The 55,010-nt window shown below is 72.3% G+C and carries 56 protein-coding genes and 1 pseudogene (2 of these 57 running past the window's edge); 34 read left to right on the forward strand and 23 right to left on the reverse strand.

Annotation, left to right across the window (positions count from 1 at the left end):
* Positions 1-963 carry the 3' portion of a TerC family protein gene (locus tag KWI83_RS02350; RefSeq protein ID WP_218512512.1) on the forward strand. 6 nt of this gene lie to the left of the window's left edge, so the window shows 963 of its 969 coding nt (coding positions 7-969); its start codon lies off the left edge, out of view; the stop codon is at positions 961-963.
* Between the two features lie 94 nt (positions 964-1,057).
* Here the strand turns inward: KWI83_RS02350 and KWI83_RS02355 are convergent, their stop codons facing one another.
* On the reverse strand, positions 1,058-1,618 hold the full coding sequence (locus tag KWI83_RS02355; RefSeq protein WP_218512513.1) for an NAD(P)H-dependent oxidoreductase: 561 nt from the start codon (positions 1,616-1,618) through the stop codon (positions 1,058-1,060).
* 115 nt (positions 1,619-1,733) lie between these two features.
* Between KWI83_RS02355 and KWI83_RS02360 the strand changes: the two genes are divergently transcribed.
* The 3 genes from KWI83_RS02360 (at position 1,734) to KWI83_RS02370 (ending at position 5,302) form a co-directional block, all read left to right on the forward strand.
* The gene (locus KWI83_RS02360) at positions 1,734-2,453 is read left to right on the forward strand and encodes a TetR/AcrR family transcriptional regulator (RefSeq protein WP_218512514.1); all 720 of its coding nucleotides are present in this window, start codon (positions 1,734-1,736) and stop codon (positions 2,451-2,453) included.
* A 261-nt stretch (positions 2,454-2,714) separates the two neighbouring features.
* Positions 2,715-3,749, forward strand: coding sequence for a LacI family DNA-binding transcriptional regulator (locus KWI83_RS02365; protein WP_374106265.1), 1,035 nt, complete (start codon positions 2,715-2,717; stop codon positions 3,747-3,749).
* Between the two features lie 116 nt (positions 3,750-3,865).
* Positions 3,866-5,302, forward strand: a complete 1,437-nt coding sequence (locus KWI83_RS02370) for a benzaldehyde dehydrogenase (RefSeq protein WP_218512516.1) — start codon at positions 3,866-3,868, stop codon at positions 5,300-5,302.
* A gap of 3 nt (positions 5,303-5,305) precedes the next feature.
* Here the strand turns inward: KWI83_RS02370 and trxA are convergent, their stop codons facing one another.
* Positions 5,306-5,686, reverse strand: a complete 381-nt coding sequence (trxA, locus tag KWI83_RS02375; protein WP_218512517.1) for a thioredoxin — start codon at positions 5,684-5,686, stop codon at positions 5,306-5,308.
* 160 nt (positions 5,687-5,846) lie between these two features.
* Between trxA and KWI83_RS02380 the strand changes: the two genes are divergently transcribed.
* The gene (locus KWI83_RS02380; RefSeq protein WP_218512518.1) at positions 5,847-7,280 is read left to right on the forward strand and encodes an NAD(P)/FAD-dependent oxidoreductase; all 1,434 of its coding nucleotides are present in this window, start codon (positions 5,847-5,849) and stop codon (positions 7,278-7,280) included.
* Between the two features lie 9 nt (positions 7,281-7,289).
* Here the strand turns inward: KWI83_RS02380 and KWI83_RS02385 are convergent, their stop codons facing one another.
* On the reverse strand, positions 7,290-7,937 hold the full coding sequence (locus KWI83_RS02385) for a peptide deformylase (protein ID WP_218512519.1): 648 nt from the start codon (positions 7,935-7,937) through the stop codon (positions 7,290-7,292).
* Positions 7,938-8,066: 129 nt separating this feature from the next.
* On the opposite strand from KWI83_RS02385, the gene KWI83_RS02390 reads away from it, so the two are divergent.
* Positions 8,067-9,497, forward strand: coding sequence for a PepSY domain-containing protein (locus tag KWI83_RS02390; protein ID WP_218512520.1), 1,431 nt, complete (start codon positions 8,067-8,069; stop codon positions 9,495-9,497).
* A 127-nt stretch (positions 9,498-9,624) separates the two neighbouring features.
* Here KWI83_RS02390 and KWI83_RS02395 read toward each other — a convergent pair whose 3' ends face one another.
* Entirely contained in the window at positions 9,625-10,590 is a 966-nt protein-coding gene (locus KWI83_RS02395; RefSeq protein WP_218512521.1) for a pirin family protein, read from the reverse strand.
* 211 nt (positions 10,591-10,801) lie between these two features.
* Here KWI83_RS02395 and KWI83_RS02400 point away from each other — a divergent pair, with 211 nt between their 5' ends.
* The 5 genes from KWI83_RS02400 to KWI83_RS02420 are packed head-to-tail and all read left to right on the forward strand — an operon-like array spanning position 10,802 to position 14,681.
* Entirely contained in the window at positions 10,802-11,179 is a 378-nt protein-coding gene (locus KWI83_RS02400; RefSeq protein WP_218512522.1) for a hypothetical protein, read from the forward strand.
* Positions 11,180-11,204: 25 nt separating this feature from the next.
* Positions 11,205-12,416 carry an ABC transporter substrate-binding protein gene (locus KWI83_RS02405; protein WP_308121968.1) on the forward strand — a complete coding sequence of 404 codons (1,212 nt, stop codon included), beginning with the start codon at positions 11,205-11,207 and terminating at the stop codon, positions 12,414-12,416.
* A gap of 33 nt (positions 12,417-12,449) precedes the next feature.
* Positions 12,450-13,589 (forward strand): CapA family protein, encoded by a 1,140-nt coding sequence (locus KWI83_RS02410; protein WP_218512523.1) that lies wholly within the window; start codon positions 12,450-12,452, stop codon positions 13,587-13,589.
* A complete protein-coding gene (locus KWI83_RS02415) occupies positions 13,568-14,197 on the forward strand; it encodes an MBL fold metallo-hydrolase (RefSeq protein WP_218512524.1) in 630 nt (209 codons plus the stop codon). Before KWI83_RS02410 ends, KWI83_RS02415 begins: the two co-directional genes overlap by 22 nt.
* A 31-nt stretch (positions 14,198-14,228) precedes the next feature.
* The gene (locus tag KWI83_RS02420; RefSeq protein ID WP_218512525.1) at positions 14,229-14,681 is read left to right on the forward strand and encodes a YbhB/YbcL family Raf kinase inhibitor-like protein; all 453 of its coding nucleotides are present in this window, start codon (positions 14,229-14,231) and stop codon (positions 14,679-14,681) included.
* A gap of 168 nt (positions 14,682-14,849) precedes the next feature.
* Here the strand turns inward: KWI83_RS02420 and KWI83_RS38075 are convergent, their stop codons facing one another.
* Positions 14,850-14,978 (reverse strand): hypothetical protein, encoded by a 129-nt coding sequence (locus KWI83_RS38075; protein ID WP_256361617.1) that lies wholly within the window; start codon positions 14,976-14,978, stop codon positions 14,850-14,852.
* 218 nt (positions 14,979-15,196) lie between these two features.
* Here KWI83_RS38075 and KWI83_RS02430 point away from each other — a divergent pair, with 218 nt between their 5' ends.
* The 4 genes from KWI83_RS02430 (at position 15,197) to KWI83_RS02445 (ending at position 18,193) form a co-directional block, all read left to right on the forward strand.
* Positions 15,197-15,880 carry a transcriptional regulator gene (locus tag KWI83_RS02430; protein ID WP_218512526.1) on the forward strand — a complete coding sequence of 228 codons (684 nt, stop codon included), beginning with the start codon at positions 15,197-15,199 and terminating at the stop codon, positions 15,878-15,880.
* On the forward strand, positions 15,877-16,860 hold the full coding sequence (locus KWI83_RS02435; RefSeq protein WP_218512527.1) for a pyridoxal-phosphate dependent enzyme: 984 nt from the start codon (positions 15,877-15,879) through the stop codon (positions 16,858-16,860). The genes KWI83_RS02430 and KWI83_RS02435 overlap by 4 nt, the downstream gene beginning before the upstream one ends.
* 125 nt (positions 16,861-16,985) lie before the next feature.
* Positions 16,986-17,345, forward strand: coding sequence for a cupin domain-containing protein (locus tag KWI83_RS02440; protein WP_218512528.1), 360 nt, complete (start codon positions 16,986-16,988; stop codon positions 17,343-17,345).
* Positions 17,346-17,491: 146 nt separating this feature from the next.
* Positions 17,492-18,193, forward strand: a complete 702-nt coding sequence (locus KWI83_RS02445) for an SDR family oxidoreductase (RefSeq protein WP_218512529.1) — start codon at positions 17,492-17,494, stop codon at positions 18,191-18,193.
* Positions 18,194-18,242: 49 nt separating this feature from the next.
* On the opposite strand, the gene KWI83_RS02450 is transcribed toward KWI83_RS02445, so the two are convergent.
* A complete protein-coding gene (locus tag KWI83_RS02450; protein ID WP_218512530.1) occupies positions 18,243-19,643 on the reverse strand; it encodes a VWA domain-containing protein in 1,401 nt (466 codons plus the stop codon).
* Positions 19,640-20,497, reverse strand: a complete 858-nt coding sequence (locus KWI83_RS02455) for a MoxR family ATPase (RefSeq protein WP_218512531.1) — start codon at positions 20,495-20,497, stop codon at positions 19,640-19,642. Before KWI83_RS02455 ends, KWI83_RS02450 begins: the two co-directional genes overlap by 4 nt.
* A 144-nt stretch (positions 20,498-20,641) precedes the next feature.
* Here KWI83_RS02455 and KWI83_RS02460 point away from each other — a divergent pair, with 144 nt between their 5' ends.
* The 4 genes from KWI83_RS02460 to KWI83_RS02475 all read left to right on the forward strand — a co-directional run bounded on the left by KWI83_RS02460 (position 20,642) and on the right by KWI83_RS02475 (position 23,583).
* Entirely contained in the window at positions 20,642-21,214 is a 573-nt protein-coding gene (locus tag KWI83_RS02460) for a TetR/AcrR family transcriptional regulator (protein WP_218512532.1), read from the forward strand.
* A gap of 85 nt (positions 21,215-21,299) precedes the next feature.
* Positions 21,300-21,977 carry an ABC transporter permease gene (locus tag KWI83_RS02465; protein WP_218512533.1) on the forward strand — a complete coding sequence of 226 codons (678 nt, stop codon included), beginning with the start codon at positions 21,300-21,302 and terminating at the stop codon, positions 21,975-21,977.
* Entirely contained in the window at positions 21,974-22,645 is a 672-nt protein-coding gene (locus tag KWI83_RS02470) for an ABC transporter permease (RefSeq protein WP_218512534.1), read from the forward strand. Before KWI83_RS02465 ends, KWI83_RS02470 begins: the two co-directional genes overlap by 4 nt.
* Positions 22,642-23,583, forward strand: coding sequence for an ABC transporter substrate-binding protein (locus KWI83_RS02475; RefSeq protein ID WP_218512535.1), 942 nt, complete (start codon positions 22,642-22,644; stop codon positions 23,581-23,583). Before KWI83_RS02470 ends, KWI83_RS02475 begins: the two co-directional genes overlap by 4 nt.
* 3 nt (positions 23,584-23,586) lie before the next feature.
* Here the strand turns inward: KWI83_RS02475 and KWI83_RS02480 are convergent.
* The 7 genes and pseudogenes from KWI83_RS02480 to rhaI all read right to left on the reverse strand — a co-directional run.
* Positions 23,587-23,709, reverse strand: a pseudogene (locus KWI83_RS02480) (ABC transporter ATP-binding protein); the annotation flags it as partial.
* A gap of 74 nt (positions 23,710-23,783) precedes the next feature.
* Positions 23,784-24,449, reverse strand: coding sequence for a lactate utilization protein C (locus KWI83_RS02485; protein ID WP_218512536.1), 666 nt, complete (start codon positions 24,447-24,449; stop codon positions 23,784-23,786).
* Positions 24,446-25,924, reverse strand: a complete 1,479-nt coding sequence (locus KWI83_RS02490) for a LutB/LldF family L-lactate oxidation iron-sulfur protein (protein ID WP_218512537.1) — start codon at positions 25,922-25,924, stop codon at positions 24,446-24,448. The genes KWI83_RS02485 and KWI83_RS02490 overlap by 4 nt, the downstream gene beginning before the upstream one ends.
* Complete coding sequence (locus tag KWI83_RS02495; protein WP_218512538.1) at positions 25,921-26,676, reverse strand: (Fe-S)-binding protein; 756 nt, start codon at positions 26,674-26,676, stop codon at positions 25,921-25,923. Before KWI83_RS02495 ends, KWI83_RS02490 begins: the two co-directional genes overlap by 4 nt.
* A gap of 71 nt (positions 26,677-26,747) precedes the next feature.
* Positions 26,748-28,184 (reverse strand): rhamnulokinase family protein, encoded by a 1,437-nt coding sequence (locus KWI83_RS02500; protein WP_218512729.1) that lies wholly within the window; start codon positions 28,182-28,184, stop codon positions 26,748-26,750.
* Between the two features lie 8 nt (positions 28,185-28,192).
* Entirely contained in the window at positions 28,193-30,232 is a 2,040-nt protein-coding gene (locus KWI83_RS02505) for a bifunctional aldolase/short-chain dehydrogenase (protein ID WP_218512539.1), read from the reverse strand.
* Positions 30,233-30,346: 114 nt separating this feature from the next.
* On the reverse strand, positions 30,347-31,513 hold the full coding sequence (rhaI, locus tag KWI83_RS02510; protein ID WP_218512540.1) for an L-rhamnose isomerase: 1,167 nt from the start codon (positions 31,511-31,513) through the stop codon (positions 30,347-30,349).
* A gap of 263 nt (positions 31,514-31,776) precedes the next feature.
* Here rhaI and KWI83_RS02515 point away from each other — a divergent pair, with 263 nt between their 5' ends.
* The 11 genes from KWI83_RS02515 to KWI83_RS02565 all read left to right on the forward strand — a co-directional run bounded on the left by KWI83_RS02515 (position 31,777) and on the right by KWI83_RS02565 (position 43,421).
* Positions 31,777-33,294: a sugar ABC transporter ATP-binding protein gene (locus tag KWI83_RS02515; RefSeq protein WP_218512541.1), complete on the forward strand. Its 1,518-nt coding sequence runs from the start codon at positions 31,777-31,779 to the stop codon at positions 33,292-33,294.
* Entirely contained in the window at positions 33,291-34,346 is a 1,056-nt protein-coding gene (locus tag KWI83_RS02520) for an ABC transporter permease (RefSeq protein WP_218512542.1), read from the forward strand. The genes KWI83_RS02515 and KWI83_RS02520 overlap by 4 nt, the downstream gene beginning before the upstream one ends.
* Positions 34,339-35,310 (forward strand): ABC transporter permease, encoded by a 972-nt coding sequence (locus KWI83_RS02525; RefSeq protein WP_218512543.1) that lies wholly within the window; start codon positions 34,339-34,341, stop codon positions 35,308-35,310. Before KWI83_RS02520 ends, KWI83_RS02525 begins: the two co-directional genes overlap by 8 nt.
* An 82-nt stretch (positions 35,311-35,392) precedes the next feature.
* Complete coding sequence (gene rhaS, locus KWI83_RS02530; RefSeq protein WP_218512544.1) at positions 35,393-36,475, forward strand: rhamnose ABC transporter substrate-binding protein; 1,083 nt, start codon at positions 35,393-35,395, stop codon at positions 36,473-36,475.
* A 17-nt stretch (positions 36,476-36,492) separates the two neighbouring features.
* Entirely contained in the window at positions 36,493-36,813 is a 321-nt protein-coding gene (locus tag KWI83_RS02535; RefSeq protein ID WP_218512545.1) for an L-rhamnose mutarotase, read from the forward strand.
* Positions 36,814-36,830: 17 nt separating this feature from the next.
* Positions 36,831-38,255 carry a BNR repeat-containing protein gene (locus tag KWI83_RS02540; RefSeq protein ID WP_218512546.1) on the forward strand — a complete coding sequence of 475 codons (1,425 nt, stop codon included), beginning with the start codon at positions 36,831-36,833 and terminating at the stop codon, positions 38,253-38,255.
* Positions 38,256-38,334: 79 nt separating this feature from the next.
* The gene (locus KWI83_RS02545; RefSeq protein ID WP_218512547.1) at positions 38,335-39,360 is read left to right on the forward strand and encodes a LacI family DNA-binding transcriptional regulator; all 1,026 of its coding nucleotides are present in this window, start codon (positions 38,335-38,337) and stop codon (positions 39,358-39,360) included.
* Between the two features lie 159 nt (positions 39,361-39,519).
* Positions 39,520-40,827, forward strand: coding sequence for an alpha/beta fold hydrolase (locus tag KWI83_RS02550; RefSeq protein ID WP_218512548.1), 1,308 nt, complete (start codon positions 39,520-39,522; stop codon positions 40,825-40,827).
* 178 nt (positions 40,828-41,005) lie between these two features.
* Entirely contained in the window at positions 41,006-41,749 is a 744-nt protein-coding gene (locus tag KWI83_RS02555; RefSeq protein WP_218512549.1) for a PIG-L deacetylase family protein, read from the forward strand.
* 26 nt (positions 41,750-41,775) lie between these two features.
* Complete coding sequence (locus tag KWI83_RS02560; protein WP_218512550.1) at positions 41,776-42,606, forward strand: pentapeptide repeat-containing protein; 831 nt, start codon at positions 41,776-41,778, stop codon at positions 42,604-42,606.
* An 89-nt stretch (positions 42,607-42,695) separates the two neighbouring features.
* Positions 42,696-43,421, forward strand: a complete 726-nt coding sequence (locus KWI83_RS02565; RefSeq protein WP_218512551.1) for a DUF2470 domain-containing protein — start codon at positions 42,696-42,698, stop codon at positions 43,419-43,421.
* Here KWI83_RS02565 and KWI83_RS02570 read toward each other — a convergent pair.
* From KWI83_RS02570 to KWI83_RS02585, 4 genes are all read right to left on the reverse strand, one after another.
* Positions 43,389-44,627 carry a lactonase family protein gene (locus KWI83_RS02570; RefSeq protein WP_218512552.1) on the reverse strand — a complete coding sequence of 413 codons (1,239 nt, stop codon included), beginning with the start codon at positions 44,625-44,627 and terminating at the stop codon, positions 43,389-43,391. The genes KWI83_RS02565 and KWI83_RS02570 overlap by 33 nt on opposite strands.
* A gap of 134 nt (positions 44,628-44,761) precedes the next feature.
* Positions 44,762-45,790 carry a hypothetical protein gene (locus tag KWI83_RS02575; RefSeq protein WP_218512553.1) on the reverse strand — a complete coding sequence of 343 codons (1,029 nt, stop codon included), beginning with the start codon at positions 45,788-45,790 and terminating at the stop codon, positions 44,762-44,764.
* 46 nt (positions 45,791-45,836) lie between these two features.
* Positions 45,837-47,090, reverse strand: coding sequence for an aromatic acid exporter family protein (locus KWI83_RS02580; RefSeq protein WP_218512554.1), 1,254 nt, complete (start codon positions 47,088-47,090; stop codon positions 45,837-45,839).
* On the reverse strand, positions 47,048-47,254 hold the full coding sequence (locus tag KWI83_RS02585; RefSeq protein ID WP_218512555.1) for a hypothetical protein: 207 nt from the start codon (positions 47,252-47,254) through the stop codon (positions 47,048-47,050). Before KWI83_RS02585 ends, KWI83_RS02580 begins: the two co-directional genes overlap by 43 nt.
* 177 nt (positions 47,255-47,431) lie before the next feature.
* On the opposite strand from KWI83_RS02585, the gene KWI83_RS02590 reads away from it, so the two are divergent.
* A complete protein-coding gene (locus KWI83_RS02590) occupies positions 47,432-48,721 on the forward strand; it encodes an ROK family transcriptional regulator (RefSeq protein ID WP_218512556.1) in 1,290 nt (429 codons plus the stop codon).
* Between the two features lie 85 nt (positions 48,722-48,806).
* Positions 48,807-49,097 carry a hypothetical protein gene (locus KWI83_RS02595; RefSeq protein ID WP_218512557.1) on the forward strand — a complete coding sequence of 97 codons (291 nt, stop codon included), beginning with the start codon at positions 48,807-48,809 and terminating at the stop codon, positions 49,095-49,097.
* Positions 49,098-49,163: 66 nt separating this feature from the next.
* On the opposite strand, the gene KWI83_RS02600 is transcribed toward KWI83_RS02595, so the two are convergent.
* The 3 genes from KWI83_RS02600 to KWI83_RS02610 all read right to left on the reverse strand — a co-directional run bounded on the left by KWI83_RS02600 (position 49,164) and on the right by KWI83_RS02610 (position 52,215).
* Positions 49,164-50,192: an SDR family oxidoreductase gene (locus KWI83_RS02600; protein ID WP_218512558.1), complete on the reverse strand. Its 1,029-nt coding sequence runs from the start codon at positions 50,190-50,192 to the stop codon at positions 49,164-49,166.
* A gap of 232 nt (positions 50,193-50,424) precedes the next feature.
* A complete protein-coding gene (locus tag KWI83_RS02605; RefSeq protein ID WP_218512559.1) occupies positions 50,425-51,087 on the reverse strand; it encodes an HAD family hydrolase in 663 nt (220 codons plus the stop codon).
* 93 nt (positions 51,088-51,180) lie between these two features.
* Positions 51,181-52,215 carry a PHP domain-containing protein gene (locus tag KWI83_RS02610; RefSeq protein ID WP_218512560.1) on the reverse strand — a complete coding sequence of 345 codons (1,035 nt, stop codon included), beginning with the start codon at positions 52,213-52,215 and terminating at the stop codon, positions 51,181-51,183.
* A 143-nt stretch (positions 52,216-52,358) separates the two neighbouring features.
* Here KWI83_RS02610 and KWI83_RS02615 point away from each other — a divergent pair, with 143 nt between their 5' ends.
* Both KWI83_RS02615 and KWI83_RS02620 read left to right on the forward strand, forming a co-directional pair.
* Positions 52,359-53,168 carry an SDR family oxidoreductase gene (locus KWI83_RS02615; RefSeq protein ID WP_218512561.1) on the forward strand — a complete coding sequence of 270 codons (810 nt, stop codon included), beginning with the start codon at positions 52,359-52,361 and terminating at the stop codon, positions 53,166-53,168.
* A 79-nt stretch (positions 53,169-53,247) separates the two neighbouring features.
* Positions 53,248-53,484 carry a hypothetical protein gene (locus tag KWI83_RS02620; protein WP_218512562.1) on the forward strand — a complete coding sequence of 79 codons (237 nt, stop codon included), beginning with the start codon at positions 53,248-53,250 and terminating at the stop codon, positions 53,482-53,484.
* A gap of 9 nt (positions 53,485-53,493) precedes the next feature.
* Here the strand turns inward: KWI83_RS02620 and KWI83_RS02625 are convergent, their stop codons facing one another.
* Both KWI83_RS02625 and KWI83_RS02630 read right to left on the reverse strand, forming a co-directional pair.
* The gene (locus KWI83_RS02625) at positions 53,494-54,729 is read right to left on the reverse strand and encodes a glycoside hydrolase family 16 protein (RefSeq protein ID WP_218512563.1); all 1,236 of its coding nucleotides are present in this window, start codon (positions 54,727-54,729) and stop codon (positions 53,494-53,496) included.
* 154 nt (positions 54,730-54,883) lie between these two features.
* Positions 54,884-55,010, reverse strand: partial view of a VanZ family protein gene (locus KWI83_RS02630; protein ID WP_374106266.1) — the final stretch only. Its footprint extends 446 nt past the window's final position; 127 of the gene's 573 nt are visible here — the last part of the coding sequence; its start codon lies off the right edge, out of view — the gene reads right to left on this strand; its stop codon occupies positions 54,884-54,886.

Consider the following 55,010-nt stretch of genomic DNA (forward strand, 5'->3'; position numbering starts at 1 on the left):
GTCTCGCCGACCGTCTGGCTGCTGACCGTTGCGGTCCTCTGTGTCCTCGTCGCCGTCGACTTCTTCATCGGCCGCAAACCCCATGAGGTGTCGATCAGGGAAGCCGGCACCTGGACGATCGTATGGATCGTGCTGGCCTGCGTGTTCGGGGTCGGGCTCGTCTTCTACGGCGGTGGCGGGCCGGCCGGGGAGTTCTTCGCCGGTTACATCACCGAGAAGTCACTGAGTGTCGACAACCTCTTCGTCTTCGTCCTGATCATGGCGAAGTTCTCGGTACCGGCGCAGTACCAGCAGCGGGTGCTGATGATCGGTGTGCTGATGGCGCTGGTGCTGCGCGCGGTGTTCATCGCGGCCGGTGCGGCGATCATCTCGGCGTTCTCGTGGGTGTTCTACCTCTTCGGCGCCTTCCTGATCTGGACCGCCTGGAAGCTGATCCAGGACGCGCGCAAGGAGCAGCACGAGGAGGAGTACCAGGAGAACAAGCTGCTCAAGGCCGTCGAGCGGCGCTTCGGTGTGGCCGACCGGTATCACGGCACCAAGCTGTGGATCGAGCAGAACGGCAAGCGGGTCATGACCCCGATGCTGGTCGTGATGCTGGCCATCGGTTCCACCGACGTGCTGTTCGCGCTGGACTCCATCCCCGCCATCTACGGGCTGACCCAGGACCCGTACATCGTCTTCACCGCCAACGCCTTCGCGCTGATGGGCCTCAGGCAGCTGTACTTCCTCATCGGCGGCCTGCTGAAGAAGCTGGTCCACCTGTCGTACGGCCTGTCGCTCATCCTCGGCTTCATCGGCGTCAAGCTGGTGCTGCACGCGCTGCACGAGTCCGGGGTCCACGTCCCGGAGATCAGCATCCCGTTCTCGCTGGGCTTCATCGTGCTGGTGCTCGCGGTCACGACGTTCACGAGCCTCAGGGCCACGCGCAAGCAGCAGCCCCGCGACGAGATCGGCGTCTCCTGACTCTCGCCCACGGCGGTCCCCGCTCCGGACGCAGTCGGCCGGCCCCGACCCCCGCTCAGTCGGGTCGGAGCCGGCCGGGTTTCAGGGCCCGCGATCAGGCGGCCTGCTCGGTCGCCCGCCCGTGCACGCGCGCCACGACCTCCGTGAGCTGCGCGGCGACCTCGGCGTCGTCGGCCGGGTGGGTCTCGGCGAAGCGGGTCACGGAGCCCGGGATGGAGAGCTTGACGTCCTCCAGCACCTTGGCGCCGGCGATGCCCAGCGACTTGCGGGTCTCGTCCTGCGCCCAGACGCCGCCGTACTGGCCGAAGGCGGTACCGACCACGGCGACCGGCTTGCCGGTGAGCGCGCCGGCGCCGTACGGGCGGGACAGCCAGTCGATGGCGTTCTTCAGTACGGCCGGGATGGTGCCGTTGTACTCCGGCGTGAACAGCAGCAGGGCGTCGGCGGAGGCCGCGGCCTCGCGCAGGCGGGTGGCGGGCGCCGGGACGGTGCCCTCGACGTCGATGTCCTCGTTGTAGAAGGGGACCTCGGCCAGGCCCTCGAACAGCTGGACGTCGACGCCCTCGGGCGCGAGCTTGACGGCGGCCTCGGCCAGCTGGCGGTTGTGCGAACCGGCGCGGAGGCTGCCGACGAGCGCGAGGATGCGTACAGACATGGGAACTCCTGGGGGATGCAACACGAGCGAGGTATCCGGACCGAGGTCCGTTTAATGTTGTAGCACCCTAACCGGACCGCGGTCCAGTTTCTTCCCGGTGCTTTACGCTGTCTTCATGTCCGCCTCCCTGCCACCCCTCCCGGAACCCCACGAGTCCCTGGGCACACCCGCGTTGCTCCAACTCGGCCCGTCGGTCGAGGAGCAGTGCCTGCGCGCGGACGCCGCGCGCAACCGCGCCCGGCTGCTGGAGGCCGCCGGGCGGCTGGTCGCGGAGCAGGGCGCGGCGGCGCTCACCATGGAGGCGGTGGCCGCGGCCGCGTCGGTGGGCAAGGGCACGGTCTTCCGCCGTTTCGGGGACCGGGTCGGGCTGCTGACGGCACTGCTCGACCACTCCGAGAAGAAGTTCCAGGCCGCGTTCCTCGGCGGGCCGCCGCCGCTCGGGCCCGGCGCGCCACCGGTGGAGCGGCTGCGCGCGTTCGGCTGTGCGTCGCTGCGGCGGTCGGTGGAGCAACTGGACCTCCAGCTCGCCGCCGAGCGCGGCCCCGACCGCCGTTACACCGCGCCGCCCCGGCTGCTGCTGAACGGGCACCTGCTCATGCTGCTGCGGCAGGTGGTCCCCGACGCGGACTGCGAAGTGCTCGCCCAGACGCTGATGGGGTACCTCGACCCCGCCGTGGTCCATCACCTGATCAAGCACTGCGGTATGCCGCTGGAGCGGCTGGAGACCGGGTGGATCGACCTGGTGGCGCGGGTGACGCGGACCGAGTGCCCGCCCGCCGGGGTCCGCGTCGAGTTGCCTTCCGCGGAGCCGCCCTGCGTCGAGCCGCCCTGCTGAGAGGCGCGGCGGGCCGATGGTCGGCCGTGGGCGCGAGGGCGGCCTCCCGGTCCGAGGGTGCCGCTCCAGCACGTGCGCCAGTGTGCGAGAAAGCCCCGGCCCGCACCGAGCGCGAAGAGGGAGCCGCCGCCGACCACCTCGTCGGCGACCGGCTGCCGCGTTGCACAAACGCTCGTCGCGAACGCGTACGTTCGTTGAAGGGAAGAGCACCTTCCCCCGCCCGAGCCACGCCCCACCGCCTCTGCCAAGATGCGGTACGTCATGGTGCAGATACCGAACACGCCCGCGTCCGCGCCGCCCGCCCAGCGCTCCGTGCCGACGAGCGCCGATGTGGCCCGGCTGGCCGGCGTCTCGCGCGCGACCGTCTCGTACGTCCTGAACAACACCAGCGCCGTCCGGATCAGCGAGCCCACGCGGCGCAGGGTCCACGAGGCCGCGAAGGAACTCGGGTACGTCCCGCACGCGGCCGCCCGCAGCCTGCGCGCCGGGCACAGCCGGATGGTCCTCATGCCCGCCCCGGCCATCCCGGCCGGTCCGCTCTACAGCCGGTTCATCAACGAACTCCAGTGGGCCCTCAGCCGCCTCGACTACACGGTCGTCCAGTACGGCACCCTCGGCCTGCACGGCGACGAGGCCGCCCGGGCCTGGGCCGAACTGCGGCCGGTGGCCGTGCTGGTGCCCGGCCAGGGCCTCGGCCCGCAGGGCGTGGCGGTCCTCAAGCGCTCCGGCGCCCGGGCCGTGGTCACCCTCGGCCCGGCGAGCGTCGAGGGCGCGCACGCCCTGCTCATGGACCACGCGGCCGTCGGCCAGGTGGCAGGCGGCCACCTGTACGAACGCGGCCGCCGCCGGATCGGCGTCGTCGTCCCCGAGGAGCCCGGCCTGGAGGTCTACTCCAAGCCCCGCCTGGACGGCGTACGACAGGCCCTGCACGGCACGGACGCGGTCGTCACCGAACTGCCCCTCGCCCACGAGGAGGCGGCCGCCGCCCGCCTCGCCGCGCGCTGGCGGTCGCTCGGCCTCGACGCGGTCTTCGCGTACAACGACGAGTACGCGATGCTGCTGATGCGCGCGCTGCAGGACAAGGGCGTGCGGATCCCCGAGGACACGGCGGTGATCGGCGCCGACGACCTGATGCTGGGCCGGCTGCTGCGGCCCCGGCTCAGCACCGTCCACATCGAGCTGCCGTCCGGCCGGGAACTCGCGGAACTGGTCGACCGCGCGGTGCGCGACCCGGGCGCCGCGCCCGAGCGGCACGAGGTACTGGGCGCCGAGGTGGTGCACCGCGACTCCAGCTGACGTCCTGCTCCGCCCGGACCGCCGACGCATACTCGAAGGTGTGCTGGAACGTCGTGCGGCCGGGGGTGCGTTTGCCGTACCCACATGACCGCCGGTGACCCGAACGGAGCGCCGCCATGCCGTTGCTCGATCCCAGGACCTGGCAGCCCCGCCCTCCGGCGGGGGACGAGTACGCCGTCATCGAGCCCGCCACGGGGGACACGCTCGGCCACGCCCGCCTCGCGACCGCCGACGACATCGCCTCCGCCGCCGAGGCCGCCCTCGCCGCCCAGCGCGAGTGGGCCCGCGTTCCGCACTTCGTGCGGGCCGGGGTGCTGCGGCGAGCCGGGGACCTGTTCACCGCGCACGCCGACGAACTGCGCGCATGGCTCGTCCGCGAGTCCGGCTCCATCCCGGGCAAGGCGGACTTCGAGCTGCATGTCGCCGCCCAGGAGTGCTACGAGGCCGCCGGGCTGGCCTCCCGCCCGACCGGGCACGTCCTGCCCAGCGAGATGCCCCGGCTGTCGTACACCCGGCGGGCCCCGGTCGGCGTCGTGGGCGTGATCGCCCCGTTCAACGCGCCGCTGATCCTGGCCATCCGGTCGGTCGCCCCGGCCCTGGCGCTCGGCAACGCCGTCGTGCTCAAACCGGACCCGCGCACCGCCGTCTGCGGCGGGTTCTCCCTCGCCGCCGTCCTCGCGGAGGCGGGCCTGCCCGAGGACCTGCTGCACGTGCTGCCGGGCGGCCCTGAAGCGGGCCAGGCGCTGGTCGCCGACCCGCGGGTGCCGGTCATCTCCTTCACCGGCTCCACCGCGGCCGGGCGCGCGGTCGGCGAGACCGCCGGACGCCACCTCAAACGCGCCCACCTGGAACTCGGCGGCAACTCCGCCCTGATCGTGCTCGACGACGCCGACCTCGACGCGGTGATCTCCACGGCGGCCTGGGGCTCGTTCTTCCACCAGGGCCAGATCTGCATGACGACCGGCCGCCATCTGGTGCACGCGTCGGTGTACGAGGAGTACGTCGAGCGCCTCGCCGCCCGGGCCGACTCGCTGGCCGTCGGCGACCCGTACCGCGACCGGGTCCACCTCGGCCCGGTCATCGACCGCGAGCAGCTGGCCAAGGTGCACGGGCTGGTGGAGTCGAGCAGGGCCGAGGGCGCCCGGCTGGCCGCGGGCGGCAGCTACGAGCACCTCTTCTACCGGCCGACCGTCCTCGCCGGTGTCGACGACGACACCCCGGCCTATGCGGAGGAGGTGTTCGGCCCGGTCGCGCCGGTACGGTCCTTCAAGAGCGTCGAGGAGGCGGCCGACCTCGCCGCGCACACCCCGTACGGCCTCGCCCTCGGCATCGTCACCCGCGACGCGGCCCGCGGGCTCGAAATGGCCGAGCGGATCCCGACCGGCATCGTCCACATCAACGACCAGACCGTGAACGACGAGGCCGTGGCACCCTTCGGCGGGGTCGCCGCGTCCGGCACCGGCGCCCGCTTCGGCGGCGAGGCCAACCTGGAGGCGTTCACCGACCTGCGCTGGACGACGGTACGCGCGGACGTGGCGACGTACCCGTTCTAGGGGTTACTCGCCCCCCTGCTGCCCCTGCTGCTCGGCGACCGCCTTGCGGACCTCGTCCATGTCCAGCTTGCGGGCCTGGCCGATGACGTCGGCCAGCGCGGCCTCGGGCAGGGCACCCGGCTGCGCGAACACGGCGACCCGGTCACGCACGATCATCAGCGTGGGGATCGACTGGATGCCGAAGGCCTGGGCCAGCTCCGGCTGCGCCTCGGTGTCCACCTTGCCGAACACCAGGTCCGGGTTCTCCTCCGCCGCCTTCTCGTAGACCGGCGCGAACTGACGGCACGGCCCGCACCAGGACGCCCAGAAATCGATCAGGACGAAGTCGTTGTCCGTGACCGTCTGGTCGAAGTTCTCCTTGGTGAGTTCCACGGTGTGGCTCATGGCGTGATCCCTACTTCCTGGTGTGGGGGCGAAGCCGTCGGCAAAAACACGGCCGGGACGTCGAGTATTCCGTCGGGTGTTCCGCACCCGCCCGGCCGATCATGCAACGGCGCGCTTACCCCTGTGGCCACGCGCCACACCACCCACCAGACTGAGCCCCATGACGGAAAAGGAATCCATCGCCTACGACGTCGTGGTGCTGGGCGCCGGGCCCGTGGGGGAGAACGTCGCCGACCGCACCCGCGCGGCCGGCCTGTCCACCGCGGTCGTGGAGAGCGAACTGGTCGGCGGCGAGTGCTCGTACTGGGCCTGTGTGCCCAGCAAGGCCCTGCTGCGCCCGGTCATCGCCCGCGCGGACGCCCGCCGGGTGCCGGGCCTGCGCCAGTCGGTGCAGGGCGACCTCGACGCGCCCGCCGTCCTCGCCCACCGGGACTACTACACCTCCCACTGGAAGGACGACGGCCAGGTCCAGTGGCTCGACGGCATCGGCGCCGACCTGCACCGCGGCCACGGCCGCCTCGCCGGACCGCGCACGGTCGTCGTGACCGGCCCCGACGGCGGGCAGCGCACCCTCACCGCCCGGCACGCCGTCGCCGTGTGCACCGGCAGCCGCGCACAGCTGCCCGACCTGCCCGGACTCGCCGACGTGCGGCCCTGGACAAGCCGGGAGGCCACCAGCGCCAAGGAGGTGCCCGGCCGGCTGATCGTGGTGGGCGGTGGTGTGGTCGCCACCGAGATGGCCACCGTCTGGCAGGCCCTCGGCTCCCAGGTCACCGTCCTGGTCCGCGGCAAGGGTCTGCTGAACCGCATGGAGCCGTTCGCCGGCGAACTGGTCGCCGAGGCGCTCACCGAGGCCGGCGCGGACGTCCGCACGGGCACCTCGGTCGAGTCGGTGACCCGCCACAACGGCACCGTCGTCGCCGTGACCGACCACGGCGACCGCATCGAGGCCGACGAGATCCTCTTCGCCACCGGCCGCGCCCCGCGCACCGACGACATCGGCCTCGACACCGTCGGCCTGGAACCGGGCTCCTGGATGTCCGTCGACGACAGCCTGCGCGTCACCGGCACCGACTGGCTGTACGCGGTCGGTGACGTCAACCACCGCGCCCTGCTCACCCACCAGGGCAAGTACCAGGCCCGCATCGCGGGCGCCGCCATCGCCGCCCGCGCATCCGGCGAACCCGCCCTGGAGTCCGACGCCTGGGGCGCCCACGCCGCCACCGCCGACCACGCGGCCGTCCCGCAGGTCGTCTTCACCGACCCGGAGGCGGCCGCCGTCGGGCTCTCGCTGGCGGAGGCCGAGCAGGCCGGACACCGCGTCCGCGCGATCGACGTCGACCTCTCCTCGGTCGCCGGAGCGGGCCTGTACGCCGACGGCTACCGGGGGCGCGCCCGCATGGTCGTCGACGTGGAGCGCGAGATCCTGCGCGGGGTGACCTTCGTCGGCCCGGGCGTCGGGGAGCTGATCCACTCGGCGAGCATCGCCGTCGCCGGAGAGGTGCCGGTCAGCCGGCTGTGGCATGCGGTGCCGTCGTACCCCACGATCAGCGAGGTGTGGCTGCGGCTGCTGGAGAGCTACCGGGACAACTGAACCCGAGGCTCATTCCGGCAGGTCGAAGCCCAGCTCCCGCGCGGCCGCCACCGGCGTCGGCTGCGCCCAGCGTTCCGCCACGGTGTGGTTCGCGGACAGGGAGCGCAACTCGGCTCGGTCGACGTAGAGCACGCCGTCCAGGTGGTCCGTCTCGTGCTGCACGATCCGGGCGGGCCACCCGGCGAGCACCTCGTCCACGCAACGGCCGTCCGCATCCGAGCCGGTCAGCCGCACCCGCGTGGGCCGGGCCACCACCGCCTGCCAGCCCGGCACGCTCAGACAGCCCTCGAAGAACCCGGCACGCGCCGCGCCGACCGGCTCGTACGCCGGATTCACCAGCACCCGGAACGCCAGCGGCACCCGCCCACGCGCCAGCCGCACTTCCTCCGGCACCGGCGCCGGATCCTCGATCACCGCGATCCGCAGCGGCACGCCGACCTGTGGCGCCGCCAGGCCGACCCCCGGGGCCGCGTGCATGGTGACGCGCAGCGCCCTGACGAACCGGGCCAGCAGCGCGGGCTCCAGCTGGCCGTCGTACGGCTCGGCCGGTTGCCGCAGCACCGGATCGCCGGCCGCGACGATGGGCAAGGGGCCGTCCGTGGCGAGGAGTTGCTCGACGCGCTCGGCGAGCGGCATACGGTCACGGGGAGTTGCCATGGCGCCAGCATGCCATGACCCACCATCACGTGACGCAGGTCACTCAACTCTCCGGGAACTCCCCGCTCTCCCACCCCGACTACTGCACCACTACGGCCGAAAACCGTCCCCCTCCCCGGAGAACCACCGATGACCACCGCTCCCTCGACCAGCACGGACGAGGCCCCGCAGCAGACCGCCGCACAACCGAAACCCAGCCCCTGGGCGCCCCTGCGCCCGCTCGTCCTGCGTCTGCACTTCTACGCCGGACTGCTCGTCGCCCCCTTCCTGCTCGTCGCGGCCACCACCGGCTTCCTGTACGCCGGGTCGTTCCAGGCCGAGAAGATCGTGTACGCCGACGAGATGACCGTCCCCGCGGTCGGCGACACCAAGCTGCCCATGTCCCAGCAGGTGGCCGCCGCCCGCGAGGCCCACCCGCAGGGCACGGTGTCGGCCGTCCGGCCCTCCCCGGCGGACGACGCCACCACGCGCGTCCTGCTGTCCGGCGTGCCGGGCGTCGACGAGGACCACAAACTCGCCGTGTTCGTCGACCCGTACACCGGCAAGGTGCGCGGCGCCCTGGAGCAGTACGGCTCCACGGGGGCGCTGCCGCTGCGCACCTGGATCGACGAGTTCCACCGGGACCTGCATCTCGGCGACACCGGCCGCCTCTACAGCGAACTCGCCGCCAGCTGGCTGTGGGTGATCGCGGCCGGCGGCCTGGTGCTGTGGTTCTCCCGCCGCCGCGCCCTGCGCAAGGTGCGCGGCACCAGCGGGCTGCGCCGCGCCCTCGGCCTGCACGGCACGATCGGCGTCTGGGCCGCGATCGGGTTCTTCTTCCTGTCGGCGACCGGCCTGACCTGGTCGACGTACGCCGGCGCGAACATCGACGAACTGCGCACCTCGCTCGGCCAGTCCACGCCGTCGGTCTCGGCGTCGGTGGGCGGCGACCACGGGGACCACGGCGCCGCCGCGGGTTCCGGCGGGAGCGGCGAGCACGGCGTCGGCCTCGACAAGGTGCTGGCCGCCGCAAGGGCCGAGGGGCTGAGCGACCCCGTGGAGATCGTTCCGCCCGCCGACGCCGAGTCCGCGTACGTGGTGAAGCAGGTGCAGCGCAGCTGGCCGACGAAGCAGGACTCGGTCGCGATCGACCCGGCCACCGGCGAGGTCACCGACGTGCTGCGGTTCGCCGACTATCCGCTGCTCGCGAAGCTGACCCGCTGGGGCATCGACCTGCACACCGGCATCCTGTTCGGGCTGGTCAGCCAGATCGCCCTGATGCTGCTCGCGCTGTCCCTGATCGTGCTGACCGTGCTCGGCTACCGCATGTGGTGGCAGCGCGGCCGGGGCTCCGCCTTCGGCCGGCCGATCCCGCGCGGCGGCTGGGCGCAGGTGCCGCCGCAGGTCCTGGTCCCGCTGATGGCCGTGGTCGCCGTCGTCGGCTACTTCGTGCCGCTGCTCGGCATACCGCTGGCCGCTTTCATCGCGGTGGACGTGATCCTGGGGGAGATCGCGCACCGGCGGGGGCGGCGGACGGACCGCGACGGGAGAGCGGCTGCCGACGGGGCGGCAGCCCAGTGAAGACCGGCCCGGCCTTCTCGGGGGGAGGCCGGGCCACCACCATCGTGACCTCCTTCGACGCACTGCAGCCACGGTGAGTGGTTGAGCATTCCACTCTTGTGAAGTGGTCATGCGGGTGGTCAGGGGGCTACCGGACGCGCCCGCGCGGCTTGAGGGGCGTCGCAGGCAGCTCGGGGGCGGCGAGCGGGGCACCGTCGTACCCCTTGACCTCGCCGAACCGGCTGCCCGTCATCCAGTCGGCGCGGGCCTGCTCGATCTCCGCCTGCGTGCGGCCGACGAAGTTCCACCACATGATCAGCTCCTCTGCGAACGGCTCGCCGCCGAGCAGCATCACACCGGCGTCCGACTCGGCGCGCAGCGGCAGTTCACCGCGGCCGCAGCCGAGATAGAGCATCGAACCCGGCAGCACGGGCACGCCGTCGACGTGCACCTCGCCGGACATCGACAACACCCCGTACTCGAAGTCGGGTACGAGCGGCAGCCGGACGTCGGCGCCACGGGCGAGCGCGAGATCGGCGCCCACGATCGGGGTGTACGTCGTCCCGGGCGACCGCGCGCCGTCGAGGTCACCGAGGATCACGGTCGCGGTGAGACCGGGCGCCGTGACCGTGGGCAGCTCGGCGTGGTGCTCGAACCGCGGGTCGGTGTGGCGGTGGGCGTCCGGCAGCGCGACCCACAGCTGCGCACCGTGCAGGAACCGGGCGTGCGACTTCGGGCTCTCCTCCGAGTGGCTGATCGCCCGGCCGGACGTCATCAGCCCCAGCTCCTTCGGGCTGATGGTCTGCAGGCTGCCGGTCGAGTCGCGGTGCAGCACCTCGCCCTCGTGCAGCCAGCTGACCGTCTGCAGCCCCATGTGCGGATGCGGCGGCACCTGCATGCCGGGCTCGTCGGCGATGTCGTCGGGACCGTAGTGATCGACGAAGGCCCAGGCGCCGATCATGCGCCGGCCGAGGTTCGGCAGCAGCCTGCGCACCTCGGTCGACTCGCCGAGCTGTACGTGTCGAGGACTCAGCAGCTCGCGGACGGGTTCGGCGACGACGAATCCGCGGCCGCCGCACACGCTCGGTACGGGCGCGCGGTCAAGGTTGCTCATGCGGCACAACCTAGCCGGGCGCGGACGGCTGCGCAGCCGTCTCCTGAGTCGTCAACGCCACCGGCTCGGGCATCCCATCGGAGTACCCGATCAACCATTTTCCCGATCAATCACCGTGACGCTGCCCATGCCGATCATCCGCGCCGTCGTTGGGCTTGGTGATCCCGGCCGAGAGGGCCGGGACCGATTCGGCGGAAGGAAACCGACAGACATGTACGGCGCGCGGCGTATCGCGGTGGTGGCCTCGATGGTGGGAATGCTGATGGCGGTTCCGGTCGGCATGGCCACGGCTCATGGTGGTGACAGCGACGCAGGTGCGGGCGGTGTGCTCTCCAACCTCTCCGGGCGGAACTCCACCGGTCACGCCAACCTCTGCGGCACCGGCAAACTGGCGCTCTTCAAGGACCGCACCTGTGTGACCGAGGACAACGGCACGGGCGGCGGAGACCAGGCGGGTCCCAGCGGTGGCGTCCTGTCCAACCTCCTGTTCGCCCGTAACGCCTCCGGCCACAGCAACAACTGCGGCAACGAGACGGTGTCGGTGCTGAGCCGGACCACCTGCGTCACCGTGGACCGGTCCGGCCACTGACGGCACGAGTCCAAGGAGAGGGCCGGTGCGAACCGAGATGACGTCAACTTCCTTGTGCATCGGGGTCGTAGCGCCGCTGACGGGGCGACTGGCCCCCCTCGGGGCACCGTTGTCGTACGTCCTGCGCGCACTGGCCCCCCGGCTCGCGCACGTCCGCAACGGCGGCCGCCGCTACGACGTGACGATCGCCGTGCGCGACAGCCGCTCCGACCCGGAGGCGGCCCGGCAGGCCGTGCGTGATCTGGTCGGCCTCGACGGGGCGCACGTCGTGCTGACCATGGCCGGGACCCGGGTGCTGCCCGCGGTGACCGACACCTGCGAGGAGGCGGAGGTCCCCTGCGTGTCGACCACCTTCCCCTGGCAGGCGTATGTGCACGCGCGGGGCGCCGTCCCCGGGCATCGCTTCCGGTGGACGTACCACTTCGCCTGGGGACTGGACGACATCGCGTCCGTCTTCGCCGACCTGTGGGAGGGGATCGACGGCCGGTCTCCCGTGGGGTGCCTCTGGAACGACGACCTGCAGGGCGGGCTGCTGCGCCACGACCGGTACGGCTTCGCTCCGGTGGCGTCCGCGCGGGGGCGCACCCTGGTCGACCTCGGCGCCTACGGGGAACCCGCCGGTGACTTCCACCCGCAGGTCGGCCGGATGCGCGAGCACGGCGCCGCCGACCTCGTCACCAGCGCGGCCACCGCATCCGACCTGGCCCTCTTCCACCGCCAGGCCCGTGACGCGGGGCTGCGCCCCCGGCTGATCACCTGCTCGCGCTGGCTGACGTACCCCCACACCCACACCACCCCGGCCCCCGACGTCCACGGCGAACTCGCCGACGCGCGCGTGGCCACGCTGGTCTACTGGAGCCCCGACCACCCCTACCGCTCCGGCCTGGACGGCACGACCTGCGCGGAACTCGCCCGTGCCTACCAGCAGGACACCGGCGCGCCCTGGCTCCAGCCCCTGGGCCTGGCCCACGCCCTCCTGGAGACCGCCCACCACGCCCTCACCGTCGCGGCCGACCCCACGGACCGCGCGTCCGTCGCCAAGGCCCTCGCCGGAACCGCCCTCGACACCATCGCCGGAACCCTCGACTGGACGCGGGGGCCGACCCCGAACATCGCGCTGCTGCCGCTGGTCGGCGGCCAGTGGCAGCCCGGCCCGCGCGGGCCCCGGCTCGCCGTCGTCAGCAACGCGGGGCATCCGGACGTACCCCTCACCGGGGACCTCGTGCCCGCACGATGACGCCCAGGGCGAAACACGCCCTAGGGTGGAGGCATGGGCGGCGGTGTCGTGACGCTGTTCCTGTGCGGGGACGTGATGCTCGGGCGCGGCGTCGACCAGATCCTCGCGCACCCCGGCGATCCGGAGCTGCGTGAGGGGTACGTCGCGGACGCACGCGACTATGTGGCGCTGGCCGAAGGCGTCAGCGGTCCGATCCCCGCTCTGGTCGAACCGGCGTGGCCGTGGGGCGAGGCGCTGCGGGTGCTCGACGAGGCCGCGCCGGACGTCCGGATCGTGAACCTGGAGACGGCGGTCACGAGCTGCGGCGCCTTCACGCCCGGCAAGGAAGTGCACTACCGCATGCACCCGGCCAACCTGCCCGCCCTGACCGTCGCCCGCCCCGACGTCTGCGTCCTGGCCAACAACCACGTCCTGGACTTCGGCCGCCCCGGCCTGACCGAGACCCTGGACGCGCTCGGCGGCGCGGGCCTGCGGACGGCGGGCGCCGGACTCGACGCCGCCGCGGCGTACGCGCCCGCCGTGGTCCCGCTCCGCGCAGGCGGCCGCGTCCTGGTGTTCGCCCTCGGCACCCGGTCCAGCGGCATCCCGTCCGACTGGGCGGCGACCGAGGAGCAGGCCGGTGTCGCGTACGCCCCCGGACTCTCGCCCGGCACGGCCGAAGCCGTCATCCAGCGCGTACGACGGGTCAAGCGGGCCGGGGACCTCGCGGTCCTCTCCGTGCACTGGGGCTCGAACTGGGGCTATCTCGTCCCCCGCGACCAGGTCCGCTTCGCCCACGCCCTGGTGGACGGCGGCGTCGACCTCGTCCACGGCCACTCCTCGCACCACCCCCGCCCGCTGGAGGTCTACCGGGACCGGCTGATCCTCTACGGCTGCGGCGACTTCGTCGACGACTACGAGGGCATCCCCGGCTACGAGGAGTACCGCGACGACCTCCGTCTCGCCTACCTCGCGACGCTGGAGGCGGACACCGGGCGACTCACCGGCCTGCGCATGGTGCCGCTGCAGGCCCGAAGGATGCGGCTGGAGCCCGCGCCCGCGCGGGACTGCGCGTGGCTGTGCACCACCCTCGACCGGATCAGCGCGGGCGTACACGTGGACCTGGAGCCCGACGGGACGCTCGCGCTGCGCCACGCCGCGGAGACCGGCCGATGCACCGCCGACTGCGGCTGACCCTGCTCGGCGTCGGCGCCATGAACTCGCCCCGGTTCGCCCCCGCGGGCCTGCTGCTGAGCTGCGCCGGGCACCGCGTCGCCTTCGACGGCGGCCCCGGCGCCGAACCGCCGCCCGGGCGCCTCGACGGCTGGCTGGTCACCGACGAGCGCGCGGAACTGCGATCCGCGCTGCGCCGCAGCGCGGCGGCGCGGGACGTGCGGCCGCGCGCCGGTGACCTGGAGCTGGACGTCGCGGGGGCGGCCGTACGCGTGCGGTGCCGCCCCGTGGCACACACCTCGCATCCCGCGTACGGCTACCGCATCGAGGCGGGGGGTGTGGTGGCGGTGTGGGCGCCGGAGTTCTGGGAGTTCCCGGGCTGGGCGGCGGGGGCGGACCTGATGTTCGCCGAGGCCGCCGCCTGGGACCGGCCGATCCGGTTCCGCGGGGGCGTCGGCGGCCACCTGCCGGTGCTCGCCGTCGCCGAGCAGGCCGAGCGGCAGGGAGTACGGCGGCTGGTGTACGCCCATGTCGGCCGGCCGACCCTGCGGGCGATCGACGCCGGGGCGCGGCCGCCGGCCGGTGAGTGGGGCGTGGAGGGCCGCACGTACGCGCTCCCGTTCACGTGAGTTCCGGCCCCACTGCGGTTACTCGGGGAACATGGCTGGCATCGACATCAGAAGTAGCGCATTCAACGACCACTCCTTCATCGCGCGCCACTACGCGTACGAGGGGGAGAACGTGTCGCCTCCGCTGGCATGGAGCGGCGTACCGGACGACGCGACCGAGCTGGTGCTGCTGTGCGAGGACCCCGACGCCCCGTCGGGCACGTTCGCGCACTGGATCGTCGTCGGCATCGATCCACACAGCGAGGGCGTCGACGCGGGGCAGGTCCCGCCCGGCGGCACCGAACTCGTCAACGGCTACGGCGAGCGGGGCTGGGGCGGGCCGCATCCCCCGCCGGGGGACGAGGCCCACCGCTATTTCTTCCGGCTCTACGCCCTGTCGGAACCGTGCGTGCTCCCCGACGCGCCGAACGCCGCGCAGGTGCACGAGGCGGTCGAGAAGCGGGAAGTCGCCGACGGAACGCTGGTGGGCCTGTACCAGCGCTGAGACCGGGCCCGCCCGGGCTGCCGTTCGGCGTTCGGGCGGGCTCTCCTGCGCTCGTTCGCCGCCCAGCAGGCGCTCGGGAGCGGCCGGTTCGGGCAGGCGGCGAAACAGCAGCGGCTCACGGCGGGCACCAGATCAGCAGCGTGAGCGCGTACGAGCCGCTGCTGCCGCTCAGGGCCACGCCGAGCCTGCCAGCCCCAGCACGCCCTCCTGCTGCGCGCTGAGCGCCTCACCGCGCGGTGCGGTGACGGCGGCGGCCGCCTCACGCAGGATGGTGGCGGCGAGCGCGACATCGAACAACGCCCACGGGCGGGAGCCGGCCTCCCGCCCGTGGGCCGCGCGACCTGCTCACCGCGTGCGTCGAGCAGATCGGCGGCCGCCACCGCACGGCCGACGTCCTCGGTACCGGCGGTGCGTCCGGACGCGGCGGGCGTGTCCTTGCCGCCGATGAGCAGGTTGCGCCGATGCCTTAGACTCCCAGTCCAGTGCTTGGATTCTCAGTCCAGGAGGGGAGGCCGATGGGCGGGCAGGACCTGGAGGCGCAGCGGGACGCGATCATCGCGGCGCTCACGCCGGTCGTCGACGGCATCGCCGCGACCTTCGGGCCGGTGTGCGAGGTGGTGCTGCACGACTACCGGCGGCCGGAGAGGTCGGTGGTCGCCGTCGCCGGTTCGGTGACCGGGCGGGCGGTGGGCGGCGCGATGAGCGAGATCGGCATGCGGATGCTGGCCCGCGGTGACGAGGCCGGTGACGAGCTGAACTACCTCACCCGGACCCGGAACGGGCAGCTGGTCAAGTCGTCCACGATGGTGCTGCGCGACTCCACGGGCGCGGTGTTCGGCGCCCTGTGCGTCAACGTGGACGCCGGTGCCGCCCAGCAGGCCCACGCCCTGCTCGGAGCGCTCGCCGGGGTCGGCGACGCGGGCCAGGTGCCCGTCACCACGTTCGGCAACGACATCGACTCGGTCGTCGACGCCATCCTCGACGCCCACCAGCTGCTGCAGCGCCAGAGCTGGGCCGGTCTCGACCGCGCCGAGCGCCTCCGACTCTTCCGCAGCCTCGACGAGCACGGCGTGTTCGCGGTGCGCCGCGCCGTCGAGCAGGTCGCCGCCCGCCTCGGCATCTCCCGCGCGTCGGCCTACAGCTACCTCTCCCAGGCCCGCGCCACGACCGACCCCGCCTCCGAAGGAGCCCGCCCGTGACGACCACCACCCCGCCCGTCACCCTCGACGACGTCCGGGACGCCGCCGCGCGACTGAAGGGCGTCGCCCACCGCACCCCCGTCCTGCGCTCACGCACCCTCGACGCCCTGGTCGGCGCCGAGGTCCACCTCAAGTGTGAGAACTTCCAGCGTGCCGGCGCCTTCAAGTTCCGCGGCGCCTACAACACCGCCTCCCGGCTCACGCCCGAGCAGCTGGCCCGGGGTGTCGCGGCCTACTCCTCCGGCAACCACGCCCAGGCCGTCGCCCTCGCCGCCCGTGAACTGGGCACCACCGCGGTGATCGTCATGCCCGAGGACACCCCGGCCTCCAAGCGGGACGCCACCGCGGGATACGGCGCCGAGATCGTCACGTACGACCGCTACACCGGCGACCGCGCCGCCATCGCCGAGGCCCTGGCCGCGGAGCGCGGCCTCGCCCTCATCCCGCCGTACGAGCACCCGCACGTACTCGCCGGGCAGGGCACCGCGGCACTCGAACTCCTCGAAGAAGCGGGGGAGTTGGATGCCCTGATCACGCCGGTCGGCGGCGGCGGACTGATGGCCGGAAGCGCGACGGCCGCCAAGGCGCTGCACCCCGGCATCCGGATGATCGGCGTCGAGCCGGAGGCCGGCGACGACACCAGGCGATCGCTTCAGGCGGGCCGGCGCATCAGCGTCCCGGTGCCGCGCACCATCGCCGACGGGCAGGCGGTGCCCACACCCGGCGAGCTGACCTTCTCCGTGAACCGGCGGCTCGTCGACGCCATCGCGCTGGTCGGCGACGACGAGATCCGGGCCGCGATGCGGTTCGCCTTCGAGCGGCTGAAGATCGTCGTCGAGCCCAGCGGCGCCACCCCGCTGGCCGCCCTGCTCTCCGGCCGCGTGGAGCGCCTCCCGCGCCGGACAGGCGTGATCATCTCCGGCGGCAACATCGACGCCGACCGCTTCGCCCGGCTGTGCGCGGGCGGCGACAGGCCGTAGGGGGTGGCGGCCCGGGGCCGGACGGGCGGACGATGAAAGGGAGGGCTCGGCCTCCGCCGGTGCCGCTCACGACATCCCGGAGCGGGCGACGGAGACCGACACCCGGCCGGAAAGGAGGAGCGGTCATGCTAGAGGTGAAGACGCTCGACAAGCCGGACGAGCGGCGCGACTTCCCGCGCGGCCACCTGGAAGCCGTCCATCTCTCGGGGCTCGACTTCGCCGTGGCCACCTTCGAGCCGGGCTGGCGCTGGTCGGAGTCCGTCGGCCCGATCGCGGGCACCGACACCTGCCAGATCCACCACAACGGCTATGTCGTCCAGGGCCGTATGCGCATCCGCATGGACGACGGCGCCGAGCAGGAGGTCGGCCCCGGCGACGTCTTCGTCTGCCCGCCGGGACACGACGCCTGGGTGGTGGGTGACGAGCAGGTCGTCGCGTACGACTTCGCGGGCGCCATGGCCAGGGAGTACGCGAAGGAGGAGTAGGGCGAGCAGGGCGAGGGGCGTACGGACGACTCCGTGCGTCGCTGCGCCTGCGCCTTGCCTCGGGGAAACCGATCGGTTTACTCTTCTCGCGACCGGTGGGAAACAGATCGGTTTCCCCGTTGGCTCCCTGGCGCAAGGACACTCCCATGACCATCCTCGAAGGCTCCGTCGCCCTCGTCACCGGCGGCAGCCGCGGTATCGGCAAGGCGCTGGTGACGGCCCTGTACGAACGCGGCGCGAAGAAGGTGTACGCCACCGCCCGCGACCCCCGCACCGTCACGCACCCGGACGCCGTGCCGCTCGCCCTGGAGGTGAGCGATCCCGCGTCCGTCGAGGCCGCCGCCGCACAGGCGCAGGACGTCACCGTCCTGATCAACAACGCGGGCGCCGCGGTGAACGCGAACTTCCTCGACTCGCCCGTCGAGGACGTGCGCCGCGAATTCGAGACGAACTTCTACGGGCCGCTCCTCGTGACCCGTGCCTTCGTCCCGGTCCTCGAACGCAACGGCGGCGGTCACCTCCTCAACGTCCACTCGGCGCTGTCGTGGATCGGCCTCGCCGGTTCCTACAGCGCCTCCAAGGCCGCCTTCTGGTCACAGACCAACTCCCTGCGCCTGGACCTCAGGCCGCGCGGCATCGAGGTCACCGGGCTGCACGTCGGCTATGTCGACACGGACATGACCGCGGGGATCGACGCGCCCAAGTCCACGCCCGAGAGCGTCGCCGCCCAGGCCCTCGACGGCATCGAGTCCGGCGCCTTCGAGGTGCTGGCCGACGACGTGTCGCGGCAGGTCAAGGCGGGCCTGTCGGGCGACCTCGCGGCGCTGTACCCGCAGCTCGCCGCCTGAGCGTGTTCCCGGCTTGCCGCCTGAGCCGTATCCCCGGCTTGCCGCCTGATCAGACCGGCAGCAGGCGGGCGATCAGCGCGCCGAGCTGGCGGGCGTTGCGGCACTCGTGCATCTCGACCAGCTCGGCGTAGGCGGGCGCGGCGGAGTCGCCGGTGCCCCACTGGGCGCGCGGCTCGGGGTTCAGCCAGTAGACGCGGCGGGCCCGTTCGGCGATCCGGCGTACGGCCGCCAGGTTCGGGTCGCTCATGTTCGTTCGCGCGTCGCCGAGGACGAACACCGTCGTGCGTCGGCCGACGGCGTCGCCGTGCCGCTCGGCGAACTCGCCCAGCGCGACGCCGTAGTCACTGCTGCCGTGCCAGCCCGTGAGGGTCGCCTCGGAGCGGATGCGCGCGCCGAGTCCCTCCGCGTCGGCGGCGCCGTGCTCCAGCAGGCCGGTCACCTCGTCGATCCGGTTGACGAACGCGAACACGCGCAGCTTGCTGAACTGGTCGTGCAGCGCCTGCACCAGCAGCATCGTGAAGTCCGCGAAGCCGGACACCGAGCCCGACACATCGCACAGCAGCACCAGTTCGGGCCGGACCGGACGCCGTCGGCGCAGCACCGGACGCATCGGCACGCCGCCCGTCGACAGCGAGCCGCGCAGGGTGCGCCGCAGGTCGATGCCGCCCCGGGCGGCCCGGCGCCGCCGGGCGGCCAGCCGCGTCGCCAGCTTGCGGGCGAGCGGCTGAACGGTCCTGCGCAGCTCGGCCAGCCGGTCCTTGCCGGCGTACAGGAAGTCGACCCGGTCGGCGGTGGGCGCCACCGCCCGCCGGGCGATCTCGTCCCGGCCGCGCCGCTCGGCCACCCGGCGGCGAGCCTCCGCCGCCACCAGTGCGCGGAAGACCTCGATACGCCGCCGGATCTCGTCGTCCAGCAGCCGGTCCGCGAACCCCGATTGCCCCGACCGGTCCCGCACCTCGGCGCGGACCCGGGCGAGCAGCGTCTGCGGGCGGATCCGGTCCAGCGTCTGGTACGACGACCAGCCGTCCGACGCCGGTGAACTCCCGTACCCGCCGAAGCCGTCGACGGCCTCGATCGCCAACCGGCCCAGCAGCGCGCCGTCGTTGGCGGCGAGCGCCGCCGCCAGCCGGTCGCGCAGACCGTCCCGGTCCGCCGCCTCGCCCTCCGGCCAGCCCTCCGGCCCGCCCACACCGCGCGGGAAGTACAGGTCGAAGACCGGGTCGAACACCTGCCGTTGGCCCGCCGTGTGCAGCAGGGTCGCGGCGAGGCCCTCGCGCAGCAGCTCGCGGTCGGCGAGTCCCAGCGCCTCCACCGCCCGGGCCGCGTCCACGGTCTCCCCGGTGCCGACGCGGACGCCGTGCGCCCGCAACGCGGCCACGAGGTCCGTCAGCCGGGAGGCGACATCGGCGCTCACACCGGCATCGGCGCTCACACCAGCATCGGCGGTCATAGGGCCTCCACGTCCAGCTTGGCCGCGGCCTTCAGGACGTCGTCCTGGTGCTTGAGCAGCACGCCCAGGGTGTCGCGGACGACGGTCTCGTCGAGGGTGCCGGCGCCGAGCGCGAGCAGGGTGCGGGCCCAGTCGACGGTCTCCGCGACCGACGGCACCTTCCGCAGATCCATCGCCCGCAGCGCGCCCACCACCCGGACCACCGACTCCGCCAGCGCCGCGTCGATGCCGGGTACCTTCAGCCGGACGATCCGCCGCTCCAACTCCTCCTCGGGGAAGCCGATGTGCAGGAACAGACAGCGGCGGCGCAGCGCCTCGGACAGTTCGCGGGTCGCGTTCGAGGTGAGCACCACGAACGGGCGGCGCGTCGCGGTGACCGTGCCCAGCTCCGGGACGGTGACCTGGAAGTCGCTGAGCACCTCCAGCAGCAGGCCCTCCACCTCGACGTCGGCCTTGTCGGTCTCGTCGATCAGCAGCACCTTGGGGTCGTCCCCGCGGATGGCGGTCAGCAAGGGGCGTGGGAGCAGGAACTCCTCGCTGAAGATGTCGGTGCGTGTCTCGTCCCACGTCTCGTCGCGGCCCGCGCTGATGCGCAGGAGCTGCTTGGCGTGGTTCCACTCGTACAGTGCCCGGGACTCGTCGACGCCCTCGTAGCACTGGAGCCGTACCAGCCGGGCCTGTGCGACCTGGGCGACGGCCTTGGCGAGTTCCGTCTTCCCGACGCCCGCCGGGCCCTCCACGAGGAGCGGCTTGCCGAGGCGGTCGGCGAGGAAGACGGTCGTGGCGACCGCGGGCGACGCCAGGTAGCCGGTCTCGGCGAGGCGTGCGCGGACATCGTCGACGGAAGTGAACAACCGGGCCTCCGGTGGTGGCGGCGTAACGGGATCCGACTCCTATCCAAGCGCTTGTTCAGTGCTGCTGTCACCCACGTCCGGCTGATCCGGGCAGCGGTATACCGATCGGTTTCCTCCGTGGTCGCCGCGCGGTAACCTCGCCGTATGGCCACGACAGACAAGGCGTCCCCGCGCGATCGGCTGCTCGACGCGGCGGCCCAGCTCTTCTACCGCGACGGCGTCTCCATCGGCGTGGAGGCGCTGTGCCGGACCGCCGGGGTGTCGAAGCGTTCGATGTACCAGCTCTTCGACAGCAAGGACGAGATGCTGGCCGCGAGCCTGGAGCGGCAGATCCCGCGCTACGAGGCGCAGCTCGCGGCCGGGCCGCAGGACGCCGGAACGCCCCGGGAGCGGATCCTGTACGTCTTCGAACGCCTGGAGGAGGCCTCCGTGGACGCCGGCTACCACGGCTGCCCCTACCTCGCGGCGCTGGTCGAGCTCAAGGACCCCGAGCACCCGGCGAGCGTGGTCGCCCGCGCCGTCAAGGAACGGCTGAAGGCCGCCTTCCGTGCCCAGGCCGAGCTGGGCGGCGCCCGGGATCCCGAGCTGCTCGCCCGCCAGTTGCTGCTGGTCTTCGACGGGGCGAGCGCGCGGGCCGGGGCGCGGGTGGAGGCGCTGGACGACGGGCTGGCGACGGCGACGGTGAGCGCGCTGCTCGACGCGGCGGGTGTGACGTAGCCACCGGCGGACCAGGTGGGGCGCAGCACCCCGGACGGGTCACCACAACGAGCCGACCCGCCGGACCGCCCGATGCAATGGACGCGTGACCGCGCCCCCGGACGACTGCCTCGCGCGCAACGAGTGGATCTGCGGCGACTATCTGAGCACCCGCCGCGAGATCCTCCTCGACGCCGCGGTCCAGCACCTGCAGCTGACGTCCGTCTCGGTGCTGATCGCCCTCGCCCTCGCCCTGCCGCTCGCGGTGCTGGCCCGCCGCTGGGGCTGGGCGGCCGGTCCTGTCCTCGCCGTGACGACGATCCTCTACACGATCCCCTCCCTGGCGATGTTCTCGCTGCTGCTGCCCCTGTACGGGCTGTCGGCGACACTCGTGATCGCCGGGCTCGTGCTGTACTCACTGACCCTGCTGGTACGCAACATCCTCGCCGGTCTGCGGGCCGTCCCCGAGGAGACCCGGCAGGCCGCCCGCGGCATGGGGTACGGCCCGGTCCGCCTCCTCCTCACCGTCGAACTGCCGCTCGCCCTGCCCGCCGCGATGGCCGGGCTGCGCATCGCCACGGTCTCCGCGGTGTCACTGGTGACGGTCGGCGCGATCGTCGGCTTCGGCGGACTCGGCAATCTGATCTACTCGGGCATGAACACCTACTTCAAGGCCCAGGTGCTGACCGCGTCGGTGCTGTGCGTGGTCATCGCGGTCGCGGCCGATGTACTTCTGCTGGGCGTCCAGCGGCTGATCACGCCCTGGACGAGGGCCCGTACATGAACACGCTCACCGCCACCTGGGACTGGCTCACCGACCCCGCGCACTGGTCGGGTGCCGACGGCATCGGACACCGGCTGCTGCAACACCTCGTCCTCACGGTGGTCTGCCTGGCCGTCAGCTGCCTGATCGCCCTGCCCGTCGCGGTGGTCCTCGGCCACCTCGGCAAGGGCGGGGCGCTCGCCGTCAACATCTCCAACGTCGGCCGCGCGGTCCCCACCTTCGCGGTCCTGGTCCTGCTGCTGCTCACCCCCGTCGGCGCATGGGGCGAGGGCCCCACGGTCGTCGCCCTGGTGCTGTTCGCCGTACCGCCCCTCCTCACCAACGCGTACGTCGGCATGCGCGAGGTCGACCGCGGCACCGTGCAGGCGGCGCGGGGGATGGGGATGACGGGACGCCAGGTGCTGTTTCACGTGGAACTGCCCCTTTCCGCCCCGATGATCCTGAACGGCATGCGGATCGCCGCCGTCCAACTCGTCGCGACCGCCACCATCGCCGCCCTGGCGGGTGGTGGGGGCCTGGGCCGGATCATCACGGCGGGCTTCAACCTCGCCAGTACGCCGCAGGTGGTGGCCGGTGCGGTGCTCGTCGCCGTGTTCGCGCTGATCGTCGAGGGCCTCTTCGAGGTGGCCGAACGCCTGGCACCGGCGTGGGCCAGGGGCACCCCATGAGCGGCCGTACGCCGCTGGCGGCAGCCTTCCTGCTCCTGGCGACCGCCTGCTCCACCGGCCCCTCCCTGGAGAACCAGGGCAAGGTCACCGCGCCGCCCGGCGACAGCCGCCACCTGACCGTCGGCTCCGCGGGGTTCACCGAGAGCGACCTGCTCGCCCAGATGTACGCCCTGCTGCTGAACCAGGCGGGCTACGAGACGTCCCTCATCACGGTCGCCAACCGCGAACTGTACGAACCGGCCCTGGAGTCCGGGCGGATCGACGTCGTCCCGGAGTACGCGGCCACCTTCGCCGACTGGCTCAACGCCAAGACCAACGGGCCCGATGCCCCGCCGGTCGGCTCACCCGACCTCGACGCCACGATGAAGGCCCTGCGCCGCCTGGCCACGCCCCGTGGACTCGCCGTCCTGAACCCCGGCCGGGCCGTCGACCAGAACGCCTTCGCGGTGAGCGCCTCGTACGCACACCGGCACGGTCTCAAGACCCTCAGCGACCTCGGCGGGTCCGGCCTGGAGGTACGGCTCGCCGCGGGCGACGAATGCGTGCAACGCCCCTACTGCGCTCCGGGCCTGCGCAAGACCTACGGCATCGACATCACCGCCGTCGACCCCAAGGGCGTCGGCACCACCCAGGCCAAGCGGGCGGTGCAGAGCGGCCAGGACCAGATGGTGCTGACCACCACGACCGACGCCACCCTCGACGAGTTCGGCCTGGTGCTCCTCGCCGACGACAGACACCTCCAGAACGCCGACCACGTCGTCCCGGTCGTCAACCGCGCCCGCGCGGGCGCCCCCGGCGTCACCAAGGCCCTGGGCAAGCTCAACGCCGTCCTCACCACGGCCGACCTCGCCGCCATGAACCAGCAGGTGGACAGCTGGCGCCGCTTGGCGACGGACGTGGCCCGGACGTATCTGGAGGACAAGGGACTGCTGAAGTGACGCTCAGGCGTCCGCCACCGAGTCGAACTCCACCTGACCCCGCGCCACCCCGAGGGCATCCGCGTCCACCGAGCGTCGCAGGGCCTCGTGGAGCTTCGCCGGCGTCAGCACGCCGAGGAAGCGGGCGGCAGGACAGCCCGTCCACCGCGGTCGTACCGTCCGGATACCGCTTGGTGACCTGCTCGAACCGGATCATGGTGTCACGCCGGCGGCGCCACCTCGTCCCCGCTCACCAGCACCACCTCAAGGATGCGCGGACCGTGCACCCCCTCCACCCGGTCGAGCTCGATGTCGCTGGTGGCGGACGGGCCGGAGATCCAGGTCAGCGGGCGTGCCGGGTCGAGCCGGGGCATGGCCCGCGGGACGGACGACACGACCTGGGCGGGCACCCGTACGACGCAGATGTGATGGTCGGGGACGAGGGTGATCCGCCGCCGCCCCTGGTCCGGCGAGCCGTCCAGCACGATGGTGCCCGTCTCGGCGATCGCCACCGCACAGCCCGTGACCACGCTGTCGACCTGGTCCAGTTCGTGCGGGGTGCTCGCGGCACGATCGGGCACACGCGTCGCGTCCACAGCCTCCAGCCAGCGCTCCGGCAGCCCGGGCGGGACCAGCACGGTCCGCGCGCCCCGCGCGGCCAGCAGCCGCCCGAGCACGTCCGGCAGCTCCTCGTCCGCGCAGCGGTGCACGATCGCCCGGTAGTCCGCCAGGTTCTCGGCGAGCAGCTCCACCGTCTCCGCGACGCTCCGCTCGCCGTGCTCGCGCCGATAGTCGCGCGGAACCGCCTGCTCGTACGGCGTGTCGTCGTCCCGTACGTCGGCCAGGGCGCGTCGCACCCGGCCCAGAATCCGCTCCCTGCTGCTCACTTCGAAGCGTCCTTTCCGCCCTGCGTCCGCTGCCACCAGTCCCGGAACGACTCCGCCGGCACGGACGGCAGATCCCGGCTGCCGCTCCACGCCCTGCCCGGACCCGGCAGCGTGCGCGGATGGAAGCGCCGCGTGCGTGCGGCGAGCCGCTGCCCGGTGCGCAGGGCGCCGGGATGGGTCAGCGTCCAGCGGGCCGCCCGCATCGCCGCCCGCTCGGCCGCGTGTCCCTTCGCGGGCTTCAGCAGCACCTTGTTGCCGTCCCGTGTCACCTGCCCGCCCGCCACGACCCGCTCCCGCAGATGCACCAGCACCTCGGGGATGTCGATGGCCACCGGGCACACCTCGTAGCAGGCTCCGCACAGCGAGGACGCGTACGGCAGCGAGGCGTCGATCTCGCTGGCGGTGCCCCGGAGTTGAGGGCTCAGGATGGCGCCGATCGGGCCCGGGTACACCGAGCCGTACGCGTGGCCGCCCGCCCGCTCGTACACCGGGCACACATTGAGACACGCCGAGCAGCGGATGCAGCGCAGGGCCTGGCGGCCGACCTCGTCGGCGAGGGTGTCGGTGCGGCCGTTGTCGAGCAGGACCAGGTGGAAGGTGCGCGGGCCGTCGTCGTCCGTGGTGCCGGTCCACATGCTGGTGTAGGGGTTCATGCGCTCGGCGGTCGAGGAGCGGGGGAGGGTCTGCAGGAACACCTCCAGGTCCCGCCAGGTCGGCACGATCTTCTCGATGCCGACGACCGAGATCAGCGTCTCGGGGAGGGTCAGGCACATCCGGCCGTTGCCCTCGGACTCCACGACCACCAGCGTGCCCGTCTCGGCGACCATGAAGTTCGCTCCGGAGACGCCGACCTTGGCGCGCAGGAACTTCTCGCGCAGGTGCAGCCGGGCGGCTTCGGCCAGCTCGGCGGGCGTGTCGGTGAGGCCCTCGGGTGCCGGGCGGCCCCACTCGCCCATCTCGCGGGCGAAGACGTCCCGGATCTCGCCGCGGTTGCGGTGGATCGCCGGGACCAGGATGTGCGAGGGCCGGTCCTGGCCCAACTGCACGATCAGCTCGGCGAGATCCGTCTCGTACGCCCGGATCCCCTCCGCCTCCAGCGCCTCGTTGAGCCCGATCTCCTGCGTGGCCATCGACTTGACCTTCACGACCTCCGACTCGCCGGTCCGCCGGACCAGGTCGGCGACGATCCGGTTGGCCTCGTCGGCGTCGACGGCCCAGTGGACGGTGCCGCCCGCCGCCGTCACCGACTCCTCCAACTGCACCAGGTAGCGGTCGAGGTGGCGGAGTGTGTGGTCCTTGATCCGCCGCCCCGCCTCCCGCAGTTGCGCCCAGTCCGAGACCTCGGCGACCGCCTTCTCCCGCTTGGCGCGGATGGTGTGCGTGGCGTGCCGCAGATTGCCGCGCAGGGTGGGATTGCGCACCGCCTCGTGCGCGGCCCGGGGGAAGGCGGGCATTCCGACGAACGTTCCGCTCACAGCGCCGGTTCCTCCTCCGTGCTCGCCAGGATCTCCGCGAGGTGCACCGGCCGCATCCCGGTGCGGAGCCGGGTCATGGTGCCGCCGATGTGCATCAGACAGGAGTTGTCCGCCGCGCACAGCACCTCGGCGCCGGTCGACTCGGCGTTGCGCACCTTGTCGGCACCCATCGCCGCCGAGACATCGGCGTTCTTCAGCGCGAAGGTGCCTCCGAACCCACAGCACTCGTCCGCGCCCGGCAGCTCGACCAGCTCCAGCCCCTTCACCGCCTGCAGCAGCCTGCGCGGACGGTCGTCCAGGCGCAGTCCGCGCAGCCCGTGGCAGGTGGGGTGGTACGTCACCCGGTGCGGGTAGTACGCGCCCACGTCCGTCACCCCCAGCACATCCACCAGGAACTCGGTGAGCTCGTACGTCTTCGGCACCACCGGGGCGAGCGCGGTCGCCAGCGTGCTCCCGCGCCCCTCGGCGCGCGCCCGCGCACCCATCCGCGGATACAGCTCCCGCACCATCGCCCCGCACGACCCGGACGGCGTCACGATCGCCTCGTACTCCCCGAAGACATCGGAGAAATGCCGGGCCAGCGGCTCCGCCTCACGCCGGTAGCCGGTGTTGTAGTGAGCCTGCCCGCAGCAGGTCTGGGCCATCGGGAAGTCGATCTCGACGCCCAGCCTGGTCAGCAGTTTCACCACGGCACGCCCGGTGTCCGGATAGAGCGTGTCGTTGACGCAGGTCAGGAACAGGGCGACACGCATCGCGGCTCCTTGGGGTTGGTCATCCGATGTGTGCAGGGTAGTGCGGTGGCGCGGGCCGGGGGAGACCCGGCTCACCCTCCGGCGAGCCGGGCCTGGGCCGCCCGCCAGGGCGCGGTGTCACCGCGCGGTTCGTAACGGGTGAGCGGCTGGGTACGGCCGAGCAGCCGCCGCATGTCCGCCCGGTCGCCGACGAGCCCGTGGGCCCGCGCCTGCACCAGCACGTTCCCGAAGGCCGCCGCCTCCGTCGGGCCCGCCACCACCGGCAGCCCGCAGGCGTCGGCGGTCAGCTGGCACAGCAGCGCGTTGCGCACCCCGCCGCCCACCACATGGACGACGTCCACGGCATGCCCGGCCAGCCGCTGGGCGTCCTCGACGGCCCGCCGGTGGGCGAGGGCGAGCGAGTCGAGGATGCAGCGCGTGACCTCGGCGGGCGTCTCGGGCACCGGCTGCCCCGAGGCGCGGCACGCCTCGGCGATCCGCTCCGGCATCCGCCCCGGCGCCAGGAACTGCGCGTCGCCCGCGTCCACCACCGACCGCAGCGCCGGTACCCCGGCCGCGGCCCGCAGCAGCTCACCGAGGTCCGGGTCCCCCCAGGTCCGTACGCACTCCTGGAGCAGCCACAGCCCCATGATGTTGCGCAGATAGCGGACCGTGCCGTCCAGGCCCAGCTCATTGGTGAAGTTGGCGGCCCGGCTCTCCTCCGTCAGCACCGGCGCGTCCAGTTCAAGACCGGCCAGCGACCAGGTGCCGGTGCAGATGTAGGCGAAGCGCTCACCGGACGCCGGTACGGCGGCCACCGCGGACGCCGTGTCGTGCGAGGCGACCGCGGTGACCGGCACGGGGCCGGTGAGGCCCGTCTCCTCCAGCACCTCGGGGCGCAGCACCCCCGCCGGGTCGCCCGGCTGCCGCAGCGGCGCGAACAGGCTCAGGTCGATGTCCAGCCGAGCCGCCACGTCGTACGACCAGTCCCGCGTCCGGGGATCGACGAGCTGGGTCGTCGAGGCGTTGGTGAGCTCGGTGCCCTGCTCCCCGGTGAGCCAGTACGACAGCAGGTCGGGGATCAGCAACAGGCGTTTGGCGTGGGCGAGTTGGTCGCAGGAGCGGGCGGCGACCAGTTGGTAGAGGGTGTTGAACGGGGCGTACTGCAACCCGGTCGCCGCGTACAGCTCGGCGGCGGGCAGGCTCGCCCACACCGTCTCGGCGACCCCGTCGGTCCGCCCGTCCCGGTAGTGCACCGGATTGCCGAGCAGCGCCCCGTCGGCGTCCAGCAGCCCGTAGTCCACGGCCCAGCTGTCGATGCCGACCGAGTCGACCGGCCCTGCCGTCCGCAGCCCCTCCAGCACACCGGCGTACAGCGCCAGCACGTCCCAGCGCAGCCCCTCCGGCACCCGCACCGGCCGGTTGGCGAAGCGGTGCCCCTCGGTCAGTTCCAGCTCGTGCCGCCCGACGCGGCCGACCATGACCCGCCCACTGGACGCGCCGAGGTCGACCGCGGCGTACGACTTCATGGCGCTGCTCACCGCAGGAACGCGGCGGCCACGCCGGCGTCGACCGGGATGTGCAGCCCGGTGGTGTGCGTCAGCTCCCCGCCGGTCAGCGCGAACACGGCGCCCGCCACATGCTCCGGCAGCACCTCACGCTTGAGGATCGTCCGCTGGGCGTAGAACTCCCCGAGCTTCTCCTCCGGCACCCCGTACACGGCCGCCCGCTGCGCGCCCCAGCCCCCCGCGAAGATCCCCGAACCGCGCACCACACCGTCCGGGTTGACCCCGTTGACCCGGATCCCGTGCTCACCCAACTCGGCGGCCAGCAGCCGCACCTGATGAGCCTGGTCGGCCTTGGTGGCGGAGTAGGCGATGTTGTTCGGCCCGGCGAAGACGGCGTTCTTCGACGCGATGTAGACGATGTCACCGCCCAGCCCCTGGGCGATCATCACCCGTGCCGCCTCCCGCGAGACGAGGAAGGACCCGCGCGCCATGATGTCGTGCTGAAGATCCCAGTCCTTCGCGGACGTCTCCAGCAGCGGCTTGGAAATCGAGATCCCCGCGTTGTTGACCACCAGATCGACGCCCCCGAAGGCCAGCACCGCGGCCTTGAACGCCTCGGCGATCTGCTCCTCGGAGGTGACGTCGACGGAGACGGCGACGGCCTTGTCCGCCCCGCCCAGCTCCTCGGCGACCTTGGCGGCGTTCTCCGCATTGAGGTCCGCCACCACGACACACGCGCCCTCGGCCACCAGCCGACCGGCGATCGCCCTGCCGATCCCGCTCCCCGCGCCGGTCACCAGCGCCACCCGCGTCGCGAGCGCCTTGGGCTTCGGCATCCGCTGGAGCTTGGCCTCCTCCAGCGCCCAGTACTCGATACGGAACTTCTCCGACTCCTCGATCGGCGCGTACGTCGACACGGCCTCGGCGCCGCGCATCACGTTGATGGCGTTGACGTAGAACTCGCCCGCGACCCGGGCCGTCTGCTTGTCCTTGCCGAAGCTGAACATGCCCACGCCCGGCACCAGCACGATGGCGGGGTCGGCGCCGCGCATGGCGGGGGAGTCGGGCAGGGCGTGCCGCTCGTAGTAGGCGGCGTACTCCTCCCGGTAGGCGGCGTGCAGCTCCCGCAACCGCGCGACGACCTCGTCGAGCGGGGTCGTCGGCGGCAGGTCGAGCACCAGCGGCCGGACCTTGGTGCGCAGGAAGTGGTCGGGGCAGGAGGTCCCCAGCGCGGCCAGCCGCGGATGTTCGGCGCGGGCGAGGAAGTCGAGCACGACCTCGGAGTCGTCGAAGTGCCCCACCTGGGGCTTGTCCTGCGAGGCGGCGGCCCGTACGTACGGCGCCAGCGCGGCCGCCCGCTCCCGCCGCTCGCCCTCGGGCAGCGCCTCGTATCCCTCGATGACGGCCCCGAAGGGCTCAGGCTTGCCCCGCTCGGCGAGGAACGCCTCGGCGGTACGGATGATGTGCAGCGAGTTCCGCTCGCACTCCTCGGCGGTGTCGCCCCAGGCGGTGATGCCGTGCCCGCCCAGGATCACGCCGATGGCCTGCGGGTTGGCCGCCTTGACGGCGGCGATGTCCAGCCCGAGCTGAAACCCGGGCCGCCGCCACGGCACCCACACCACGCTGTCCCCGAAGCACTCGGCGGTCAGCTTCTCCCCGTCCGCCGCACAGGCCAGCGCGATCCCGGAGTCGGGGTGCAGATGATCGACGTGAGCGGAGTCGACGAGCCCGTGCATCGCGGTGTCGATGGAGGGCGCGGCGCCGCCCTTGCCATGCAGGCAGTAGTCGAACGCGGCGACCATCTCGTCCTCGCGCTCGACGCCGGGGTAGACATCGACGAGCGCGCGCAGCCGGTCCAGCCGCAGCACGGCGAGCCCCGCTTCGGTGAGCGTCCCGAGGTCCCCTCCGGACCCCTTGACCCACATCAGCTCGACGTCACCACCGGTGACGGGATCGGTGTCGGTGCCCTTCGCGGACGCGTTGCCACCGGCGTAGTTGGTGTTACGGGGATCAGAGCCGAGCCGATGCGACCGAGCGAGCAGAGCGGCGGCTTCGGGATGGGTTGCCATAGAAGTCGGTTCCTTTTCAAAAGACGGTGAGTGCATGTCCCCAGGGGCGCGGGGAACTGCGTGACAAGCCACAGACGACCCGCACCCGCCAACAACTCAGAACGTGGCAGATGCTCAGGCGCCCCACCCGGCCTGCCGCCCTCCAACCCGCTCAGCCACGATCTTCTCGGCCCACCCGCACCGGGCATACGCAGCGAGCGGCTCGGCATCCAGCCCCATTTCCTCCCGCACCTCACGAAGCAACGGCCGCACATCCGTGTTGTACGCATCCATCAGCACGGCATTCGCCCCCAGCACATCCCCGTCCCGCTGAGCCGCGGCCAACGCCCCCCGGTCAACGAGCAGGGCCTTCGCCGTCGCCTCCTGCACATTCATCACGGACCGGATGATCGCCGGAATCTTCGCCTCGATGTTGTGACACTGATCCAGCATGAACGCGACCCCGGACCCGGACCCGAACCCACCCCCACGCACGACCTCGTACATGATCCGGAACAGCTGGAACGGATCCGCCGCCCCCACCATCAGGTCGTCATCCGCGTAGAACCGCGAGTTGAAGTCGAACCCCCCGAGCTTCTGCTCCCGCAACAGCGTCGCCACGATGAACTCGATGTTGGTCCCCGGCGCATGGTGCCCCGTGTCCACGACCACCTGCGCCTTGGGCCCGAGCTTCAGACAGTGCGCGTACGCCGTCCCCCAGTCCGGCACATCCGTCGTGTAGAACGCGGGCTCGAAGAACTTGTACTCCAGCAGCATCCGCTGCCCCTCACCCAGCCGCGCGTACACCTCGGCCAGCCCCTCGGCCAGCCGGTCCTGCCGCTCGCGCACATCGTCCTGCCCGGGATAGTTCGTCCCGTCGGCGAACCACAGCTTCAGATCGGTGGAGCCCGTCGCGTCCATGATGTCGACGCACTCCAGCAGATGATCGACCGCCTTGCGCCGCACCGCCGCGTCGGGATGGCAGATGCTGCCGAGCTTGTAGTCGTCGTCCTGGAAGGTGTTGGAGTTGATCGCGCCCAGTCTCAGTCCGCGCTCCTCGGCGTACTTCGCCAGCGCCGCGTAGTCGTCGACCTTGTCCCAGGGGATGTGCAGGGCGACGGTCGGGGCCACGCCGGTGAACTCGTGCACCTTCGCCGCGTCGTCGAGCTTCTCGTGTGGATCGCGCGGCACACCGGCTTGTGCGAACACCTTGAAACGGGTCCCCGAGTTCCCGTACGCCCACGACGGCGTCTCGACTGCCTGGCTCTTGAGCGCGGCCTTCACCGCGGCGAGTTCGGTCACTGCTGGGCTCCTGCGCTTGACGACACGATGGATGAAACGATTCAGAACGGCAAGCTATGAGCCGCCGCAAGGGGTGTCAAGCGCTCTGACCAACCCATCTCTTTGTGACCCGGTCGTGACCTTCGTCTATCGAAAACTTTTCGACACGCACCCATTGACGTGCCATGGCTGCCCCGCCTAACGTCCCGGCAATCCAGTTGAAACCTTTCACGACGCCGCGGGGGCCGCCCGGCCGCCCTCGCCGCGTCGTCGAGGAGCCCCTCATGACCCACCCGTCCGACACGGGACCGGCCCCGGTAGTGGCGCTCAAGGGCATCTCCAAGTCCTTCGGCGCGGTACGCGCCCTGCGGGACGTGTCCCTCGAGCTGTTCCCCGGAGAGGTGCACGCTCTCGCCGGCGAGAACGGCGCGGGCAAGTCGACCCTCATCAAGACGCTCGCCGGGGTGCACCGGCCGGACGCCGGCCAGGTGCTGCTCGACGGTGAGCCCGTCGTCTTCCACGGCCCCGGCGACGCGCGTGACGCCGGTATCGCCGTGATCTACCAGGAACCCACGCTCTTCCCCGACCTGTCGATCGCCGAGAACATCTTCATGGGCCGCCAGCCCCGACGCGCCCTCGGCCGCATCGACCACAAGGCCACCCATGCCGCGACACTCGCGCTGATGCAACGCCTGGGCGTCGAGCTCGACCCCGACCGCCCGGCCCGCGGTCTGTCCATCGCGGACCAGCAGATCGTCGAGATCGCCAAGGCGCTCTCCTTCGACGCCCGGGTCCTGATCATGGACGAGCCCACGGCAGCGCTCACCGGAAGCGAGGTCGCCCGCCTCTTCGGCGTCGTGCGGACGCTGAGGGAGCAGGGCGCCGCCGTGCTGTTCATCTCGCACCGCCTGGAGGAGATCTTCCAGATCTGCCGCCGGGTCACGACCCTGCGCGACGGCGCCTGGATCGCCTCCGAACTCCTCGACGGCATGACCGAGGACGACCTGGTCCGCCGTATGGTCGGCCGCGACCTCGACGAGCTGTACCCCAAGCAGGACGTCCGGCCCGGCGAGGTCGCCCTGAGCGTGCGCCGGCTGACCCGGGAGGGCGTCTTCACCGATGTCTCCTTCGAGGTGCGGCGCGGTGAGATCGTCGGCCTCGCCGGACTCGTCGGCGCCGGGCGTACGGAGGTCGCGCGAGCCGTGTTCGGCATCGACCGGTGGGACGCGGGCGAGGTCGAGCTGGACGGGCGGAAGCTGATCAACGGCGCCCCCTCCACCGCCATGGCCGCCGGGCTCGCCCTGGTCCCCGAGGACCGGCGCGCCCAGGGCCTGGTGATGGACATGTCCATCGAGCGCAACATCGGGCTGACCGGCCTTCGTACGACCGTCAGGGCAGGCCTGATGGACCGGGGCGCCGAACGCAGCCGCTCGCTCGACTGGGCCGTCAAGCTCCAGGTCAAGTACGCCCGGATCGCCGACGCCGTCTCCACCCTGTCCGGCGGCAACCAGCAGAAGGTCGTCCTCGCCAAGTGGCTCGCCACGCAGCCGAAGGTGCTGATCGTCGACGAGCCGACCCGCGGCATCGACGTCGGCACCAAGGCGGAGGTGCACCGGCTGCTGTCCCAGCTCGCCGCCGACGGTGTGGCCGTCCTGATGATCTCCTCCGACCTGCCCGAGATCCTCGGCATGGCCGACCGCGTGCTGGTGATGCACGAGGGCCGGCTCACCGCCGAGATCCCACGCTCCGACGCCACCGAGGAAACCGTGATGGCCGCAGCCACCGGGAGGGCCGCCGCATGACGGTGACCGCACCCACTCCCACGTCGACCGAAGAGGTCCCCAAGTCCAGCGGCACCCGCCTCGTCGACCGCGTCTTCAAGATGCGCGAACTCGCCATCCTGGTCGTCTTCCTGGTGATGATCGCCGTCACCCAGGCGGGCAACAGCGAGTTCCTGTCCGAGCAGGGCATCAAGGACCTGCTGCTGAACGCGACGATCCTGGTCCTGGTCGCCACCGGCCAGTCGCTGGTGGTGATCACGAGGAACGTCGACCTGTCGGTCGGCTCCACACTCGGCATCAGCGCCTTCGCCGCCGGTACGTATCTCCAGGGCGGCGGCAACTCGGTGGTGGCCGTGCTCCTGGCGGTGCTGATGGGCATCGCCTTCGGCCTGCTCAACGGTCTGCTGGTCAGCCTCGGCCAGGTGCCCGCACTGGTGGTGACCCTCGGCACGCTGTACATCATCCGCGGCATCGACTCCATCTGGGTCGGCTCCCGCCAGATCACCGCGGCCGACCTGCCCGGCGGATTCGTCGACTTCGGCTCCGGCGGCATCTCGGCGGTGCCGTATCTCGCGCTGATCGCCCTCGCGGTCCTGGTGGTCACGGCGTACTACCTCAAGCACTTCGGCAGCGGCCGCGAGCTGTACGCCCTCGGCTCCAACCCCGAGGCCGCCCGGCTCGCCGGCATCCCCGTCAGAAAGCGGATCCTGACGGCGTACACCTTCTGCGGCGCGCTCGCCGGGCTCGCCGGAGCGATGTACCTGGCCCGGTTCGGCAACGTCGACTCCGGCACCGGCACCGGCTACGAACTCACCGTCGTCAGCGCGGTCGTGGTCGGCGGCGTCGTCTTCACCGGCGGCTCCGGCAGCGTCTACGGTGCCGCGCTGGGCGCGCTGCTGCTGACCTCCATCAACAGCGTGCTGCCCGCCCTGGGCGTCAGCTCGGTGTGGGTGCTCGCGATCAACGGCATCCTGCTCATCCTCGCCATCGCCGTGGACCGTGTGGTCGCCCTGCGTGTGGCGTCCGCCCTGAAGAAGACGGCTCTGAAGAAGAGGAACGCCCGCCATGCCTGAGTCCCTGACGCGCGCGGTCCGTTGGGACACGGTCGTCGGCGCGCTGCTGATCGTCGTCCTGCTGCTGTCCTTCGGGTTCGTGGACGGGTTCGGCAACGCCCTGAACCTGTCGTTCCTGATCGGCAACACCTTGCCGATCGCTCTCATCGCCCTGCCGATGACCCTGCTCGTCGTCTCCGGCGAGATCGATCTGTCCGTCGCCTCCACCGCCGGGCTGTCCGGCGCGGTGATGGGCGCCCTGTGGAACCAGGGCATGACCATCGAGACGATCATCCCGCTGTGCCTGCTGCTCGGCGTGGTGTGCGGACTGATCAACGGTCTGCTGGTGACCAAGCTCGGGCTGCCGTCGCTTGCGGTGACCATCGGTACGCTTGCCGCCTACCGGGGCATCGCGCAGATCGTGCTCGGCTCCGACGCGGTGACCGACTTCCCCTCCCCGTACCTGGACTTCGCGGCCGGGCGGATCGGCGACACGTTCGTCCCGTACGCCTTCCTGCCCTTCCTCGTGCTGCTGGCGATCGCGGTGGTGACGTTGCATGCCACGCCGTTCGGGCGGTCGGTGTTCGCGATCGGCGCGAGTGAGGAGGCCGCGCGGTTCGCCGGGGTCCGGGTGAAGCGGCAGAAGCTGATTCTGTTCACGGTGACCGGGCTGATGGCGTCACTCACCGGGATCTTCTGGGCGCTGCATTACGCCAGCGCTCGCTATGACAACGCCATGGGGCTCGAACTCTCCGTTGTCGCGGCCGTGTTGCTCGGTGGTATCGACTTCGACGGCGGCAAGGGCACGTTGGGTGGCGCGATCGCCGGGGTGTTTCTCCTCGGGGCGTTGCAGAACGTGATGAGCCTTCAGGACGTGTCCGCCCAGTCGCAGATCGTGGTCACCGGTGTCCTGCTCGTTCTTTCCGTGCTCGGGCCGCGCGTGGCACGGCAGATCGCCGTCGTGCGCGCCCAATCGACCGGCTGACCCGTGGTCTGTGGCTGGTCGCGCAGTTCCCCGCGCCCCTGAAAGGGGCGCCTCCGCTCACCTCCGTCAAGAAGGAACCCCTATGCGCAAGTCATCCCTCCGCCGTAGCTGTGCCGCCCTCGCGGCCGTCACCTCGCTCGCCCTCGCCGCCACCGCCTGCGGTGGTACCACCAAGGAGGACGTGGCCAACGAGGGCGGCTCGGCCGCCGCGGCCGGTGAGGCGAACCCGAACGCCGAACTGAAGAAGGGCCTCACCGTCGGCTTCCTGCCCAAGCAGGTCAACAACCCCTACTTCACCACCGCCGACAAGGGCGGCGAGGCAGCCCTGAAGGAGCTGGGCTCCCACTACAAGGAGGTCGGACCCTCCAGCGCCACCGACACCTCCGGGCAGGTCTCCTACGTCAACACGCTCACCCAGCAGCAGGTCGACGCGATGGCCGTGTCCGCGCAGGACCCGGGCGCCCTGTGCACCGCGCTCAAGCAGGCCATGAGCAACGACATCAAGGTCGTGACGTACGACTCGGACACCAAGCCCGAGTGCCGCAACGCCTTCGTCTCGCAGGCGTCCGCCGAGGACCTCGGCCGCACCGAGGTGCAGCTGCTCGCCGAGCAGATCGGGTACAAGGGCGAGATCGCGATCCTGTCCGCCGCGCAGACCGCGACCAACCAGAACACCTGGATCGAGTTCATGAAGGACGAGCTCAAGGATCCCAAGTACAAGGACATGAAGCTCGTCAAGATCGCGTACGGCAACGACGACGCCCAGCAGTCCTTCCAGCAGACCCAGGGCCTGCTCCAGGAGTACCCGAACCTGAAGGGGATCATCTCCCCGACCACCGTCGGCATCAAGGCCGCCGCCCAGTACCTGTCCGGCTCGAAGTACAAGGGCAAGGTCAAGCTGACCGGCCTCGGCACCCCCAACGACCTGCGCAAGTACGTCAAGAACGGCACCGTCGAGGCGTTCGAGCTGTGGGACCCGGCGAAGCTGGGTGAGCTGGCCGCCCGTACCGCCGTCGCGCTGGTGTCGGGCCAGATCACCGGCAAGGAGGGCGAGACCTTCACCGCCGGCGACATGGGCCAGTACACCATCGGCAAGGACGGCGTGATCAGCCTCGGCAAGCCGACCGTGTTCGACGCCGGCAACATCGACCAGTACAACTTCTAGCCCCGGGGCGGTACTTCATGCAGCGCGTCTGTTTCCTGCTCAAGGTCCGCCAGGACCGGATCGCCGAGTACCGCGAACGCCACGCCGCCGTGTGGCCGGAGATGCTCCAAGCGCTCTCGGCCACCGGCTGGCACAACTACTCGCTCTTCCTGCGCGACGACGGCCTGCTCGTCGGCTATCTGGAGACCGAGGACTTCGCGGCCGCCCTCGCCGGGATGGAGGCCACGGAGGTCAACGCCCGTTGGCAGGCCGAGATGGCGCCGTTCTTCGAGTCGCTGGACGGCGCCCGGCCCGACGAGGCCATGAAACCGCTCACCGAAGTGTTCCACCTCGCCTGACAACGGAGTCGCCCGAGATGAGAAGACGTACGCTGCTGACCGGAGCCGTGCTCAGTGCCGTGGCCGGTCCGGCCCTCGCCACCGGCACCGCCCGAGCCGCCGACCCCGGCCCGTCCGTGACCCGGATCGCCACCACCCGACTCGACGCCCAGGCCATCTACTTCGTGTCCTACGACGGCCTGGTCAACAACAACTCCTTCCAGAAGAACGGCCTGCTGACCTACAAGGGCTACCAGTACGCCGCCTGGTACACCGCCGACCGCAACGCCGTCGTCGGCCGCCGCGCCCTCGGCGCCACCACCTGGCAGACCGTCAAGGTGGGCCACACCCTGCGCTACAACGACTCCCACAACGTCATCTCCATGGGCGTCTCCCGGGTCGACGGCCGACTGCACCTCAACATGGACTCCCACAGCGACGGCTTCACCTACGTCAAGTCCGTCGCCGGTCTGATGGACAACCCGGCCGGGCTGTCCTGGACGGCGAGCCGCTTCGGCGCCCCGCAGTCCACGCTCGACGGGCTCACCCTGACGAGCCAGTTCACCTATCCGCAGTTCGTGGCCACCCCGGAGGGCCGACTCCAGCTCAGCTACCGGGTCGGCATCTCCGGCAACGGCCGCAACGCGCTGGCCGAGTACGACGGTTCGCGGTGGACGGCGCTGGGGGAGTGGACCAGCTCCACCGGCACCTACACCAGCGAGCACGGCTCGTCGACCGCCCGCAACATGTACCTGCACGGCATCGACTACGACCGGAACGGGCGGCTGCACGCCTTCTTCACCTGGCGTGAGCAGAACGCCGCCGTGATGTGCAACCGTGGCGGCATCACCAACCACGACACCGGTTACGTCTACTCCGACGACCGCGGCCGGACCTGGCGCAACAACGCCGGGACGGTCGTCGGCATCACCGGCGGCTCCGACCGGGTCTCGGTCAACGACGCGCGCCTGGTCGTCGACCCGCTCAACCCGGACCACTCCCTGATGAACCAGGAGAGCCAGTTCACCGACTCCGCCGGCCGCCCGCACGCGATCATCTCCTACGTCCCCGGCCGCTTCGGCCAGTGCACCACGAACTACGTCGCCAACCGCACCGCCAACGGCCGTGCCTTCCACGTCCGCCGGAACGCCTCCGGCGCCTGGCAGAAGACGGAGATCCCCGTTCCGTTGAACTCCAGCCAGCGCACCAAGCTGATCCTGGACAAGTACGACAACGCCTACGCGATCTTCCCGTTCGGCCGGATCGCCGGCGCCTCGGCGGCCTCCGGGTACACCGACTGGAAGCTGCTCTTCGACGGCAGCGGCCTCAATGCCTTCGGTGAGGTCGTGATCGACGAGACGCGGGTCGCGCAGGACGGCGTGCTGTCCTTCATGTACCAGCAGAAGTCGAGCGGTACGACGCCGTCGGCGCTGCATGTCGTCGACTTCCGGCTGCCCGCATGACCACTGCTGTCCCGGGGCGGCGTGAGGGTACTGTGAAGGCCTTCCCGTCGCCCCACGTTCTCCTGGAGGTCGCTGCCTGATGGCCCAGTCGGTGGGTATCAAGGACGTCGCCCGCGCCGCCGGTGTCTCCGTGGGCACGGTCTCGAACGTCATCAACCGGCCGGAGACGGTCGCCACCGAGACCCGGGCGCGCGTGCAGTCCGCCATAGACCGGCTCGGCTACGTCCGCAGCGAGTCCGCGCGCCAGCTGCGCGCGGGCCGCAGCCGGATCATGGGCCTGCTGGTCCTGGACATGGGCAACCCCTTCTTCGTCGACGTGGCGCGCGGCGCCGAGCGCGCCGCCCGCGAGGCCGGCCTGGGCGTGATGGTCTGCAACAGCGCCCAGGACGCCTCGGAGGAGGCCGAGTACCTCTCGCTCTTCGCCGAGCAGCGGGTACGCGGCGTACTGCTCACCCCGGCCGACGCGACCGGCCGCAACATCGAGACGTTTCGCCGCCACGGCATCCCCTTCGTGCTCGTCGACCGGGTCGCGGAGGGCGCCACCGAGTGCTCCGTCTCCGTCGACGACGTGGCGGGCGGCGCCCTCGCCGTACGCCATCTGATCGACGCCGGGCACCGCTCCATCGCCTACGTCAGCGGCCCGCCCGGCCTGAACCAGGTGCGCGACCGCCGCACCGGCGCCCTGCACGCCCTCGCCGAGGCCGGCCTCGGCCCCGACGCGCTGCGCGAGCTGCCCACCGAGCGGCTCGACGTCGCCGCAGGCCGGGACGCCGGGGCCCGGCTGCTCGGCCTCGCCGACCGCCCGACCGCCGTCTTCTGCGCCAACGACCTGCTCGCGCTCGGCGTGCTGCAGGCCATGTACGCGGCCGGTGTCGGCGTCCCCGACGACCTCGCCATCGTCGGCTACGACGACATCGAGTTCGCCGCGGCGGCCGCCGTACCGCTCACGTCCGTACGGCAGCCCGCCGTCACCATGGGCGCCATGGCCGCCGAACTCCTGCTGGAGGAGACGGAGACGGAGAACGGCCCGCCCCGGCACGAGCACCGCCGGGTCGTGCTGCAGCCGGAACTGGTGGTGCGCCGCTCCAGCCTGTCCGGCCGCTGAACCGCCGGGGCCCGCTCACTGACCCGGCGTTCAGCACCGCAGAGATCCGGCCACTGACCCGGCGTTCAGCAGCCGTTCATGATCCGAGGCGGTGGCGGGCGGCCCGCGATGTGCTGAACTGGGACGCGGTCCGCACCGTCGTCCGTCCCGGGAGCCCTGTTGAACGTCAGCTACCGCCAGCCCGGCGTCGTCCTCACCGACCGCCGTTTCACCGTGCCCCTCGACCACGACGACCCGGCCGGGGAGACCATCGAGCTCTACGCCCGTGAGGTCGTCGCCGCCGACAAGGCGGGGCAGGGGCAGGACCTGCCGTGGCTGCTCTACCTCCAGGGCGGCCCCGGCTTCGGGGCGAACCGTTTCGTCGGGCAGCAGGCCTGGCTCGGCCGGGCCCTGAAGGAGTACCGCGTCCTGCTGCTCGACCAGCGCGGCACCGGCCACTCCACCCCCGCCAACCGCCAGACGCTCCCGCTGCGCGGCGGCCCCGCCGAACAGGCCGCCTACCTCACGCACTTCCGCGCCGACGCGATCGTCCGCGACTGCGAGACCGTCCGGCGCGAGGTCACCGGCGGCGCGCCCTGGACCGTCCTCGGCCAGAGCTTCGGCGGCTTCTGCACCGTGCACTACCTGTCGACCGCCCCGGAGGGCCTCGCCACCGCCGTCATCACCGGCGGCCTGCCCTCCCTCGACGCGCACGCCGACGACGTCTACCGCGCCGCCTACCCGCGCATCGAGCGCAAGGTCACCGCGCACTACGCCCGCTACCCGCAGGACGTCGAGCGGGTCCGCCGGATCGCCGACCACCTGCTCAGCCACGACGTGGTCCTTCCCAGCGGCTACCGGCTCACCGTGGAGGCCTTCCAGTCCCTCGGCATCCTCCTCGGCGGCGGCGAGGGCAGCCACCGGCTGCACCACCTCCTGGAGGACGCCTTCGTCCGCACGCCGCAGGGCATGGCCCTCTCCGACGCGTTCCAGGAGGAGGTGCAGGGCCTGCTGTCGTACGCCGGACATCCGCTGTACGCGCTCGTCCACGAGGCCTGCTACGGCCAGGACCACCGCCCCACGGCGTGGTCGGCCGAGCGGGTGCGCGGCGAGTTCCCGCAGTTCGACGCGGCCAAGTCGCTCGCGGGCGACGGGCCGGTGCTGTTCACCGGAGAAACGATCCACCCCTGGATGTTCGACTGCGACCCGGCGCTGCGCCCGCTGCGCGAGACCGCCGAACTCCTCGCCGCCCACACCGGCTGGCGGCCCCTGTACGACCCCGCGCGCCTCGCCGCCAACGAGGTGCCGGTCGCGGCGGCCATCTACCACGACGACATGTACGTCGACACGGCCCACTCGCTGCGGACCGCCCGTGCCGTCAGGGGTCTGCGCACCTGGGTCACCGACGAGTTCGAGCACGACGGCGTACGGGCGGGCGGGCCTCGGGTCCTGGACCGGCTGTTGGGGCTGGCACGTGACGAGGTCTGAGTCCGGTACGGTTCGGCAGCGCACCTGAAGGGGCGCGAGGAACTGCGCGACCAGCCACGACGAGCCTGCAGACGAACGTCGGCCCATCGCGGCACTCCCCGCGGAGCGCTTAGGGGTCCTTGGACCATGCCCGCGCGACCCGGGCGGGCATAGTGCAAGAACCCCTTAGTCTGCGGGCATGACCGAGCCGACGACCACTCAGCTGATGCCCATGCCCGACGACTGGCAGCGCGCCCTCGCCGTCGTGGCCCACCCGGACGACCTCGAGTACGGCTGCTCGGCGGCGATCGCCGCCTGGACCGACGCCGGCCGTGAGGTGGCGTACGTCCTGGCCACCCGTGGCGAGGCGGGCATCGACACGCTGGAGCCCGCGCAGTGCGGCCCGCTGCGGGAGCGCGAGCAGCGGGCGAGCGCGGCGGTCGTGGGGGTGTCGGTGGTGGAGTTCCTCGACCACCGGGACGGTGTCATCGAGTACGGCACCGCCCTGCGCCGGGACATCGCCGCCGCGATCCGCCGGCACCGGCCCGAGCTGGTGATCACCCTCAACCACCGGGACACCTGGGGTGGCGTCGCCTGGAACACCCCGGACCACGTGGCCGTCGGCCGTGCCACGCTCGACGCGGCGGGCGACGCGGGCAACCGGTGGATCTTCCCCGAGCTGGCCGAACAGGGCCTGGAACCCTGGAAGGGCGTCCGCTGGGTCGCGGTCGCCGGGTCCAGCACGCCGACGCACGCGGTGGACGCGACGCCCGGCATGGAGCGCGCGGTGCGCTCGCTGCTCGAACACCGCACGTACATCGAGGCGTTGACGGATGAGGACCCCGAATCGTACGTGCGGGACTTCCTGACCGGATACGCGAAGAGCACGGGGGAGCGGTTCGGGGGCCGGCCTGCCGTGGCGTTCGAGCTGTTCAGCCACTAGGTCGGACCGGTCATTAGGCTGGTGGCATGCACCGCCACCCCGGCGACCTCACCGCCCTGCGCGGAGACTGCGCCAACTGCTTCGGCCTCTGCTGTGTGGCGCTGCCCTTCGCCGCCTCGGCCGACTTCGCGCTCGACAAGGACGCCGGGAAGCCCTGCCCCCACCTGCGGGGCGACCACCGCTGCGGCATCCACGCCGAGTTGCGGCACAAGGGCTTCACGGGCTGCACCGTCTACGACTGTTTCGGCGCCGGACAGCGGGTCTCGCAGGTCACCTTCGGCGGGCAGGACTGGCGCACCGGCTCCCGGGCGCACGCCCGGCGGATGTTCGACGTGTTCCCCGTGGTACGGCAGCTGCACGAGCTGCTCTGGTACCTCACCGAGGCCCTCGCCCTGCCCGCCGCCCGCCCGCTCCACGCCGAGCTGCGCCGTGCCCTCGACGAAACGGGACGGCTGGCGGGACAGACTCCGCAGGAGCTCGCCGCGCTGGATGTCGGCGCCCACCGGCAGCAGGTCAACGTCCTGCTCCTGAAGACCAGTGAGCTGGCCCGGGCGGGCACGCGGGGCCGGAAGAAGGACCGCCGGGGCGTGGACCTGATCGGGGCGCGGCTCAAAGGAGCCGATTTGCGTGGCGCGAACCTGCGCGGTGCCTACCTCATCGCCGCCGACCTGACCGGCGCGGATCTGCGCGGCGCGGACCTGATCGGCGCCGACCTGCGCGACGCCGACCTCACGGACGCCGACCTGACCGGGGCGTTCTTCCTGACCCAGGCTCAGCTCGACGCGGCCGGGGGCACGGCCGCCACCAAGCTGCCGGAGTCCGTGTCACGGCCCCCGCACTGGACGGCCCTTCACTGACGCACGGGAGAACCTGCGGCACTCACGGTTGGCGTGCGCCTGGATCTTCGGTAGGTTAGGTGAGCCTTACCTAATGAGGAGGAACTGGGATGGGTGACAGCCAAGCCTGGACGGCCGCGCCCGCCGCGGCGGAACGGGCCCGATCGGTGCTCGCCACCTCGTGGTCGTGCGCGGTGACCGCGGAGGGCGTGCGCGAGGAACTCGTCGGCGCGCACACCGTGGAGGAGGACGGCCGGATCCTCCTGCACGTGCCGGAGGACAGCGCCCTGCTCGCGGCCACCATCTGTGCCCCCCGCGGTGAGCCGTCCGCCGTCCTGGAGTTCGCGGACGTCGCCCCCGTCCCGATGCGCAACCGTATCCGGGCCCGGCTCTGGCTGGCGGGCTGGTTCACCATCGAGGAAGGCCACCTCGCCTTCCAGGCCACCCGCGTGGTGCTGCGCCGGCCGTCCGGTGCCGTGGTGATCGACCTCGACGAGTTCGCCGCCGCCTCGCCCGACCCACTGGCCACCGCCGAGGCCCGGCTGCTGACCCACCTCGCCGAGGCCCACCCCGACGCGGTCGAGCGGCTCACCCGCCTCGTCGAACCGGGCAGCCTGCACGGCGTGGTACGCGTCCAGCCGCTCGCCGTCGACCGGCACGGACTGACCCTGCGCATCGAACGCCGCCGCGCCCACGGCGACGTACGGCTGCCCTTCCACATGCCCGCCGACGGGGTCGCGCAGCTCACCGAACGCATGCACGTGCTGCTCGCCCAGGCGAGCGCCGCCTCCTGCCCCCGCGCGCTACAGCGGCAGCGCACAGACGGCGACGGGTGAGGCGAACGGCTCACCGGCGAGCCGCAGTTCGCCGCTCGCGCCGTCCACGTGGAAGACGCTGACGCTGCCGGACCGCTGGTTCGCCGCGAACAGCAGCCGCCCGTCCGGGGAGAAGGCGATCTGCCGAGGGAAGTCGCCCGCGACCGGAACCGTGTCGAGCAGCCGCAGCCGGGCGCCGTCCGCCTCCACCGCGTAGCGGGCCAGGCTGTTGTGGCCCCGGTTGGCGAGATACGCGTAGGCGCCGTCGGCGGTCACCAGGATCTGCGCCGGGTAGTGCGTGCCCGCGCCGGTCCCGGTGGACTGGGGCTCGCCGATCGTGAGACGTCCGGTCGCCGGGTCGTAGCCGCAGACGGCGACCGTGTTGTCGACCTCGTTGGCCAGATAGGCGTGCCGACCGCCGGGGTGGAAGGTGAGGTGACGCGGACCCGCCCCCGGCCGGGTGCGCGCCCGCGCGACCTCGCGGAGCGTGCCCTTTTCCTGGTCGAGGCGGTAGGTGTAGACGGTGTCCGTGCCGAGGTCGACGGCGAGGACGTGGCGGCCGTCCGGGCTCGTGACGAACTGGTGGGCGTGCGGCCCCTCCTGGCCGGGCCCCGGTGCCGGAGTGGAGTGCGTGACCAGGTCGGTGCGCTCGCCGAGCGCGCCCGAGGCCTCGATCGGGTGCACGGCGACGCTGCCGGAGGTGTAGTTGGCGCTGAGCAGCCAGCGTCCGCCCGGGTGCACGGACAGATGGCAGGGGGCCGCGCCTCCCGTGCCGCGGCTGCCGAGGACCTCGCGGTCGGCCAGGCGTACGGCGGTCACGGCGCCGTCCTCGCGCTCGTTCACGGCGTACAGCGTCCGGCCGTCCGGATGCACCGCCAGATAGGACGGGTCCGGCACGCCGGTGAGGGTGCCGGACCCGGTGACACGGCCCGTCGCCGGATCGTAGGTCGCCAGGCCGATGCCCGTGCCGCCGCCGTCCACGGAGGTGTAGGTGCCGAGGTAGAGCGGCCGGGGGCCGGTCGGCTCGCCCCCGTCGGTCGGCTTGCCCCCGGCGGTCGGCTTACCTGCGTCGGTCGGCTCGCCCGTGGCGGCCGGTGAGCGCTCGGCGGGCGTTTCGGGGGTCGGCTGGGTCCCGCAGGCGGCCGATGCCGACAGTGCCGTCCCCGTGACGGCCCCGACGAAGCGCCGCCTGCTCCAGCCGCCGCGTCCCCGCGCGTCCCCGCTCATCTCCGCACCCCGGCTCGTCGCCCGCCGCGGAACTCGTCGGTGGTCCCGGGCGTGACAGCCACCTTGGCGCGGATCACCCGCCAAGTGCAAGAACGGCAACAGGCGTTGCGTGCACCGCAACGAGGTGGGCGGGTCTACCAGTCGCCGTCCGTGACCGGCTTGCCCGGCGCGTCACCCAGCGGCTTCACCTGGTGCGGCGCGGGCTCCTGCCAGGGCTCGTGGTCGTCGCCGAGCCAGTCGCCGACGGGCTTGACGGCCGAGAGCGTGTCCGGGGCGGCGAGATCCTCCCCGTCCTGGTCGTAGTAGTCGTACCAGGGCAGTCCCGCGCGCGTGTACGCCGCGCGGTCCACGGGCGACGGCGGGGGCGCCTCGCCGGTGATCCGGCGCCACTCCGGCGGCGTCACCAGGTGGACGAAGACCCGCCCGGCGGGCCGCTCGGCCCAGTCCGCGAGCGGCCGGTCGTCCCGGTAGACCTCCTGGCGCATCGAGCCGCCGGCGCCGAGCCCCATCGCCGCGGCGGCCCGGGGCGGACCTCCGGGCGCCGCCGCTGGAGCCGCCATCGCGGCCCCGTGGCTTGCCGGGGCCGCGAAGGGCATCGCCCGCGCCCGCTCCGCCCTGCGCCGCTGGTGTTCGCGCCAGGCGGCCAGCGCCACGTCGTTCAGCGGGAACGACTGCAGCTGTACGCCGCCCCACACTTCCTCGCCCGTGACCTGCCCCTCCACGGTCGCGCCGAGGCCCAGCGGCACCGCCACGAACTGGCGGACCGTGCCCTTGCCGGAGTTGATGCCGTCCAGCCAGGGCTGACGCGGCAGCACGACGTAGTTCTGCGGCTCCCGGGCGAGCCGGTCGCTCCACGGCCGGCCCGAGACCGCGCACACCTTGCCCACGCCGACCTGAAGGGCGGCGGGCTCGGCGGTGCCCGCGAAGCTCAGCCACATCGCCTCGCGCAGATATACCGGCAGCATCACACCACCGCGCGCCAGCCACTGCTCGGGCACCGTGTCCGCGTGGTCCGCCACCCGCCGGATCGGGAACTCGCCGAGGCCGGGCGGCAAGGGATGCGTGCCCGTCTCCGGCAGGCGCAGCGTGCGGATGAAGCGCACCGCCACACCCCCCGGCAGGCGCAGCGTGTTTCCGTCGATCCGCACGGTGGTGTCGCTCATCCGCACGCCCCTCCCGTCCCGTGCCGGATCGAGTCCCGGCGCTCCCTCACCAAGAACGCCCGCCGGCCCCGGTACGGTTCCGCCACAGCTGCTCCTGAACGCCCAGGCGCTCGCGCAGCCGGGTCAGCCGCGGCCTCCGCTCGCGCAGCTCACGGGTGTGACGGTCCAGCTCCTCCAGCAGCCGGCGCGAGCGGTGCTCGGTGTCGAGCTCGTCGAGGATGCGGTTGACCTCGGTCAGCACGGCGCCGTACAGCTGCCACTCGCGCGCGTCGCGCTGGACCTCCTCCAGCAGGAGGTGGGCCAGCTTGTCGCGGGTGGTCGCGGCCGCGTGCAGTTCGGCGGCGAGCCGGTCCTCGGCCGACTCGGCGCTCGCGCTGACGCTGGTGGTGACCAGCACCGCGAAGCTCACCACCGCGTCGCCGATCTCGGACAGCAGCTGCTCCACGACGGACCCGGTCTCGCCCTTGAACAGCGGTTCCGGGTCGCGCTCCTTCGCCAGGTCCGTGAGGGTGCGGGCGATGACCCGCAGCACCACCGTGCAGATCTCCAGCGTGTCGAGACCCGTACGCAGCACCACCCGGTGCAGCAGCCCCTCCCGCACCCGCGGATTGAACCGCAGACTGTCCTCGGCCTGCCGCAGTGCCGCGTCCACCTGCACGATGTCATGGTCGAGGCGGCGTGCCTCGTGCAGGCGCTCGGCCGCGTACTCGACGGGGGTGTGGCCTCCTGCCTCCTCGCCGACCCGCAGCATCAACTGCCGCATCCGGCGGGCGAGCCCCTCGATCGACTCGCCGGCCTCGCCGACCCACACCGGCGGCGCCAGCAGCAGATTGCAGGAGAGCCCGACGACCGCGCCGATCAGCGTCTCCACGATCCGCGCCCAGGCGGTGTCCCCGACGGTGGTGACGCCGAGCACCAGCATCGCGCTGATCGCCACCTCGGGTACGTACTCGTGGACCCGTACCAGGTGCCCGACGGCCAGCGCGGCCAGGATCACCAGGCCGAGGCTCCACCAGGTGAGGCCGACCAGCAGGCTGAAGGCGATGGCGACGAGGACGCCGGTCACCACGGAGTTCACCCGGCGGACGCCGTTGGTGAGGGTGGCGTAGAGGGTGACCTGGACGACCAGCAGCGCGGTGAGCGGTGCGGTGAGCGGCGCGGCCTCGGGGCTCAGACGCAGCGCGATGACGTACGCGACGGTCGCCGCGACGGTCGACCGCAGGGTCTGGACGACCACGGGGTCGCGCCGCCACTTCGTCAGGCGCGTGCGGTACGCCGACCGGTCTCGTTCCACTCGCATCCCTTGGCCTGTTCCCCGTCCCCTGCGGCATCGAACGTATCGTTGCCCGTGGTCCGGTCGATCTGTTCCTCCAGCGCCGGGCTCTCCTCGAAACGAGCCCCGGAGCACAGGCTGCGGTACAGACAGCCGCGCTGCGGGGGCGGGAAGCGCAGGGTGACTCCCATGGGCCGCCCCGCGCGTTCAGTCGCGGGGTCAGGGTGGCGCCCGGCGTGCGGGAGGCGTTCCGTACCCTGTAGCGCGCCCCGGGCGCCTTAGCTCAGGACCTGAATTAAGGGTCGGAGTAATATCCCGGTGGGCCGGCGGGGTGTGTCGCCGGTCGGGCGGGGTGGGGAAGGAGCCACATGGCGGGGCGGAACGGGCGCACGGTGCGTGACCTCAGGCGGGCCAACCGGACGGCCGTGCTGCAACGACTGTACTTCGACGGCCCGCTCAGCCGCTTCGAGCTCGGCCCGGCGACCGGCCTCAGCTCGGGCTCCGTCAGCAACGTCGTCGCCGACCTGGTCGCCGACGGACTGGTGGAGGAGGCGGGCAGCGTCGACTCCGACGGCGGCCGCCCGCGCACGCTGCTGCGGGTGGCGCCCGGCAGCGGCCACATGATCGGCGTCGATGTCGGCGAGACCCGGGTGCGCGTGGAGTTGTTCGACCTCACCCTCACCGAACTCGCCCGCACGGAACGGCCGTTGGAGCAGCAGCGGTACGACGTCGAGGTGATCGTCGGCCACCTCCGCGACGGCGTCGCCGAAGTGCTCGCCGCCGCGGATGTGGCTCCCGAGCGGCTGCTCGGCGTGGGGATCGGCGTCCCCGGCATCGTCGAACACCGCCCGGACCGGGGCGCCGTCGTGCACGGCCAGACGATCGGCTGGGACGCGGTCCCGCTGGAGGCGCTGCTCCGCGCCACCTCCCGGCTCCCGGAGACCGCCGCGTACTTCATCGACAACGGCGCCAAGACGCTCGGCCAGGCCGAGATGTGGTTCGGCGGCGGACGCGGCGCCCGCAACGCGGTCGTCGTGCTGTTCGGCTCCGGCGTCGGCGCCTGTCTCGTCACGCCCGAGGTGGAGCACGGGCGGGCCGTCGAGTGGGGCCATCTGACGGTACGGGTCAGGGGGCGCCGCTGCCGGTGCGGTGCGCTCGGCTGCCTGGAGGCCTACGCGGGCGCCGAGTCGCTGCTGGAGCGCTGGCGCGAGGAGGGCGGCCGCCCGCCCGAGGGCACCGACGAGGAGACCGCGCTCACCGCGATGCTGGCCGCCGCCTACCCGCCCGAGGGCGGTACGGCGGACCCGGCGGCGCTGGCCGTGCTGGAGGAGACCGCCGAGTATCTGGGCGCGGGCCTGTCCGACCTGATCAACCTCTTCCAGCCGGAGCGGATCCTGATCGGCGGCTGGGCGGGCCTTCAGCTCGGCGCCGGGTTCCTGCCCGCCGTACGCCGGCACGCGGCGGCGTACGCCCTGCGGCATCCGGCCGAGAAGGTCACCATTGAGCTGGGCCGGCTCGGGCCCGACGCGGTCACCGTCGGCGCGGCGATCCTGCCGCTGGCCGACTTCTTCGCCCGCGGCGGCCGCCGCCCCGAGCCCACACCGCAGGGACCGCCGCCGGCCTGGCGCGCGGTCCTGAGGGAGCGGGCGCCGCACTGACCGGGCGACGTCCATGACGTGCGGTTTCGCCGCCGCTGCCGGAGGTACTCGCGTGGCTCTCGAAACGCCAGGAAGGGAGTATGTCGTGACCGACCATCGCCATGAGGAGCCGGGCCGCGGTCCCGGTCCCGTACCGCGTGACCTGCCCGACCAGCAGGCCGTGCCGGACGAGGAGGACCCCTGGGAGGTGTCCTCGGCCGAGGGGGACCGCGCTGCCGAGGCTGCCAAGCAGGCGGAGGGCGCCGAGGGCGCTGAGAAGGACCGGGCCGCCGCCGACGTACCCGACACGGACGAGGCGGGTTCGGGCAGACAGGGCGCCCCGCAGTCGGCCACGGTCCACCCCGTGCACCCGGCACCGGACGAGTCACCGGACTGAACACACCGGTGGACGTGGACCGGCACGCGCCGTTCAAGGGGGGCTCAGCCCACCCGCCCCGGGAGCTCAGCCCACCTTCCGCCCCCGCATCGGCTCCGTCCGCGCCCCCGCCCCCTGCTGAAGCCCTTGGAGGAACTCCTCGATCACCTCGGTCGCCGTGCGCGTCGGCCGCCAGCCCAGTTCGGTGTGCGCGCGCGTGCAGTCCATCAGCGGCAGCCGCAGCACGGCGTCGAAGAGGTGCGGGGAGGCGGGCAGCAGATGCAGCCCCCACGCGGCGGCGATCGCCGAGCGGGCCGCGGTCCGGGGCAGCCGTACCGGACGGCTGCCGAGCATCTCAGCCAGCAGCTCCGCGTCGACCGGCGGCTCGGCCGCGAGGTTGAAGGCGCCCCGCACGTCCGAGCCCACCGCCAGCTGGTACGCGGCGGCCGCGTCGTCGGTGTGCAGCGCCTGCACCCGCAGTCCGGGGACGTCCGGCAGGAACGGCAGCAGCTCGGGACGTGCCAGCGGGCCCGGCAGGAACCTGCCGCCGAAGATCCGCCGCTGCTCGCTCGCCGACTCCCGCTTGAACAGGAACGCGGGCCGCATCCGCACCACCCGGATCCCGGGGTGGTCCCGTTCGAAGGCGTCGAGAGCACGTTCGAGATAGGCCTTCTCCCGGCAGTACGCGGCGTCCGGCCAGCCGTGCGTCGGCCAGGACTCGTCGACGGCCTGGTCCTTGGGCCCCGGCGAGTACGCGCCCACCGAGGAGGCGTGGACGAGGGTGGGCACGCCCGCGGAGGCGACCGCGTCGAACACCCGGATGCTGCCCAGCACGTTGGTGCGCCAGGTGGTCGCCGGGTCGTGTGTCGGCTGAAACGCCCAGGCCAGATGGACGACGGCGTCGGCGCCGAGGAACTCCTTGACGAGATCGGCCTGTTCGGACGCCACATCGACCGCGGCCCAGTCCGTCTTCGGCGGCGACCACTCGGGAAGCCGCCGCGCCAGGCCCCGTACCGACCCGACCTGCGGATCCTCGGACAAAAGGCGCACCACGCTGGTGCCCACATTGCCGGTCGCGCCCGTGACGACGATCCTGCTGCCCGCTTCGCTGCTCACGTTCCGCTCCTCTCGGGCGTACTCCTGGCGGTGGAGGGCACCGAGTACCCGGTCGCGGCCGCTCGCACGCGTACGAGTACGGGTGAGAGAAAGCCCCGACCGGACGGGGGAGGCCGGTCGGGGCGGTATGAGGGTGGGCACGGATGGCGGTCGCCTCTCGGCGCCACGAGTTGTTCAACGGGTAACTGTCCTCGGGCGTTCCGTCGCGCGCCCCGAAATGCCGTGATCCGTGTCACCCTGCCGCCCCGCTCAGCTCCGGCAGGGACGCCAGCAGATGAGCGGGATCGTCGTAGATGGCGTCCGCCCCGGCCTCCTCCAGGTCCGCCCGTGGAATCCCGCCGCACAGCACGCCCACGCACCGCACCCCGGCCCGGCTGCCCGCCCGCATGTCCCACACGGTGTCGCCCACGAACACCGCCCGCTCGGCGGGTACCCCGGCGAGTTCCAGGGCGTGCTCGACGGGCTCGGGTGCGGGCTTGCCCTGCTCCACGTCGTCGGCACTGGCCGTCGCGGTGATCGCCTCGTCCGCGTCGATCGCGCGGCGCAGCGCGGCCAGCTCGGTGCCGCCCGCCGAGGTCGCCAGCACCACGCTCCAGCCGTCCCGGTGCAGCCGGCGCAGCAGCGGGCCGGCGTCGGGCAGCGCGGGCAGCCGGTCGAAGTACTGCCCGTAGAGGACTTTGTGGGCGGTGCTCAGCTCGTCGTCCCGGTCCTTGTCCCGGTCGTCGCCGAGCAGATGCGCGATCAGGTCCGACGAGCCCAGGCCCACCGCCCGGTGGATGGCGTGCATCGGGATGTGATGGCCCGCCTGCCGGAAGGCCTCCCACCAGGTCGCGACATGCAGATGGTTGGTGTCGACGAGCGTTCCGTCGACGTCGAACACGGCGGCGCGATCCATGGCGGTCCTTCCGCTCCCTTCCGCTCACCCCTCGTCAGGCTTCGTCAGCCGCACGAGTACCACGCGAGCGGCCCGCCAAGCGGACACCGGGCCTCATCCCACCCCGGTCGGCACCAGCCCCTCCCGCGTCCAGCCCAGCAGCTCCTCGGCCGACCAGGTGGTCACGATCCGCTCCGCGGGTATCCCGCACTCCTCCGCCCGGGCGCAGCCGTTGATCTGCCAGTCCAGCTGCCCCGGCGCGTGCGCGTCGGTGTCGATCGAGAAGAGCACGCCCGCCGCCAGCGCCTGACGCAGCAGTCGGCGAGGCGGGTCGAGCCGTTCGGGGCGACTGTTGATCTCCACCGCCGTACCGGACTCGGCGCACGCGGCGAACACCTCCTCCGCGTCGAACTCCGACTCCGGCCGCCCGCGCCCGGTCACCAGCCGCCCGGTGCAGTGCCCGAGGATGTCGGCGTGCGGATCGCGGACGGCCCGCACCATGCGGCGGGTCATCGAGCGGGCGTCCATGCGCAGCTTGGAGTGCACGGACACCACCACGACGTCCAGCCGCGCCAGCAGCTCCGGCTCCTGGTCCAGCGAGCCGTCCTCCAGGATGTCGCACTCGATGCCGGTGAGCAGCCGGAACGGCGCCCACGTCGCGTTGAGGGCGGCCACCACGTCCAGCTGCTCGCGCAGCCGCTCGGCCGACAGCCCGCGCGCCACCGTCAGCCTGGGGGAGTGGTCGGTGAGCGCCGTCCACTCGTGGCCGAGCGCCGCCGCGGCCCGGCCCATCTCGTCGATCGGGCTGCCGCCGTCCGACCAGTCGGAGTGCACATGGCAGTCCCCGCGCAGCAGCGCCAGCAACCCCTCCCCGCCCCGCACCGGCCGCTCCTGCCCGGCCTCGCCCTCCAGCTGTACCAGATAGCCCGGCACCTGCCCCGCCAGCGCCTCCCGCACCACCTGCGCGGTCTTCGGGCCGACGCCCTTGAGTGACTCCAGCGACCCCGCGGCCGCCCGCGCGCGCAGCTCGTCCTCGGGCAGCTCGGCCACCACGCGGGCGGCGGTGCGAAAGGCACGGACGCGGTACGTCGGCGCCAGCGACCGCTCCAGCAGGAAGGCGATCCGGCCCAGTGCCTCGACGGGATCCATCGCCACCTCCTCCGGGTCACCCTCCAGGGTTCCGCAGCCCCACGGGGGCCGCACGGCGGACTCTCGGCGGCCCTGCGCGGTTTGTCCGGTACGCGCCGGGGTACTGCGATGCCTCGTCCTGCAGTCGTCCAGCGGAGGCCTTCATGACCGCCCCCACCGCACCCCACCCCAAGGTCGCCCTGATCACCGGCGCCGACTCGGGCATCGGACGCGCCACCGCCGTCCGGCTGGCCGAGGCGGGGCTGGATGTCGGCATCACCTGGCACAGTGACGAGAAGGGCGCCGAGGAGACCGCCGAGGAGGTGCGGGCCGCAGGCCGGCGGGCGGCCGTCGCCCGGATGGATCTCACACGGCTGCCCGAGGCCGCGGACACCGTCGACGAGCTGTGCGGGACGCTCGGCCGGCTGGACGTGCTCGTCAACAACGCCGGAACGGGCACGGCCACACCCTTCCTCGACCTGGAGCTCGCCAAGGTGCGCGAGGTCCTCGACGTCGACCTCGTCGGCCCCTTCCTGTGCGGGCAGCGGGCGGCGCGGCACATGATCCGGCAGGGCGACGGGGGCCGGATCGTCAACGTGACGTCCGTGCACGAGCACCAGCCCAGGGTGGGCGCCGCGCCGTACTGCGCGGCCAAGGGCGGCCTCGGCCTGCTCACCCAGGTCATGGCCCTGGAACTCGCCGAGCACGGCATCACCGTCAACGCCGTCGCCCCCGGCGAGATCGCCACGCCCATGACCGGCCAGGAGGACACGGACGTCCGCAGCGAGCGGCGCCCCGGCGTGCCGCTGGGGCGGCCGGGCGACGCCCGGGAGGTCGCCGCCGTGATCGCCTTCCTCGCCGGGCCCGACGCCTCGTACGTCACCGGCGCGTCCTGGACCGTCGACGGCGGCATGCTCCGCATGGGCCCGCAGGCGGGCTCCCACCTGACCTCGGACGACTGGCGGCGCCCCTGAGCCCGCACAGCCCCTGGGCGCCGCCACCGGCCGCCGCAGCAGGGGCCGCAGTGGCCGGATCCGCTCTACGCTCTATGACATGACCGAAATCGCGAGCCCCTACATCTCCCATCCGCGGATCACGGTGCTCGGCGTCCAGCCCGGCAGTCCGCCGTTCCGCATCGTGGAGATCGACGGTCAAGTGGTCGGTGCGGCGCGGGCCGTCACCGATGTCCTGGAGACTGCCGCTGCCTTCGGCATCACGGTCCACGACCTGGACGACCCGGACGTGGTGCGCTGGGTCGGCGGCGACAAGTTCACCTGGAAACCCCGCTAGGGCCTGCGCTCAGCCCACCGTCCACTTCTGGTCGGCGCCGCCCGTGCAGGTCCAGATCTGCAGCCGCGTGCCGTTGGCCGAACCGCTGCCGGTGACGTCCAGGCACTTGTCGGCCTGCGGGTTGACGAGGTCGTGTGCCGCCGTGACGACCCACTTCTGCGCGCCCGTGCCGTTGCAGTCCCACAGCTGGACGGCGGTGCCGTCCCTCGTGCCGCCGCTCGCGACGTCCAGGCACTTGCCGAGCGCCCGGATCGTCCCGTCCGCGCCGACGGTCCACTGCTGCGCGGCGGTGCCGTTGCAGTCGTAGAGCTGGACGGGCGTGCCGTTGGCGGAGTTCGCCCCGGCGACGTCCACGCACATGCCGGCCAGCCCCCTGATCGCCACGCCGGTCGCCGAGTCGCTCGTGGTCACCGACACGTGGTCCACCACCAGCTGCTGCGGGAAGACGGTGGAGCCGTCCGGGTCGCCCGGCCAGTAGCCGCCGACCGCGAGGTTGAGGATCAGGAAGAACGGCTTGTTGAACACCCACTGCTTCCCACCCAGGTCGGCGGGTGTACGGCGCTGGTAGACGTTGCCGTCCACGGACCAGGCGATCGAGTCGGGCGCCCAGTCGACGGCGAAGGTGTGGAAGCCGTCCGCGAAGGCCTGCCCGTTCGGCAGGGAGTAGGCCGCGCCGACGCCGCCCGAGCCGAAGTAGCCCGGGCCGTGGATCGTGCCGTGCACCGTGGAGGGCTCGAAGCCGACGTTCTCCATGACGTCGATCTCGCCCGAGTCCGGCCAGCCGACGTCGCCCAGGTCGTTGCCGAGCATCCAGAACGCCGGCCACATGCCCTGCCCGCGCGGGATCTTCATGCGGGCCTCGACATGTCCGTACTGCGCGGTGAACTTCCCGGCGGTGTTCAGCCGGGCCGAGGTGTACTCGCAGCGGCCGTACCAGCACTGGTGGTTCGCCGGGTTCTCCTTCCGGGCGGTGATCACCAGATGGCCCTGGCCGTCGAGCGCGGCGTTGTTCGTGCCGGGTGTGTAGTACTGCCGCTCGTGGTTGTTGACGTTGTCGCCGGTCTCGATCTGCCACTTCGAGGAGTCGACCGCCGCACCGGCGGGACCGTCGAAGGTGTCGGAGAACGTCACCGCCCGGACATCGGCCGGCTCCGCCCGGGCGGGCGCGGCGACGGCGGCGGAGGCGAGCAGCACGGCGGACAGCGCGCCGAGCAGGCATCTGCGGAGCAGTCGTGGGGAAGCCACGGCCTTCCCTTCCGTACGGCGTCCCGCGCACGGGCGCGCCGACTGAGGTGGGGGGTGAAGGATTCCCCTTGATTCAAGAGGTGAGGTAAGGGTGCGTCAATACCTTGGTACAGACCAGAAGTTGGAGCCCGCGTCGCGACGGACGTCGGATCTCTCAGCGCCGCGCGTGCACCGCCCGCCCCAGCCTGCGCCCCAGCAGCAGATACCCGGCCAGCGCACCGGTCGTGTTGAGGATGACGTCGTCGACGTCGAAGGCGCGGCCCGTGACCATCGCCCCCTGC

It is taken from the genome of Streptomyces sp. TRM70350 (assembly GCF_019219825.1).
GTDB lineage: Bacteria > Actinomycetota > Actinomycetes > Streptomycetales > Streptomycetaceae > Streptomyces.

What these genes read in the sequence shown, in the direction of transcription:
- KWI83_RS02355 (WP_218512513.1), bottom strand. Translation starts at nt 1,618, where the DNA reads ATGTCTGTACGCATCCTCGCGCTCGTCGGCAGCCTCCGCGCCGGTTCG.
- KWI83_RS02360 (WP_218512514.1), top strand. Translation starts at nt 1,734, where the DNA reads ATGTCCGCCTCCCTGCCACCCCTCCCGGAACCCCACGAGTCCCTGGGC.
- KWI83_RS02365 (WP_374106265.1), top strand. Translation starts at nt 2,715, where the DNA reads ATGGTGCAGATACCGAACACGCCCGCGTCCGCGCCGCCCGCCCAGCGC.
- KWI83_RS02370 (WP_218512516.1), top strand. Translation starts at nt 3,866, where the DNA reads ATGCCGTTGCTCGATCCCAGGACCTGGCAGCCCCGCCCTCCGGCGGGG.
- trxA (WP_218512517.1), bottom strand. Translation starts at nt 5,686, where the DNA reads ATGAGCCACACCGTGGAACTCACCAAGGAGAACTTCGACCAGACGGTC.
- KWI83_RS02380 (WP_218512518.1), top strand. Translation starts at nt 5,847, where the DNA reads ATGACGGAAAAGGAATCCATCGCCTACGACGTCGTGGTGCTGGGCGCC.
- KWI83_RS02385 (WP_218512519.1), bottom strand. Translation starts at nt 7,937, where the DNA reads ATGGCAACTCCCCGTGACCGTATGCCGCTCGCCGAGCGCGTCGAGCAA.
- KWI83_RS02390 (WP_218512520.1), top strand. Translation starts at nt 8,067, where the DNA reads ATGACCACCGCTCCCTCGACCAGCACGGACGAGGCCCCGCAGCAGACC.
- KWI83_RS02395 (WP_218512521.1), bottom strand. Translation starts at nt 10,590, where the DNA reads ATGAGCAACCTTGACCGCGCGCCCGTACCGAGCGTGTGCGGCGGCCGC.
- KWI83_RS02400 (WP_218512522.1), top strand. Translation starts at nt 10,802, where the DNA reads ATGTACGGCGCGCGGCGTATCGCGGTGGTGGCCTCGATGGTGGGAATG.
- KWI83_RS02410 (WP_218512523.1), top strand. Translation starts at nt 12,450, where the DNA reads ATGGGCGGCGGTGTCGTGACGCTGTTCCTGTGCGGGGACGTGATGCTC.
- KWI83_RS02415 (WP_218512524.1), top strand. Translation starts at nt 13,568, where the DNA reads ATGCACCGCCGACTGCGGCTGACCCTGCTCGGCGTCGGCGCCATGAAC.
- KWI83_RS02420 (WP_218512525.1), top strand. Translation starts at nt 14,229, where the DNA reads ATGGCTGGCATCGACATCAGAAGTAGCGCATTCAACGACCACTCCTTC.
- KWI83_RS02430 (WP_218512526.1), top strand. Translation starts at nt 15,197, where the DNA reads ATGGGCGGGCAGGACCTGGAGGCGCAGCGGGACGCGATCATCGCGGCG.
- KWI83_RS02440 (WP_218512528.1), top strand. Translation starts at nt 16,986, where the DNA reads ATGCTAGAGGTGAAGACGCTCGACAAGCCGGACGAGCGGCGCGACTTC.
- KWI83_RS02445 (WP_218512529.1), top strand. Translation starts at nt 17,492, where the DNA reads ATGACCATCCTCGAAGGCTCCGTCGCCCTCGTCACCGGCGGCAGCCGC.
- KWI83_RS02450 (WP_218512530.1), bottom strand. Translation starts at nt 19,643, where the DNA reads ATGACCGCCGATGCTGGTGTGAGCGCCGATGCCGGTGTGAGCGCCGAT.
- KWI83_RS02460 (WP_218512532.1), top strand. Translation starts at nt 20,642, where the DNA reads ATGGCCACGACAGACAAGGCGTCCCCGCGCGATCGGCTGCTCGACGCG.
- KWI83_RS02470 (WP_218512534.1), top strand. Translation starts at nt 21,974, where the DNA reads ATGAACACGCTCACCGCCACCTGGGACTGGCTCACCGACCCCGCGCAC.
- KWI83_RS02475 (WP_218512535.1), top strand. Translation starts at nt 22,642, where the DNA reads ATGAGCGGCCGTACGCCGCTGGCGGCAGCCTTCCTGCTCCTGGCGACC.
- KWI83_RS02495 (WP_218512538.1), bottom strand. Translation starts at nt 26,676, where the DNA reads ATGCGTGTCGCCCTGTTCCTGACCTGCGTCAACGACACGCTCTATCCG.
- KWI83_RS02500 (WP_218512729.1), bottom strand. Translation starts at nt 28,184, where the DNA reads ATGAAGTCGTACGCCGCGGTCGACCTCGGCGCGTCCAGTGGGCGGGTC.
- KWI83_RS02505 (WP_218512539.1), bottom strand. Translation starts at nt 30,232, where the DNA reads ATGGCAACCCATCCCGAAGCCGCCGCTCTGCTCGCTCGGTCGCATCGG.
- KWI83_RS02515 (WP_218512541.1), top strand. Translation starts at nt 31,777, where the DNA reads ATGACCCACCCGTCCGACACGGGACCGGCCCCGGTAGTGGCGCTCAAG.
- KWI83_RS02520 (WP_218512542.1), top strand. Translation starts at nt 33,291, where the DNA reads ATGACGGTGACCGCACCCACTCCCACGTCGACCGAAGAGGTCCCCAAG.
- KWI83_RS02525 (WP_218512543.1), top strand. Translation starts at nt 34,339, where the DNA reads ATGCCTGAGTCCCTGACGCGCGCGGTCCGTTGGGACACGGTCGTCGGC.
- rhaS (WP_218512544.1), top strand. Translation starts at nt 35,393, where the DNA reads ATGCGCAAGTCATCCCTCCGCCGTAGCTGTGCCGCCCTCGCGGCCGTC.
- KWI83_RS02535 (WP_218512545.1), top strand. Translation starts at nt 36,493, where the DNA reads ATGCAGCGCGTCTGTTTCCTGCTCAAGGTCCGCCAGGACCGGATCGCC.
- KWI83_RS02540 (WP_218512546.1), top strand. Translation starts at nt 36,831, where the DNA reads ATGAGAAGACGTACGCTGCTGACCGGAGCCGTGCTCAGTGCCGTGGCC.
- KWI83_RS02545 (WP_218512547.1), top strand. Translation starts at nt 38,335, where the DNA reads ATGGCCCAGTCGGTGGGTATCAAGGACGTCGCCCGCGCCGCCGGTGTC.
- KWI83_RS02555 (WP_218512549.1), top strand. Translation starts at nt 41,006, where the DNA reads ATGACCGAGCCGACGACCACTCAGCTGATGCCCATGCCCGACGACTGG.
- KWI83_RS02560 (WP_218512550.1), top strand. Translation starts at nt 41,776, where the DNA reads ATGCACCGCCACCCCGGCGACCTCACCGCCCTGCGCGGAGACTGCGCC.
- KWI83_RS02565 (WP_218512551.1), top strand. Translation starts at nt 42,696, where the DNA reads ATGGGTGACAGCCAAGCCTGGACGGCCGCGCCCGCCGCGGCGGAACGG.
- KWI83_RS02570 (WP_218512552.1), bottom strand. Translation starts at nt 44,627, where the DNA reads ATGAGCGGGGACGCGCGGGGACGCGGCGGCTGGAGCAGGCGGCGCTTC.
- KWI83_RS02575 (WP_218512553.1), bottom strand. Translation starts at nt 45,790, where the DNA reads ATGAGCGACACCACCGTGCGGATCGACGGAAACACGCTGCGCCTGCCG.
- KWI83_RS02580 (WP_218512554.1), bottom strand. Translation starts at nt 47,090, where the DNA reads ATGCGAGTGGAACGAGACCGGTCGGCGTACCGCACGCGCCTGACGAAG.
- KWI83_RS02585 (WP_218512555.1), bottom strand. Translation starts at nt 47,254, where the DNA reads ATGGGAGTCACCCTGCGCTTCCCGCCCCCGCAGCGCGGCTGTCTGTAC.
- KWI83_RS02590 (WP_218512556.1), top strand. Translation starts at nt 47,432, where the DNA reads ATGGCGGGGCGGAACGGGCGCACGGTGCGTGACCTCAGGCGGGCCAAC.
- KWI83_RS02605 (WP_218512559.1), bottom strand. Translation starts at nt 51,087, where the DNA reads ATGGATCGCGCCGCCGTGTTCGACGTCGACGGAACGCTCGTCGACACC.
- KWI83_RS02610 (WP_218512560.1), bottom strand. Translation starts at nt 52,215, where the DNA reads ATGGATCCCGTCGAGGCACTGGGCCGGATCGCCTTCCTGCTGGAGCGG.
- KWI83_RS02615 (WP_218512561.1), top strand. Translation starts at nt 52,359, where the DNA reads ATGACCGCCCCCACCGCACCCCACCCCAAGGTCGCCCTGATCACCGGC.
- KWI83_RS02620 (WP_218512562.1), top strand. Translation starts at nt 53,248, where the DNA reads ATGACCGAAATCGCGAGCCCCTACATCTCCCATCCGCGGATCACGGTG.